We start from the raw sequence: 57196 nt of genomic DNA, 5'->3' as shown, positions 1-57196 counted from the left end.
CTCGCGCAGCCGGGTCCTGGTGACGGCGCGCCAGATCGCGATGTATCTGTGCCGGGAGCTCACCGATCTCTCGCTGCCGAAGATCGGCGCGCAGTTCGGCGGCCGCGACCATACGACGGTGATGCACGCGGACCGGAAGATCCGGGCGCTGATGGCGGAGCGCCGCTCCATCTACAACCAGGTCACCGAGCTCACCAACCGCATCAAGAACGGCTGACGAAGCCCTCTCAAGGCCTCGCGACGCCTCTCAAGGCGCCTCGCAACGACCTCCCACGGTCCGCGCGAGGCGCCTTCCGTCGTTCCTGAGGGGTTCGGGAGCCGTCGCGGCGGTCTCCTCCGCACCGGGACTGTTCGAATACGGGCTGCTCAGAGGCCCTTCTCCACAGATGTGCGGAGTTTCTTCCGTCCACAGCCTGGGGACCGGGAAGTTGTCCATATTGCGTCCACAGGGCCGGCTGCCGATACTCCATCAGGCCAGGTCACGTGGTTGGGGATTTGTGGTCAACCTTGATCCACAGCCTGTGGACAGAGCTTTCGTCCACAGGACGGTCTCGCAGTTGTCCACCGCCGACCCACAGGCTCGGCGGTGTTGTCCCCAGCTTCTGGCCGCTTCTCCACACCTTCGTCCACTGTTCGGCAACACAACACCCGCTCTCACCGCCCGGAGTGAAAGGCGTCACACCAAGGTGCCTGATTGGGCTGTGGGGAACGTGGGTAAAGCTGGGGACAGGCCTGGGGAGAAGTGGCCCCCTCCTGTGCATCGGGTGTGCAGAACTTCCGCCCGTCCACAGAAAGCCCCGGTTGTCCACGGGTGCCGCCCACAGGGTCGGTGGACAAAAAACCGACGCTGACCTGCGCAAACGACGTTATCCACGGTTTCCACAGGGCCTACTACTACTACCACTCAGAGTTAGCCAGGAATCCGCTTCGAAGTGAGGCCTGTGTACAACTCGACCGGCGACCGCCTCGCCGCGTTCTGCGCGACTTGACCCCGAGCAGCAACGACTGTCGGTGCCGTGCGTCAGACTGGACCCCGGAGCCACCCCGGCCGTCGGCAGGGAGCTCCGGTCCAGACGACGAAGGCCAGCAGGGCGAGCGAGCAACAGCAGGAGGCGGTTCCGGTGAAGATCCGGGTGGAGCGCGATGTACTCGCGGAGGCGGTGGCCTGGGTGGCCCGCAGCCTCCCGGCCCGTCCGCCGGCGCCCGTTCTCGCGGGCCTTCTGCTGAAGGCCGAGGACGGCGCCCTCTCCTTCTCCAGCTTCGACTACGAGGTCTCGGCCAAGGTCTCCGTGGACGCGGAGGTCGACGAGGACGGCACGGTGCTCGTCTCCGGCCGTCTGCTCGCCGACATCTGCCGCGCCCTGCCCAACCGCCCGGTGGAGATCTCCACCGACGGTGTTCGGGCCACGGTGGTCTGCGGCTCCTCGCGCTTCACCCTCCACACACTGCCTGTGGAGGAGTACCCGGCGCTGCCGCAGATGCCGACCGCCACGGGCACCGTCCCCGGTGAGGTCTTCGCATCGGCCGCCGCCCAGGTCGCCATCGCCGCGGGCCGCGACGACACGCTGCCCGTGCTGACCGGTGTCCGCATCGAGATCGAGGGCGACACCGTCACCCTCGCCTCCACCGACCGCTACCGCTTCGCGGTCCGCGAGTTCCTCTGGAAGCCGGAGGACCCGGAGGCCTCCGCGGTCGCCCTGGTGCCCGCCAAGACGCTCCTGGACACCGCCAAGGCGCTCACCAGCGGTGACACGGTCACCCTGGCACTCTCCGGCTCCGGTGCCGGTGAGGGGCTGATCGGTTTCGAGGGCGCGGGACGCACGACGACCACGCGGCTGCTCGAAGGCGACCTGCCGAAGTACCGCACGCTCTTCCCCACCGAGTTCAACTCGGTCGCGGTCATCGAGACGGCCCCCTTCGTCGAGGCCGTCAAGCGCGTGGCCCTGGTCGCCGAGCGCAACACCCCGGTCCGGCTCAGCTTCGAGCAGGGCGTGCTCATCCTGGAGGCCGGTTCCAGCGACGACGCACAGGCTGTGGAGCGCGTCGACGCGGTGCTGGAGGGCGACGACATCTCGATCGCCTTCAACCCGACGTTCCTGCTGGACGGTCTGAGCGCGATCGACTCCCCCGTCGCGCAGCTCTCCTTCACCACGTCCACCAAGCCCGCCCTGCTCAGCGGGCGCCCGGCCGTGGACGCCGAGGCGGACGACGCGTACAAGTACCTGATCATGCCGGTGCGTCTCTCCGGCTGATCGGATGCTTTTCCGGTGGGCCCGTCCGTCGCGGAGCGGGCCCACCGGGCTGTCCCGGCCGTGCGCCGCCCCGCCGGGCGTAGGCTCGGTCCCGGGCGGGATACGCCCCGACGCTATCGCCACGACGCTTAAGGAAATCTCTGATGGAGCTCGGTCTCGTCGGCCTCGGCAAGATGGGCGGCAACATGCGCGAGCGCATCCGCCGCGCAGGCCACACCGTCATCGGTTACGACCGCAACCCGGATGTCGCCGATGTCCACAGTCTCGAAGAGCTTGTGGGCAAGCTGAAGGGCCCGCGGGTCGTCTGGGTGATGGTCCCGGCCGGTGCCGCGACCCAGTCCACGATCGACGAGCTGGCCGAGCTGCTCTCGCCCGGCGACGTCGTCGTCGACGGCGGGAACTCGCGCTGGACCGACGACGAGAAGCACGCCGTGGAGCTGGGGCTCAAGGAGATCGGCTTCGTCGACTGCGGTGTCTCCGGCGGCGTCTGGGGGCTGGAGAACGGCTACGCCCTGATGTACGGCGGCAGCGCGGAGAACGTGGCGAAGGTCCAGCCGATCTTCGACGCGCTCAAGCCCGAGGGCGACTTCGGCTCCGTCCACGCCGGCAAGGTCGGCGCCGGCCACTTCGCGAAGATGGTCCACAACGGCATCGAGTACGCCATGATGCAGGCCTACGCCGAGGGCTGGGAGCTGCTGGAGAAGGTCGACTCCGTCACGGACGTACGCGAGGTCTTCCGCTCCTGGCAGGAGGGTACGGTCATCCGTTCCTGGCTGCTGGACCTCGCGGTCAACGCCCTGGACGACGACGAGCACCTCGACAAGCTCCGGGGCTTCGCCGCCGACTCGGGCGAGGGCCGCTGGACGGTGGAGGCCGCGATCGACAACGCGGTGCCGCTGCCCGCGATCACGGCGTCCCTGTTCGCGCGGTTCGCCTCGCGTCAGGACGACTCGCCGCAGATGAAGATGATCGCCGCGCTGCGCAACCAGTTCGGCGGCCACGCGGTCGAGTCCAAGTCCGAGAACTGACCGGACCGCCGGCGTCGCGTCGGCAGCGCGACAACCAGCGAAGCACCATCGGGAGAGGTCGGCCACCATGCACGTCACCCATCTCTCGCTGGCCGACTTCCGCTCGTACGCCCGGGTCGAGGTCCCTCTCGACCCGGGCGTCACCGCGTTCGTGGGGCCGAACGGACAGGGCAAGACCAACCTCGTCGAGGCCGTCGGCTATCTCGCCACCCTCGGCAGTCACCGGGTCTCCTCGGATGCCCCCCTGGTGCGGATGGGCGCCGAGCGGGCCGTGATCCGGGCGGCGGTGACCCAGGGCGAGCGCTCGCAGCTGATCGAGCTGGAGCTGAGTCCCGGCCGCGCCAACCGGGCCCGTATCAACAGGTCCTCGCAGGTCAGACCACGTGATGTGCTGGGGATCGTACGGACGGTGCTGTTCGCGCCGGAGGACCTGGCCCTCGTCAAGGGCGACCCCGGGGAGCGGCGGCGGTTCCTGGACGAGCTGATCACCGCGCGCTCGCCCCGGATGGCCGGGGTCCGCTCCGACTACGAACGGGTCCTCAAGCAGCGCAACACGCTCCTGAAGTCCGCCGCGATGGCCCGTCGGCACGGCGGCCGCTCCATGGACCTGTCCACCCTCGACGTCTGGGACCAGCACCTGGGCCGGGTCGGCGCCGAGCTGCTCGCGCAGCGCCTGGACCTGATCGCCACACTCCAGCCGCTGGCCGACAAGGCGTACGGGGACGTGGCGCCGGGCGGCGGTCCGGTGGCCCTGGAGTACCGCAGCTCGGTGGGCGAGGACATCGACCCGGCGAGCACCCGTGACGAGCTGTACGAGCGGCTGACTGCCGCGCTCGTCGGGGTCCGTAAGCAGGAGATCGAGCGCGGGGTGACGCTGGTGGGTCCGCACCGGGACGACCTGCTGCTCGGTCTGCGCTCCATGCCGGCGAAGGGGTACGCGAGCCACGGGGAGTCCTGGAGCTACGCGCTGGCGCTGCGGCTGGCCTCCTACGAGCTGCTGCGCGCCGAGGGAAACGAGCCGGTGCTGGTCCTGGACGATGTCTTCGCCGAGCTGGACGCACGGCGCCGGGAGCGGCTCGCGGAGCTGGTGGCGCCGGGCGAGCAGGTGCTGGTGACGGCCGCGGTGGCGGAGGACGTGCCGGGTGTGCTGGCGGGTGCGCGGTACGCGGTGTCGGCGGGCGAGGTGGAGCGCGTATGACCGGCCGGGGCGAGGAGCTGGGGGCGCGGGCACGTCCAGGACGGACGGTACGGGCGCCGGAGCAGCTGGTACGCAGGCGGCCGGGAGTCCTCAGCAGCCTGCGCCGCCCGAGGTGTCCGGGGTGGACCTGGCCCGGGTCGCGCTGCGGGCGGCGAAGGAGCAGGCCCGGGCGCGGGGGCGGCGGCCCAGCAGAAGAGGCAGGCCCGGCGGGGCGGCGGGCTGCGCTCCGGGGCCCGCTCGGACGGCCGCGACCCGCAGCCCCTGGGCTCCGCGATCAACCGGCTGATCACCGAGCGCGGCTGGGAGACCCCGGCGGCGGTGGGCGGTGTGATGGGGCGGTGGCCGCAGATCGTGGGTGACGATCTGGCCAACCACTGTGTGCCCCTGCGCTACGACGAGGACCCGGCCGCGCGGGTGCTCACTGTGAGCTGCGACTCCACGGCGTGGGCGACCCAGCTGCGGCTGCTGGCCCCGCAACTGGTGGCCCGGCTCAACGCGGATCTGGGACAGGGCACCGTAAGGATGATCAAGGTGGTCGGTCCGGCGGGCCCGGAGCGCCGGTACGGGCCGCTGCGGGCGCCCGGCAGCAAGGGCCCCGGGGACACCTACGGGTGAGGCCCCGGCCCGCTCCCGGCCTCTGATCGTTCCGGCTCTCCCCGGCTCTGAGCTGCACTTCTGGCTGAAACTTGTCGTGTTCCTGATGCCTTCGCGGAGGGCTGGGGGCCGCCCGGAGCTCCTGGTTCACCACGGTTCGTACCGGCGGAGACCGGGGGGCGCGGCCGGAGTGTCCCTCACCGTAGCGGAAGGTTGACAGGCCGAAGCGCTCCATGCCCGTCAGGGCCTCTTGGGGCCCCTCCCTGAATATGGGGAGTCGTCAACCGCTGATTCAGGGCGGCACATGCGTACTCAGGTACCGGCAAACCCCCATTCATGTCAGTGCTACCGGTAGACTGGTGAGTAATCCCGCTGCTGAGGCGGGAGTCGTCGATACAAGCCGAACGACGCAGCCGCTCCCGCCTGTCCGGAAGACGGCCTGTGCTGTGCCAGAAAGGGCGCTTCGTGGCCGATTCCGGCAACCCCAACGAGAACATTCCGTCCACAGCCGGTGAGCCGGGCGAGGCCTCCGCCTCGTACGACGCCAGCGCGATCACCGTGCTGGAAGGGCTGGACGCGGTCCGCAAGCGGCCTGGTATGTACATCGGCTCGACCGGTGAGCGCGGCCTGCACCACCTCGTGCAGGAGGTCGTCGACAACTCGGTCGACGAGGCGATGGCGGGTCACGCGACCGCCATCGACGTCACGATCCTCGCCGACGGCGGCGTGCGCGTGATCGACAACGGCCGTGGCATCCCGGTCGGCATCGTGCCGTCCGAGGGCAAGCCGGCCGTCGAGGTCGTGCTCACCGTGCTGCACGCGGGCGGCAAGTTCGGCGGCGGCGGCTACGCCGTCTCCGGCGGTCTGCACGGCGTCGGCGTCTCCGTCGTCAACGCGCTGTCCACCCGGGTCGCCGTCGAGGTCAAGACCGACGGCTACCGCTGGACCCAGGACTACAAGCTCGGCGTCCCCACCGCCCCGCTGGCCCAGCACGAGGCCACGGACGAGACGGGTACGTCGGTCACCTTCTGGGCCGACGGGGACATCTTCGAGACCACCGAGTACAGCTTCGAGACCCTCTCGCGCCGCTTCCAGGAGATGGCGTTCCTCAACAAGGGCCTCACCCTCAAGCTGACCGACGAGCGCGAGTCGGCGAAGGCCACGGTGGGCGCCGACAGCGCCGAGGCCGTCGACGTGCCCGAGGAGGAGACGACCCGGTCCGTCACGTACCACTACGAGAACGGCATCGTCGACTTCGTCAAGTACCTCAACTCCCGCAAGGGCGACGTCATCCACCAGTCGGTGATCGACATCGAGGCCGAGGACAAGGACCGCCTCCTCTCGGCCGAGATCGCCATGCAGTGGAACACGCAGTACACCGAAGGTGTCTACTCCTTCGCCAACGCGATCCACACGCACGAGGGCGGTACGCACGAGGAGGGCTTCCGCGCCGCGCTGACCTCCCTGGTGAACCGGTACGCGCGCGAGAAGAAGCTGCTGCGCGAGAAGGACGACAACCTCACCGGCGAGGACGTACGCGAGGGCCTCACCGCGATCATCTCGGTGAAGCTGGGCGAGCCGCAGTTCGAGGGCCAGACGAAGACCAAGCTGGGCAACACGGAGGCCAAGACCTTCGTGCAGAAGGTCGTCCACGAGCAGCTGACGGATTGGTTCGACCGCAACCCCAACGAGGCCGCCGACATCATCCGCAAGGGCATCGCCGCCTCGACCGCCCGGGTGGCGGCCCGCAAGGCGCGCGACCTGACGCGGCGCAAGGGGCTCCTGGAGAGCGCCTCGCTGCCCGGCAAGCTGAGCGACTGCCAGTCGAACGACCCCACCAAGTGCGAGATCTTCATCGTCGAGGGTGACTCCGCCGGCGGTTCGGCGAAGTCCGGCCGCAACCCGATGTACCAGGCGATCCTGCCCATCCGAGGCAAGATCCTGAACGTCGAGAAGGCGCGGATCGACAAGATCCTCCAGAACACCGAGGTCCAGGCCCTGATCTCGGCCTTCGGCACCGGGGTCCACGAGGACTTCGACATCGAGAAGCTCCGCTATCACAAGATCATCCTGATGGCGGACGCCGACGTCGACGGCCAGCACATCAACACCCTGCTGCTGACCTTCCTCTTCCGCTTCATGAAGCCGCTGGTCGAGGCCGGGCACGTCTACCTCTCCCGCCCGCCGCTCTACAAGATCAAGTGGGGCCGGGACGACTTCGAGTACGCGTACTCGGACCGGGAGCGCGACGCGCTCGTGGCGCTCGGCAAGCAGAACGGCAAGCGGATCAAGGAAGACTCGATCCAGCGCTTCAAGGGCCTCGGTGAGATGAACGCCGAAGAGCTGCGCGTCACGACCATGGACATCGACCACCGGGTCCTCGGCCAGGTCACGCTGGACGACGCGGCGCAGGCCGACGACCTGTTCTCGGTGCTCATGGGTGAGGACGTCGAGGCACGGCGCTCGTTCATCCAGCGCAATGCCAAGGACGTCCGCTTCCTCGACATCTGAGTCGGCCGTACCAGCAACGCCGCAGCTCGAAAGGACTTTGACCAGCAATGGCCGACGAGAACACCCCTGTGACACCTGAACCCGCGACGCCCGAGGAAGTCACCGTCCCCGGTGTGGGCATGCGGGTCGAGCCCGTCGGGCTCGAGACGGAGATGCAGCGCTCCTATCTCGATTACGCGATGTCCGTCATCGTCTCGCGTGCGCTCCCCGACGTACGGGACGGCCTCAAGCCCGTCCACCGCCGGGTGCTGTACGCGATGTACGACGGCGGGTACCGCCCCGAGAAGGGGTTCTACAAGTGCGCCCGCGTCGTCGGTGACGTCATGGGTACGTACCACCCGCACGGCGACTCCTCCATCTACGACGCCTTGGTGCGCCTGGCGCAGCCGTGGTCGCTGCGGATGCCGCTGGTGGACTCCAACGGCAACTTCGGTTCCCCGGGCAACGACCCGGCCGCCGCCATGCGGTACACCGAGTGCAAGATGATGCCGCTGTCCATGGAGATGGTCCGGGACATCGACGAGGAGACCGTCGACTTCCAGGACAACTACGACGGCCGCAACCAGGAGCCGACGGTCCTCCCGGCGCGCTTCCCGAACCTCCTGGTCAACGGCTCCGCGGGCATCGCGGTCGGCATGGCGACCAACATCCCGCCGCACAACCTGCGCGAGGTCGCGGCCGGCGCCCAGTGGTATCTGGAGCACCCCGAGGCCTCGAACGAGGAGCTGCTGGACGCGCTGATCGAGCGCATCAAGGGCCCCGACTTCCCGACCGGCGCGCTGGTCGTGGGCCGCAAGGGCATCGAGGAGGCGTACCGCACGGGCCGTGGCTCCATCACGATGCGCGCGGTCGTCGCGGTCGAGGAGATCCAGGGCCGCCAGTGCCTGGTCGTCACGGAGCTGCCGTTCCAGACCAACCCCGACAACCTCGCGCAGAAGATCGCTGACCTGGTCAAGGACGGCAAGGTCGGCGGCATCGCGGACGTCCGCGACGAGACCTCCTCGCGTACGGGGCAGCGCCTGGTCGTGGTCCTCAAGCGGGACGCGGTCGCCAAGGTCGTCCTGAACAACCTGTACAAGCACACCGACCTCCAGTCGAACTTCGGCGCCAACATGCTGGCGCTCGTCGACGGGGTCCCGCGCACGCTCTCGATCGACGCGTTCATCCGCCACTGGGTGACGCACCAGATCGAGGTCATCGTCCGGCGTACGAAGTTCCGGCTGCGCAAGGCCGAGGAGCGGGCGCACATCCTGCGCGGCCTGCTGAAGGCCTTGGACGCCATCGACGAGGTCATCGCCCTCATCCGCCGCTCCAACACCGTGGAGATCGCGCGGGAGGGGCTGATGGGCCTGCTGGAGATCGACGACCTCCAGGCCAACGCGATCCTGGAGATGCAGCTGCGCCGGCTGGCCGCGCTGGAGCACCAGAAGATCACCGCCGAGCACGACGAGCTCCAGGCCAAGATCAACGAGTACAACGAGATCCTGGCCTCGCCGGCCAGGCAGCGCCAGATCGTCAGCGAGGAACTGGCCGCGATCGTCGAGAAGTTCGGCGACGACCGGCGCTCCAAGCTGGTGCCCTTCGACGGTGACATGTCCATCGAGGACCTGATCGCCGAGGAGGACATCGTCGTCACGATCTCCCGCGGCGGCTATGTGAAGCGCACGAAGACGGACGACTACCGCTCGCAGAAGCGGGGCGGCAAGGGCGTGCGCGGGACGAAGCTCAAGGAAGACGACATCGTCGACCACTTCTTCGTATCGACGACGCACCACTGGCTGCTGTTCTTCACCAACAAGGGCCGTGTCTACCGGGCCAAGGCCTACGAGCTGCCGGACGCCGGCCGGGACGCGCGCGGCCAGCACGTCGCCAACCTGCTGGCCTTCCAGCCGGACGAGAAGATCGCCCAGATCCTGGCGATCCGCGACTACGAGGCTGTGCCGTACCTGATCCTGGCGACGAAGGGCGGTCTGGTGAAGAAGACCGCGCTCAAGGACTACGATTCGCCGCGGTCGGGCGGTGTCATCGCGATCAACCTGCGCGAGATGCCGGAGGGCGGCGACGACGAGCTGATCGGTGCCGAGCTGGTGTCGGCCGACGACGATCTGCTCCTCATCAGCAAGAAGGCGCAGTCGATCCGGTTCACCGCGACGGACGACGCGCTGCGGCCGATGGGCCGGGCCACCTCGGGGGTCAAGGGCATGAGTTTCCGTGAGGGAGACGAACTGCTCTCGATGAATGTCGTCCGGCCCGGTACGTTCGTCTTCACCGCAACCGACGGCGGGTACGCCAAGCGCACCCCCGTCGACGAGTACCGCGTCCAGGGCCGCGGCGGCCTCGGCATCAAGGCTGCCAAGATCGTCGAGGACCGCGGTTCGCTCGTCGGTGCGCTGGTGGTGGAGGAGACGGATGAGATCCTCGCCATCACGCTCGGCGGTGGTGTGATTCGTACGCGAGTCAATGAAGTCAGGGAGACGGGCCGTGACACCATGGGCGTCCAACTGATCAATCTGGGCAAGCGGGATGCCGTCGTCGGCATCGCGCGCAATGCCGAGGCCGGTCGTGAGGCGGAAGAGGTCGATGGGGCCGATGACGCTGAGGGCGACACGGCCGAGGTCCACGCCGAGAGCGTGGTAGAGGGCACTGTCGAGGGCACGGAGCCCTCGACCGGGGAGCACGAGGAGTAGAGCGTGAGTGGAGCCACGGGCGCCGGTTCGGCCGCTTCCGGAGCAGGAGCGAACGGTGCCCGTGGCCCTGCCACGGACTCCCAAGGGGGCACTGTGACGGACACACGAGGGCCTCAGCCCCAGTACGAGGGTTACGCGACCGGGCCACTGCCCGGCGAGCGTGAGCCCGCACCGGGGCCGTCGGGGCCGTACCACCCGCCTCAGGCGTACCAGGCGCCCGGCGGCGGGACCCAGGGCGGCCAGCAGCGCCCCGGGCCGGGCGGGGACACCCTGGGCGGCGTCCAGGCGACGCGCAAGCCGCGTACGGGGGCGCGGACCACACCGCGTACCCGCAAGGCCCGGCTGCGGGTGGCCAAGGCCGACCCGTGGTCGGTGATGAAGGTCAGCTTCCTGCTGTCGATCGCGCTGGGCATCTGCACGGTGGTGGCGGCGGCGGTCCTGTGGATGGTGATGGACGCGATGGGCGTCTTCTCCACCGTGGGCGGCACGATCAGCGAGGCCACCGGCTCGAACGAGAGCAACGGCTTCGATCTGCAGTCGTTCCTCTCGCTGCCGCGCGTGCTCATCTTCACCTCGGTCATCGCGGTGATCGACGTGGTCCTGGCCACCGCGCTGGCGACGCTGGGCGCCTTCATCTACAACCTGTCCGCGGGCTTCGTGGGCGGCGTGGAGCTGACGCTGGCCGAGGACGAGTAGCGCGCCGAGTATCGATTTTGGGACTGGCCCCGACGTGCGCTAATCTTCAGAAGTCAGCGCGAGAGCGCGGCGGGGCTATAGCTCAGTTGGTTAGAGCGCATCCCTGATAAGGATGAGGCCACAGGTTCAAATCCTGTTAGCCCCACAGAACGAAGACCCCCAGTCAGCAGTGACTGGGGGTCTTCGCGTTGGCGGGTCGGTTCGGGGGGTCCAACTGGACGAGACGGCCGGGTTCGACTCCGTCGATGGTCGCCAGCAGGTGGCCGGACGCGACCCGGACCGTGGTGGGCCTGTCTCCGGCCGGGATCTGGAAGATGCCGTGTCCGGGACCCTTGCTCCCGGGATGGATACCGGCTGACGGGTCGGCCTCACCCTGGTCGGACCGGTACTCCTCGTAGGTCTTCGCGAGGTTGTCGTACCGCTGGGGCCGCGGAGCGGGCCGTGAGGGTCAGGGGCGCGACGGCTGAACGGAAGGGCCCCGGGAACACGAGGAAGCCCCCGGCCGGTGTGTACCGACCAGGGGCCCCGGGAGTGCGGTGGTGCCGGCTGTCAGGGCGGTGGCACCGAGGAGTCGCCTGCCGGGGCCGTGTCGTGGGTGTGGGCCGTGCTGGTGGCGGGGGCGGTCAGTGCGTCGGACGACAGGTGGCGGGTGGCCGGTGAGGAGCCGTGGGCCTCGGCCCGGATGCGCTGCTTCATGGTCGGCGGCAGGGCCCGGTCACGCGGCAGGGTCCATCGGACCGAGGGAGCGAGTGGGGTTGCCGCCGTGGCACCCGTGTGCTCCTGGGTCGTGGCGCTCGGCTGCGTGGCGTTCGTGGCGTTCGCGGCGCTCGCCGTGGCGGTGGCGAGGCCCAGCGACGCCAGCAGGGCGAAGAAGGCGGTGATGAAGGCGGTCCAGATGCTCTTGGGCTGGAAGGTGCTCATGGCCCCTCGCTTTCAGGTGGTCCGGTTGCTGACTTCTCCGATCATGTGGATCCGGGCCGCGATTTCGGGGAGCGACGCCCGCGCTGCGCCGATCTTCGGATTAACACCACTCGTATGGTGCAACCGGGTCTGACGGACCGTCCGGAACGCGTCACGGGGGTCGGTACGAGCCCTGTCGGGGTGCCGGGGACGGGCTGCTTTCGGGTTCCAGGCAGGTCACCGATCGGTATCGACCGGTGTGTATAGTCGGCGACAGAAGGCCCCTATTCCAAGGAAAGACGAGGTCGCGCGGTGAAGAAGCTTCTCCTGGTCGCACTGGCTGCCATCGGCGGGCTCCTCGTGTACCGCCAGATCCAGGCGGATCGCGCCGAGCAGGATCTGTGGACGGAGGCGACCGACTCCGTGCCCGCAAGTTCGGGTGTGTGAGACGGCACAGTCTGTTACGGGCCCCGGTCGCTGAAGCGGCCGGGGCTCCGTGCTGTCCGGTGGCGTACGCGGCTGTCCGGTGGCGTACGCGCAGTGGGTGCTGAACGCGCGGTGGGTGCCGGATGCGCAGGGGGTGCCGTACGCGGAGTGCCGTGCTGTTGCGGGACCGTGACGCCCTGCCCTTGAGTTCACCTAGGCAAATCAATAGCTTGCTGAAGCAAAGGCGCTGGTGAGGGCGGGAACGCGGACAAGAGGGGCAATCCGGCTGCGGCCGGAGACAGCGGCGGTGCGGGCGGGGCAGGATGGACCGGCATTGCGGTCGCTGCCGGAGCGGGCGCCCGGCGATCGTGGCCGGGGGAGCCTCTTCGTCCGCAGCCGTCGCAGGGCGGCCATGCGGACGACGAGGGGAAGCGCGTGAAAAGGCAGCGCAACAGGGGGCGGGCGATGCTCGCGGCACTGGCCGCGATGTGCGCGGTGGCGACGCTGCCGGGACAGGCGTACGCGGCCGGCCCGCCGGCGTACGCCTTCGACCCCGGCGCGAAGAACGTGCAGGGCGCGGAGCGCAACGCCGAGGCATCGGTCCTGCAGCCCGGGGCGGTCTACCGCAGCTCCATCAAGCCGGGCGAGAAGCTCTACTACCGGGTGAAACTCGACAGCCTCACCGACGCCTACGTCTCGGCCGTCGCGGTCCCCAAGAGCGACGGCACGGTGGCGTACGCGGACGGGATCACCATCAGCATCCGCGACCTCAACGACTCCCGGTGCAGCTCGAACAGCGTGAACTTCGGCTCGGGCGAGACTCCGCGGCCGATCGCGGCGTACGCCCACCGGACCATCGGCAAGGGCACGAGCACCACCTGCCGGGACGCCGGTCCCTACGACGTCCTGATCGAGCGCGAGAGCAAGCCCACCTCCGGCCCCGAGGCCTGGGACCTGGAGCTGCGCTTCGTCGAGGAGCCCGGGCTGCGGAGCGGCGGGCCCACGGAGACCACCGCGCCGAAGGACTGGCCCTCCGCCACGCCCGCCCCGCCGGCCGTCGAGGCGAAGAAGCGTACGGGCGGCAGCAGTTACTACGACGCCACCAGCCTGGAGACCGGCGAGTGGATCGACGAGATCGCCCCGGGCCAGACCCGCTTCTACCGGGTGCCGGTGGACTGGGGCCAGCAGATCTACGCCTCCGCCGTGCTCAGCAACACCCCGGGTGGGAAGAGCGACTTCATCGGCAACGCGCTCACCCTCTCGCTGGACAACCCCGCCCAGGGCCACATCGTGGACACGTCGCTCTCGTACGCCGGCAAGTCCGCGAGCACGGCGCTGAAACCGCTGCCCCCGGTGGCGTACCGCAATCGCTACGACTACGGCAGCCAGGTCAGCGCGATGCGCTTCGCCGGCTGGTACTACCTGTCGGTGACGCTCAGCCCGAAGGTCGCCGAGGTCTACGGCGAGGACCCGATCGTGCTGACGACCACGGTCCAGGTGAAGAACGAGGCGGGTGCGTCGCCGTACGAGGGTGACCCCGGGATCTTCGCGGTGACCGGCAAGGACAAGGAGCTGGCCAAGAGCGGGGACAGCGCTCCGAAGGCCGCGAAGAGCGCGACGATGCAGGTGGTCGCCGCCGGGGCGTTCGGGACGGGCGCCGTGCTGGTGCTCGGCCTCGGCACCTGGACGCTGCTGGCCCGCCGCCGTGCGGCCGCCGCGACCGTTCCGGCCCACCAGCAGCCGCCGTTCGGGGGGCCGCCGCCGCAGGGTTGGTAGCGGCCGCCCTTACATCTGGGTGAGCGCCCAGATGCCGACCGCGAAGCAGATCACCGCCACCACCAGGACCGGGACCGCCACCTTCGGGGGCGGTCCCGGCCGCGTCTGCCGTACGGGGGCGGGGGCGTGCGCCGGAGCGTGGGCGGCAAAGGCGTGCTGCTGGTGCTGTTGTGGCTGGTGTTGGGGGTGCTGCTGGGCGGTGTAGGGACGGGTCGCCGAGGTGTCGTGCGGTACGCCGGAGGTCGGCGCCTGGGAGAGGTCCGGGGCTCCGACGGCGTACGGGGAAGGGGCGGCGGACTGGTGGAACTGGGGCTGGGGCTCCGTGGGTTGCTGCTGGGGCGGGGGCGCCAGGTGGAAGCTGCCGGTCTCCGACATGGAGACGGGCGGCGGCGGTACGGGCGGCTGTTCCTGGACGGGTTGCTGAGGCGCCTGCGAGGGCTGGGGCTCGTGGATGGACGGCTGAGGTGTCTGCGCGGGCTGCTGAGGCTCTTGGGGCGACGGTGACGTCGGGGATGCCTGGGGCACCTGAGGGGCCGGGGGCGTAGGCGCCTTTACGGGGCCGTCGGGGCCGAACCCCGGAGGCAGCGGGCCGATCTGGTCGAACACCTCCACCGGCTCGTCGTCCGGGCCGGGCTCGGGCAGCATCTCGACCGCCGCGGTCAGGGCCTTGCGCGCCCCCGTCGCCGTACGGAACCGGGCCTGCGGGTCCGGTTGCAACAGCCCGGCGAGCACCTGCCAGAGCGGCTCGGGGATGCCTTCGGGGGCGCCCGGGGTGCCGTGGGCGGCGAAGTGCTCCACCAGCGCCTGGGAGTCGGGCTTCTGGCCCTGGAGGAGGTAGAGGGCGACCAGACCGACCGCGAAGAGGTCCGCGGGGAAGTCGGGCTCGGCGCCCATCATCTGCTCGGGGGCGAAGTAACCGGGCGTGCCGACCACGTAGTTGGTCTCGGTCAGCCGGGGCTCGCCCTTGCGCATGGAGATGCCGAAGTCGGAGAGGCGCAGATGCGGGCGGCCCGTTCCGGTCGCCTCCATCAGGATGTTGGCCGGCTTGATGTCCCGGTGGACCACGCCCTCGGCGTGCACCGTGGAGAGCCCGGAGAGCAGCTGGTCCAGGAGCAGGCAGACGAAGCGTGGCGGCAACGGGCCGTAGTCGCCTATGACATGAGCGAGCGAACCGCCGCTCACCAGGTCCATGGTGAACAGGACCTTGTCGTCGTCGGCGGCCCAGCTGGCCGGGGCGAGGACGTGCGGGTGCTCGATGCGCAGGGCCTGCTCGCGGACGAAGCGCAGCAGCGTGTGCGCGTCGCTCTGCTGCAGCACCTTGGCCGCGACGTACCTGCGGCGCCGGTGGTCCCAGGCCCGCCAGACGGCGCCGACCCCACCGCGTCCGATCGGATCGATCAGCTCGTACCGACCGGCGAAGACCTCACCCATTGCGCTGTGCCCGCTCCCAGTTCCTGTTCGTCGCCACGGCTCTGCCGGGACCAGGGACCCCGGTCGTGCGCGAGGCCCTGGTTCCGTCGTGCTCCTGAGCCGTCAGCTCTGGTGTCCCTCGTAGTGCGCGACCGCGTCCGCGGTGCGGCCGGCCCCGTACACCCGGAGGAACTCTGCCAGCTCCGGGTGGGTCGGGGCGAGGGCGTCGGCGGCATCGATGATGTCGCCGGCCGCCGAGACCGACCGCAGCAGGGACTGGATCTCGCGCACCACGCGGCGGACGGTGGGGGCGCCGCCGGTCGAGGTGGTCTGGCCGGTGCCGGTCAGGACGGACCCGCCCTGGGACTTCTTGATCTCTTCCATCCGGTCGGTGGCCTCGCCCGCGCTGACGCTGCCGTCCGCGACCTGACTCGACAGCTCCTGGAGTGCCTGGACGCGCTGGACGACCGCCGGATTGCCGATCTTGGCCCGCTGGCCGCTCATCAACTGGGAGAGCATGGGGGCCGAGAGCCCGAGAACCGCGGCGAGCCGTGCCTGGTTCAGGCCGAGGTCATCGATGAGCCGGCGGAAGAGCGCCCCCAGCGGCTCCCCGTACCAACTGCGCTGAAGCTCTCTGGCTCTTGCCGTCGCCTCTTGTTGCGCTGCGTCCATTGCGTCTCCCCTTCGCTGCGGCTTCGCTGCTGCGAACCTCGTCGAGCATCTTACGGAGAGTGGTCGCCCACCGGCAGTCCCTATCCTTTTACAAGATTCGCCGGAGCACCCGGTACTCTTGTCTGCGACGGTCGCCGTGGCACGCACGTGTTTCGGCATTGTCCTTGTTTGCTGTGTTTCGGGGCCTTAGCTCAGTTGGTAGAGCGCTGCCTTTGCAAGGCAGATGTCAGGAGTTCGAATCTCCTAGGCTCCACATCGAAGGAAGACCCTTCTGACCTGTTCTTCTCCGGTCAGAGGGGTCTTTTTCGGCTGTCGGTCCGTCCGCGCCGAGGCGCGGTCGGCAGCCGCCTTCGCGACTGGCAACCGGGGCCGACCGGTCCGGACGAGGGGCGGTCAGCCGGCGGGCGACGGGGGCTGGACGTCGTCGAGGCTGATGCACTTCGTGTGCGTCTTCACCGGCCTGACCAGCGCGGACAGGTCCACCATCACGTCGTCCACGGCCACGATGTCGTCGGAGATCACGGCCTCCACGGCCGGGTCGCGGCCATAGGTGACGACCACCTTCCCGCCGTCCTTCGAGCGGTCCTCACGCAGGACCCAGTCCACGCCGTCGACGGTCGCGCACGGGTCGATGGTGGGGACGGGCAACTCGACACCGCACCGCAGCACGATGGCGTTCTCGCCCCAGACCGCGACCCCGGGGCGGTCGGTGAACGCCAGCTCCTTGCCGCCGAGGCGGTCCGGGTAGCGGTCGGCGAGCTGCTCGCAGGCCGCGTTCCCGGCGTGCGGGGCGGAGGTGACGCCCTCTCCCGGGGAGTCCGCTCCGCACGACACCAGGGCGCCGGCGGTCAGTGCGCAGGCCGCCACCGCGACGACGGCCTTCCGCGGCCGGGGGACTCGGACCACAGGAGGGGCCTTTCGTGAGGGCAGGTGCTCATCGGAAGCTACACCAGCGTCCGGGGGCGGCGACGAAAGGGCCCCTGCGGTATCGGGGGCGGCAGCGGGAAGGGCCTCCGCGGCGTCCGGGGGCGGCAGCGGGACGGGTCCGCAGTGGTGGCAACGGAAACGCCGGTCCGCCGCAGACCCGTCGGAAGTCTGTGGCGGACCGGCGTCGCTCTGCCGTCCGCGTTACGGAACCACCGCCACCGTCAGGGGCGGTCGTCCAGGCCCGGGGTGTTCCCGTCGGCCTCGGCCTCGGCCTGCTTGGCCTTGACCTCCGGGTCGAGCACGGCCTGGCCGTTGCCGTCGACCGAGCTCAGCGGCGAACGCTCGTCGCCCACCTCGGTGGCGACGGGCGGCTCCACCAGCCAGTCCGGGTTGGCCTGCTTGTCCCACCAGCGCCAGGCGGCATAGGCGCCGCCGGCGAGGACACCCAGCACCAGCAGGCCCTTGGTCGCCCGGCCGGCCTTGGCCCGCCGCTCGTGCTTGCGGGCCAGCTTCTGGATCTCCTTGGCCGTGACGTTGCTCCGCAGCGCGGCCAGCGCGGCGGCGCTGCGGGCGCTCGCCTGCTCGGCGACCGGCACGGCCACCGCCCGGGCCTGCTCGACGCGGGGAGCGGTGTAGTCGGCGGCGGTCCGGGCCGCCTTGCGGGTCGAGTGCGCCGCACGCTGTGCGGCCTCGTCGACCTTCGGCGGTACGTGGGTCAGGGCCTGTTCGAGACGCGGCGCGAGATGGGACTCGTACTGGACACGGGCCTGCTTGGCGGCCTTGGTCACCTTGGGCGCGAGCTGGACACGGGCCTCGTGCGCGTAATGTGCAGCCTGCTTCTTGGCCGTGTCGGCGTACGGCGCCACCACTTCCGCGGCGTGCTGCGCGCTGTCCCTGGCCGAGTCGGTTGCGGCGCGCACGCTGTCGATGCGGGTCACGGGATCCTCCTCCTTGGTGGCGGGTAGGTACTCCGCCTTTCCGCCCAATTCGAAATCATGCCTGTCGCGGCCATGACCGGCACTCGGGACGGGCATCCGGGTCATGGTCGCTATATCTGTCAAAACGGTTCAAGTCGGTGAAAAGGTGCGAGTGAAGTGTGCCGACGACAATGCCACGGTTCGGCGATGAACGCGCCGTTCCACCAGGCATCCGGCTGTACGTTTCCCGGCACGTGGGAGGATCGGCGGACGTCAGCGAAGGATTACGGAAGGCAGATCGTGGCCGAGCAGCTTTACGCCACCTTGAAGACCAGCCAGGGCGACATCGAGATCCGGCTCCTGCCGAACCACGCCCCGAAGACGGTCAGGAACTTCGTCGAGCTGGCCACCGGGCAGCGCGAGTGGACCGACCCCGCGACCGGCGAGAAGTCCACGAATCCGCTGTACGACGGCACCGTCTTCCACCGGGTCATCAGCGGGTTCATGATCCAGGGCGGCGATCCGCTGGGCAACGGCACCGGCGGCCCGGGCTACAAGTTCGCCGACGAGTTCCACCCGGAGCTGGCCTTCACCCAGCCGTATCTCCTGGCCATGGCCAACGCGGGCCCCGGGACCAACGGCTCGCAGTTCTTCCTGACCGTCTCGCCCACCGCCTGGCTGACCGGCAAGCACACCATCTTCGGCGAGGTCGCCGACGAGGCGGGCCGCAAGGTCGTCGACGCCATCGCGGCCACCCCGACCAACCCGCGCACCGACCGCCCCGTGCAGGACGTGGTCATCGAGTCCGTGGTCGTCGAGACCCGCTGACGGGCCGCTACCCGGCGGTGCCCGCGGAGGACCGTTCGGCAGCGCCTGCGGAAGACCGGTCCGGCAGAGCCCGCAGGGGACACGTCGGCAGAGCCCGCGGGAGAGATCCCTCCGGGAACCAACCGCCCCGCCCGTCCGTACTGTTACATAGCGGACCAGCGGGGCGTCCGTGTGTGCGGCGCCCGGGGCGAGACCGAGAGGCAGGCCAGGCCGATGGACCAGCAGCCACCGGCGGACCGGGGCATACAGCGGGGCGAGGCGGCCGTGCCGGTCTGCTACCGGCACCCCGACCGGGAGACCGGGATCAGCTGTACGCGCTGCGAGCGGCCGGTCTGCCCGGAGTGCATGGTCAGCGCCTCCGTGGGCTTCCAGTGTCCCGACTGCGTACGCCAGGGCTCGGGCACCGGCCACCACCCGGCCGCCAGCACGCCCCGCACCCTGGCCGGCGGCACGGTGGCCGCCGATCCCCGGCTGGTCACCAAGATCCTGCTCGGCATCAATCTGGCGGTCTTCATCCTGGTCGCGGCCGCGCCCGAGTCGCTCCTCGACGACCTCGTGCTGCTCGGCCGGGCCTGGGACCCGACCCCGCCGCCGGGTTCGATCGAGGGCGTCGCCGAGGGCCAGTGGTACCGCCTGGTGACCTCGATGTTCCTGCACCAGGAGGTGTGGCACATCGGGTTCAACATGCTGGGTCTGTGGTGGCTCGGCGGACCGCTGGAGGCGGCGCTAGGCCGCGTCCGCTATCTCGCGCTCTATCTGCTCTCCGGTCTCGCGGGCAGCGCGCTGATGTATCTGATCGCCGCGCCCAACCAGCCCTCGCTGGGTGCGTCCGGTGCGGTCTTCGGTCTCTTCGGCGCGACCGCCGTCCTGATGCGCCGGATGAACTACGACATGCGTCCGGTGCTGGTGCTGCTGGCGATCAACCTGGTCTTCACCTTCACCATGGGCGGGATCGCGTGGGAGGCGCATGTGGGCGGTCTCGTCGCGGGCGTCCTGATCGCGGTCGGGATGGTGCACGCACCGCGTGAGCGGCGTACGGCGGTGCAGGCCGGGACCTGTGCGCTGGTGCTGGCGGCATGCGTCGCGATCGTCATCGCCCGCACGATGTCCCTGACCTGAGCCGGGGGAAAGGGGCCCCGCCCCCAGGGCAGACCCCAGTTGTCCACAGTGAGGGCCCAACCTTGTGTATGGCAAGGGGAACATCTGTACCCGCTATCGCTGAGCTGGGTTTTTCCTTGGCAGCACACGGCGCAGCCCCCCTCGGGAGAGGGGGGCTGCAGTCACACCGGCGTCAACTTGCGTGGAGGTTATCCACAGATCGTCTGACCTTTTCCCCCGGCTGTGGATAACTCTGTGGGTAACTCAGGGCAAGGCTTGTGCGGGTGCGCGCCGTGTGCTGTGAGCGCGCTACTTCCACTGCGTGGAGACGGCGAAGCCACCGGCGATGAAGCCGAAGCCCACGACGATGTTCCAGTTGCCCAGGGCGTCGATCGGCAGATCGCCCTCGGTCACGTAGAACACCACGATCCAGGCCAGCCCGAGGAGGAACAGGGCCAGCATCACCGGAGCGACCCAGCTGCGGTTGGTCAGCTTTATAGCGGTTGCCTGCTTCGCCGGGGGCGGCGTGAAGTCGGCCTTCTTGCGGATACGTGACTTCGGCACGAGGGACTCTCCTGTCGATGCGCTGCGTGACCGCGCAGGGATCTGTGGCGGGCGCCGGGGCGGTGGTGCCAGGGGGAATGCTGCCTCCCCCGGGCGTCCGTTAGCGTAGTGCTTCCATGGCGCCCGATGAGATAAGGGTACGTTGAGCAATTCTGCCGACTCTCCCGAAGGCCCGGTCCGGCACACCTCCGCGTGGGCGGTCCGGGTGCTCACCGCTGCTGTCTTCGCCCTGGCCGGGCTGATCTTCGTCACCAGTGCCAACACCGCCAAGGGCACCAATCTGCGCAGCGACTCCTCCCTGCTCAAGCTCTCCGACCTGATCAGGGAGCGCAGCGAGAACAACGCCGAGCTGAACGACTCCGTCGCCTCCGCCCGCGCGGACGTCGACGCGCTCGCCCAGCGCGACGACGGTTCCACCGCGGCCGAGGACGCCAAGCTGAAGGCCCTGGAGAAGGCGGCCGGCACCACGAAGATCACCGGGGACGCCGTCAGCGTCACGCTCAACGACGCGCCCCCGGACGCCACCGCCAACCCCGGCTACCCCGAGCCGCAGCCCAACGACCTGGTCATCCACCAGCAGGACCTCCAGGCCGTGGTGAACGCGCTGTGGCAGGGCGGGGCGCGCGGGATCCAGGTGATGGACCAGCGGCTGATCTCCACCAGCGCGGTCCGCTGCGTCGGCAACACCCTGATCCTCCAGGGCCGCGTCTACTCCCCGCCGTACAAGGTCACCGCCGTGGGTGACCCCGGCAAGCTCAGGCGGGCACTCGACAGCTCCACGGCGATCCAGAACTACCAGCTGTACGTGAAGGCGTACGGGCTGGGCTGGAAAGTCGAACAGGACGACGCGGTGACTCTTCCCGGCTACTCGGGCACAGTGGATCTGCACCACGCGAAGCCTGTGGAGTGAATCCGCGCTGAGCCCCGGGGAGGCCGTCCGGTGTCGTCACGACTGTCGGTGCGGCCACCGGCGCGAGCGGCACGTACGGCGCGAGCGGTACGGCTCGTCGTCAGGACCTTCAGCGAACTGTGCGTCACCGTGGGCACGGTGATCGTCCTGTTCGTCGCCTACGTCCTGCTCTGGACCGGCGTCAAGGCCGCCGACGCGGCCGAGGGCGAGATCGAGACACTCCACAGCCGCTGGGCCCAGCAGCCCGTGGCCCCCGCGCCCGGCCCCTCCGTGTCACCGGCCCCCTCCCCGTACCGCGACGGAAAGCCGTTCGCGACGCTGCACATCCCCCGCTTCGGCAGCGGCTGGGAGTGGCCCGTCCTGGAGAACACCGAGGCCAGGACCTTACGGAAGGGCCTCGGCCACTACAGCGGCACCGCCCGGCCGGGCGGGACGGGGAACTTCGCGGTGGCCGGGCACCGCCGGACGTACGGAGACCCGTTCAAGGACTTCCCCCGCCTCCGCCCCGGGGACGCGGTGATCGTCAACGACGGCACGACCTGGTTCACGTACCGCATCGCGAAGGAGCCCTACCGGACCGTGCCCACCGACACGGCCGTCGTCGATCCCGTCCCCCGCCGCTCCGGCTTCGAGGGGCCCGGCCGCTATCTGACGCTCACCACCTGCGAGCCCGAGTGGGGCAGCAGCCACCGGCTGATCGCCTGGGCGCACCTGGACGCGACCCGGCCGGTGAGCGAGGGGCGGCCGCCGGACCTTACCGGCTGATCCGCGCCCGGCCGGGGTTTTCCACAGGCTGACCCACTCTCCGGCCGCGGCACTCTAGTCTGGTGCGGGTACCGAATGGAGGGGTCAGCATGTACGGCTGGATCTGGCGGCATCTGCCGGGCAACGCATGGGTGCGCGGTGTCATCGCGCTCGTGCTGGTTCTCGCGGTCGTCTACGCGCTGTTCCAGTACGTCTTCCCCTGGGCGGAGCCGCTGCTCCCGTTCGGTGATGTGACCGTCGACGGCGCGAGCGCCGGTGGGGCAGGAGCCGGGCAGTGAGCGCACGCATCCTCGTCGTGGACAACTACGACAGCTTCGTCTTCAACCTCGTCCAGTACCTCTACCAGCTCGGTGCCGAGTGCGAGGTGCTGCGCAACGACGAGGTGACCACCGCCCACGCCCAGGACGGCTTCGACGGCGTCATGCTCTCCCCCGGCCCCGGCACGCCCGAGCAGGCCGGGGTCTGCGTCGAGATGGTGCGCCACTGCGCGGACACCGGCGTTCCGGTCTTCGGCGTCTGTCTGGGGATGCAGTCCATGGCGGTCGCGTACGGCGGTGTCGTCGACCGGGCCCCCGAGCTGCTGCACGGCAAGACCTCCCCGGTGACCCACGAGGGCAAGGGCGTCTTCGCCGGACTGCCCTCCCCCTTCACCGCCACCCGCTACCACTCGCTCGCCGCCGAACCGGCCGCGCTGCCCACGGAGCTGGAGGTCACGGCCCGCACGGCGGACGGCATCATCATGGGCCTGCGCCACCGGGACCGGGCCGTGGAGGGCGTGCAGTTCCACCCCGAGTCGGTGCTCACCGAGCACGGCCACCTGATGCTTGCCAACTGGCTGGAGCAGTGCGGCGACCGGGGGGCCGTGGCGCGGTCGGCGGGTCTCGCGCCGGTGGTGGGCAAGGCCGCCGCGTGACCGCACCCCGCCCCGAGGACGGCACCGGACCTCAGGGCCCGTACGCGCACGGGGCGTACGGGACCGACGGGGCGTTCGTCGCGGCGGTGGACGGCCTCGCGGACCCGCTCAGCGATCCGCTGCCGGACCCGCCCCACGATCCGCTGCCCGGGCAGCACGCCTCCCCGTGGTTCCGGAGCGAGTCCGCCCAGGGGGACGCGGGCGGCGGGCCGTTGGCTTACGGGGGGCCTGAGCAGCCGCAGGGGGCCCCGAGCGAGTGGTACGACCCCGAGGGGTACCAACGGGACTGGTACGGCTCCCAGCAGGCGCCTGCGCCCTCCCCCGGACCTCCTCCCGCGCCCGCGCCCGGCCCCGTTGCCGCTCCTGTTTCCGCTCCCGTTCCCGTAGCGGCCTCCGTCCCGGTGCCTCCGGCCGACGAGACCCTGGGGCTGCGGGCGGCTGAGACCCGGCGAATAGTGGCGGAGCCGGGCGAAAGACCCGAGCCGACCGAGACAGACGGGCCGACCGGACGATTCGAGCCGACGGAGCCGTACGAGCCGGCTGAACGGGCCGAGCGGTCGGCGCCGTCCGAGCCGGTCACCGGCGGGCGGGCCGAGCGGCGTAAGGCGGCCAAGGGGCGCGGCCGCCGCCCCGCCCCCACGGCCACGGCGGCTGGCACCAAGCCCGCCGCCGCCCCCATGTCCCGGATGGAGGCACGGCGCGCGGCGAAGGCGGCCAAGGACAGTCCGGCCGTGGTCGCCAGCCGGGCCGTCGGCGAGATCTTCATCTCGCTGGGCGTCCTGATGCTGCTGTTCGTCACCTACCAGCTCTGGTGGACCAACGTCCGGGCCGAGCAGATCGCCGGCAAGGAGACGAACAAGATCCAGGAGGAGTGGGCCAACGGGGCGGGCAAACCGGGGGTGTTCGCGCCCGGCCAGGGCTTCGCGATCATGCACATCCCCAAGCTGGACGTCGTCGTCCCGATCGCCGAGGGCATCAACAAGGAGAAGGTCCTCGACCGGGGCATGCTCGGCCACTACGGCGAGGGCAAGCTGAAGACGGCGATGCCCGAGGACGAGCAGGGCAACTTCGCGGTGGCCGGCCACCGCAACACCCACGGGGAGCCGTTCCGTTACGTCAACAAGCTCAGCCCCGGTGACCCGATCGTCGTAGAGACCCGGGACGCGTACTACACGTACGAGATGACCAGCGTCCTGCCGCAGACCTCACCGTCCAACATCTCGGTGATCGAACCGATCCCGGTCGGATCCGGGTTCACCGAGCCCGGCCGGTACATCACGCTGACCACCTGCACACCGGAGTTCACGAGTACCTACCGGCTGATCGTCTGGGGCAAGATGGTCGACGAACGGCCGCGCAGCGAGGGGAAGCCCAAGGCGCTCGTGGGCTGAACATCATCACGACAGGGGCGGTGCGGTGGCAGCGAGGACCGAGCACGACGAGCGGACCGACGCGTCCGCGCCCCCCGCGCCCCGGCCCGCCAGGCACCCCATCGCCACGGCCGTCAGCGTCTTCGGCGAGCTCCTGATCACCGCGGGCCTGGTGCTCGCGCTCTTCGTCGCGTACTCCCTGTGGTGGACCAACGTGCTCGCCGACCGCGAGGCCGACAAGCAGGGCGACACGGTCCGCAGCAAGTGGGCGGAGGGTCCGGGCGCCCTGGACACCAAGGACGGCATCGGCTTCCTGCACGTACCCGCCATGAAGAACGGCGAGGTGCTGGTCAAGAAGGGCACCGACCCCAAGACCCTGAACAACGGCATCGCGGGCTACTACACCGACCCGGTCCCCTCCGCGCTCCCCTGGGACGGCCAGGGCAACTTCACGCTGGCCGCCCACCGGGACGGGCACGGCGCCAAGTTCCACAACATCGACAAGCTGAGGAACGGTGACGCGGTCGTCTTCGAGACCAAGGACACCTGGTACGTCTACAAGGTCTACAAGTCGCTCCCCGAGACCTCCAAGTTCAACGTCGACGTGATCCAGCCGGTCCCGGAGGAGTCGGGTGTCAGGAAGCCCGGCCGCTACATCACACTGACGACCTGCACCCCGGTCTACACGTCGAAGTACCGGTACATCGTCTGGGGCGAGCTGGAGCGTACGGAGAAGGTCGACAAGGACCGCACGAAGCCGGTGGAGCTTCTCTAGGGCCCGTCCCCCCACTTCCTGTGCCCCGCCGGAACGACGAAGGGCCCCGGTCACCATCCACGGTGACCGGGGCCCTTCCTCGTACAGCTGCGCGGGCGCTACCTGCCCGAGGGGCCTCCGAAGATGCCGCCGCCGCCCTGGTCCCCGCCGCCACCCGGGGCGGCGATCATGTTGACCGCCGAGTTCTTGTCGACGGTCTCACCGACCCCCGGCTGGACGGCGACCACCGTGGCGTTGTCGTCCTGCGCCCCCTGGACGTTGCCGACCTGCAGGCCCGCCTCCTGGAGCTTCGCCTTGGCCTCGCCGAGCTTCATTCCCTGGATCTGCGGGACCTGGGTCTTCTCGGGCTCCGGCGGCTCCTTCGGGCCCTTGGAGACCTTGAGGACGATCTGCGCGTCCTTGGCCTGCTTGCCGGGCTGCGGGGTCTGCTCGATGACCGTGTCCTTCGGCTCCTCCGAGTCGACGTCGGTCCGCGAGATGTTGGTGAAGCCGATGCCCCGCAGCTGCTGTTCCGCCGCCGCGAAGGTGCGGGTGCGCATGTCCGGCAGGTCCAGGGTCTCCTTCTTGGCGACCGTGATGGTCACCTCGGCGCCGTCCTCCGCCTGGGAGCCGCCCTGGGGCTTCTGCTTGATCACCGTGCCCTCGGTCTTGTCGGACTCGACCGCGGTCACGTTGACCGTGAAGCCCTTGTCCTCCAAGGCCTTGCGGGCACCGTCCTCGGACTTCTCCAGGACGTCGGGCACCTCGATCTTCGGCGCACCGGTGGAGACCTTGACCTCGACGGTCCCGTTCTCCTCCATGTCGGTGCCGTTCTCGGGGGTCTGCGAGCAGATCTTGCCCTTCTCCTGCTGCTCGCAAGGCTCCTCGCCGGCGACCTTGAGGACGACCCCCGCCCGCTCCGCGAGCTGTTCCGCCTCCTTGACGGTGGAGCCGACCATGTTCGGCACCGGGACCTGGCCGTCGCTGCCGCTGTCGCTGAACACGGCCTTGCCGATCAGGATCGTGCCGACGAGCACCAGGACGGCCGCGACGATCAGCAGGATCGTCGAGAGATTGCTCTTCTTCTGCGGCTGACGGCGGCGGCTCGCCCGGTCGTCGTAGCCGTAGCCGCCGTCGTCCGGGTTGACCGGCGGCAGCATCGACGTCTGCGCGTTGTTCGGGTCGGTCGAGTGCAGGGCGGTGGTGGGCTGGTCGGCGTTGTAGCCGTCGTAGCCCCCGTACCCCGCGGCACCCATCCCCGCCGCTGCCGCGACCGGCCGGCCGTCGAGGCAGGCCTCGATGTCGGCCCGCATCTCGTCGGCGGACTGGTAGCGGTAGTCCGGGTCCTTGGTGAGCGCCTTCAGCACGATCGCGTCCATCTCGGGCGTGATCTCGGGGTCGAAGTTGCTCGGCGGCTGCGGCTCCTCGCGTACGTGCTGGTAGGCCACGGCGACGGGCGAGTCCCCGACGAACGGGGGCCGGACCGCGAGCAGCTCGTAGAGCAGGCAGCCGGTGGAGTACAGGTCGGAGCGCGCGTCGACCTGCTCGCCCTTGGCCTGCTCCGGGGAGAGGTACTGGGCGGTGCCGATGACCGCGGCGGTCTGCGTCATGGTCATGCCGGAGTCGCCCATGGCGCGGGCGATGCCGAAGTCCATGACCTTGACCTGACCGGTGCGCGTCAGCATGACGTTGGCCGGCTTGATGTCGCGGTGGACGATCTGGGCGCGGTGCGAGTACTCGAGCGCCTGGAGGATGCCGACGGTCATCTCCAGTGTCCGCTCGGGCAGCAGCCGGCGGCCGGAGTGCAGGAGCTCCCGCAGGGTCGACCCGTCGACGTACTCCATCACGATGTACGGGATGGAGACCCCGTCGACGTAGTCCTCGCCGGTGTCGTAGACGGCGACGATCGCGGGGTGGTTGAGCGAGGCGGCCGACTGGGCCTCACGGCGGAACCGGGCCTGGAAGGACGGGTCGCGGGCCAGGTCGGCCCGGAGCGTCTTCACAGCTACGGTGCGGCCGAGCCGGGTGTCGTGGGCGAGGTAGACCTCGGCCATGCCACCACGGCCGAGCACCGAGCCCAGCTCGTACCGGCCGCCGAGGCGACGCGGCTCTTCCATCACTGTTCCAGCCCTCTCCGTCAGTCCTGACCGCACCCGTGTGTGTGGTCCGGCGGTGCGCTGTTCGCGCATACGCTACCGGGCACGCGGCAGGTGATCAGCCCGCACCCGGCAAGCCGATATCCGACCGGTATGCGATGTCCGGTATGGACGGGCGGCCGCCGTGACGGGTCTCACTGCTTGCTGTCGACGACCGCCTTCATCACGTCGCGCGCGATCGGGGCGGCCAGTCCGCCACCGGAGATGTCGTCCCGGTTGGCGTTGCCGTCCTCGACCACGACGGCGACGGCGACCGGGGAGCCGTTGTCGGTCTTCGCGTACGAGATGAACCAGGCGTACGGCTTCTCGCTGTTGTTCAGGCCGTGCTGGGCGGTACCGGTCTTGCCGCCCACTGTGACGCCGGGGATCTGTGCCCTGGTTCCCGTCCCGTCCTTGACGACGGTCTCCATCATCTGCTGGACCTTCTGGGCGTTCTCGCCGGACAGCGCCCGGCTGAGCTCCTCGGGCTCGGCGGTGTAGATGTCGTCCAGGTTGGGCGCCTGGCGCTTGGCGACCATGTACGGCTGCATCAGCTTGCCGTCATTGGCGATGGCGGAGGCCACCATGGCCATCTGGAGCGGGGTGGTCCGGTTGGACGCCTGACCGATGCCGGCCATCGCGTTCTGCGGCTTGTTGTCCTCGGGGTAGATGCTCGCGTCGGCGCGGACGGGCGTGAAGACTTCCTTGTTGAAGCCGAACTTGTCCGTCTGCTCGATCATCTTCTTGTTGCCGAGGTCGTCGCTCATCTTCCCGAAGACGGAGTTGCACGACACCCGCAGAGCCTCGCGCAACGAGGCGTTCTCGCAAGGGATGTCGCCCTCGTTCTGGAGCGGGATCTGCGTCTGCGGCAGCGTCCAGGGCAGCGGGGATTCCGTCTTGGCGTCGATGTCGTCGTAGAGCCCGTTCTCCAGGGCCGCGGCGGCGGTGACGACCTTGAAGGTGGAGCCGGGCGGGTAGGTCTCGCGCAATGCCCGGTTGAGCATCGGCTTGTCCTTGTCCTTCAGGAGCTGCTGCCGGGCGTCCGAGTCCTTGAGCGAGTTCCCGGCGAAGACCGAGGGGTCGTACGACGGGGTGCTCGCGAGAGCCAGGATCGCGCCGGTCTGCGGATCCAGGGCGACGACCGCGCCCTTCTTCTCGCCGAGCCCCTTGAAGGCCGCCGTCTGCGCCGCGCCGTTGAGAGTGGTGACGACGTTGCCGCCCTGCTTCTTCTTCCCGGTGAACATCGACAGCGTCCGGTTGAAGAACAACTGGTCGCTGTTGCCCGTGAGGATGCCGTCCTCGAGGTTCTCCAGCTGCGAGGAGTCGAAGGCCTGCGAGGAGTAGCCGGTCACGGGCGCCCAGAGGGGTCCGTCCTTCCAGACCCGCTTGTACGTGAAGTCCCCGTCCTCGGTCTCGACGGAGCCGGTGATCGCCTTGCCGTCCACGATGATGTCGCCGCGCTCATGGGCGTAGCGCTCGATCTGGACACGGCGGTTGTACTTGTGGCTGTTCAGCTCGTCCGCACGGACGTACTGGAGCCAGTTGTCCCGGATCAGGAGGGCCAGGACGAGGATCCCGCAGAAGATCGCGATCCGGCGCAGCGGCTTGTTCACGGTCGTACCACCTGCGTCATCTCTGCGTCGGTCGAGGGTGCGGGCGCCGGGGCGGGACGGCGTGCGGTGTCACTGATCCGGATCAGGATGGCGATCAGGGCCCAGTTCGCCAGTACGGAGGAACCGCCCGCCGCCAGGAACGGCATCGTCATACCGGTGAGTGGGATCAGCCCCATCACACCGCCGGCGACGACGAACACCTGGATGGCGAAGGATCCGGAGAGGCCGATCGCGAGGAGCTTGCCGAACGGGTCGCGGGCCGCCAGCGCGGTGCGCACCCCGCGCTCCACGATCAGGCCGTAGACGAGGAGCACGCCCATCATCCCGGCGAGACCCAGCTCCTCGCCGACGGTAGCGAGGATGAAGTCGGAGTTGGCGGCGAAGCCGATCAGGTCGGAGTGCCCCTGCCCGAGACCGGTCCCGAGGGTGCCTCCGGAGCCGAAGGCCATCAGGGACTTGGCCATCTGCTCGCTCGCCGCCTGCTCACCCCAGCCCGCGAACGGGTCGAGCCAGGCGGTGACGCGCTGCTGGACGTGCGGTTCGAACGAGGCGACACCGACGGCACCGATCGCGGACATCAGCAGACCGAAGACGATCCAGCTGGTGCGCTCGGTGGCGACGTACAGCATCACGACGAACATGCCGAAGAAGAGCAGCGAGGAACCGAGGTCGGTCTCGAAGACCAGGATCAGGATCGAGAAGGCCCAGACCATCAGGATCGGGCCCAGGTCGCGGCCGCGGGGCAGGTACAGGCCCATGAACCGGCGGCTGGCCAGAGCCAGCGCGTCGCGCTTGACCATCAGGTAGCCCGCGAAGAACACCGCGATGATGATCTTGGCGAACTCGCCGGGCTGGAGCGTGCCGACCCCGGGAATCTTGATCCAGATCTTGGCGCCGTTCACCGAGGGGAAGAACATCGGCAGGATCAGCAGGAACAGTGCCACCAGCATGGAGATGTACGTGTAGCGCTGGAGGATGCGGTGGTCCTTCAGGATGGCCAGGACCGCGACGAGCGTTCCCACGCCGATCGCCGAGAACAGCAGCTGCTTGGAAGCGGCCGGGGCGAAAGTCGCCAGGGACTGAAACCGTTCGGACTGATCCAGGCGCCAGATGATCGCCAGACCGAGGCCGTTCAGCAGTACGGCCAAGGGCAGCAGCAGCGGATCGGCGTACTTGGCGAACCTGCGCACCGCGAGGTGGGCGACGCCGCCGAGCAGGGCGAGCCCCGCTCCGTAACCGAGCATGCCCGAGGGCAGTTCGCCGTTGAGGGCGAGGCCCACGTTGGCGTAGGCGAACACCGAGATGGCGATGGCGAAGATGACCAGCGCCAGTTCGGTGTTGCGGCGGCTCGGTGCGTCGATCGCGCCGATGGTGGTCGTGTTGGTGACAACGCTCATGGTGCTGAAGGCCCCCTACGGCTTACTGCTTACCGCACTGCGGGACCAGCTTCTTCTCTTCCTCCGAGAGGCTGGGGCCGGGAGTGGGAGTCGCGGTGTTCGGCTTGGTCCCCGTCGCGGGGGGAGTGGCGGAAGTCTCGGCCTCGGCCTCGGCCGCGCGGCGCTGCGCGTCCTTCTTGCAGGCGGATGCCTGGGCGGCGAGCTCGTCGACCTTCTTGCGGGCGTCGGTGATGTTGCCCTCGGCGATCGTCGCCTCGACCTGCTTGCGCTGGTACGGCGGCAGGTACTTGAGCTCGATCTCCGGGTGGTTCTTCTCGACCTCGGAGAGCGAGACCCAGGCGAGGTCCTGGCTGATGCCGCGGAACAGCGCCACGTTCTCGTTCTGCGCGCCGACGTAGAACTGCGTCTGCGTCCAGCGGTAGCCGCCGTAGAGGCCGCCGCCGATCACGGCCAGGGCCAGCACGGTGAAGACGGAACGCTTCAGCCACTTACGGCCGCCGCGCGGCTTCGCGAGGTCGTCGTCCGTGTAGGAGTCGTACGAGCCGTCCGGCATGGAGCCGTAACCGGAGTCACCGCTGCCGGGCGGGCCGAAGCCGCCCGAGGGGGGCGGTGCGGGGCGGCCGAGGCCGGCCGCGCGGCCGGCGGGGGTCTGCATGGCCCCGCCGTCGCTCAGCTGGGCCGCCTGGTTCTCCGCGACCGCGCCGACGACGACCGGGGTGTCGCTGAGCCGGCCGGCCAGGGTGTCGTTGTTGTCGACGTCCAGGACGTCGGCCACGATGCAGGTGATGTTGTCGGGGCCGCCGCCGCGCAGGGCGAGCTGGATGAGCTCCTGGATGGTCTCCTGCGGGCCCTGGTAGCTGGCCAGGGTCTCTTCCATCGTCTGGTGCGAGACCACGCCGGAGAGGCCGTCGGAGCAGATCAGATAGCGGTCACCGGCGCGGACCTCGCGGATGGAGAGGTCCGGCTCCACATGGTCGCCGCTGCCCAGCGCCCGCATCAGCAGGGAACGCTGCGGGTGGGTGGTTGCCTCTTCCTCGGTGATGCGGCCTTCATCGACGAGGCGCTGCACCCAGGTGTGGTCCTGGGTGATCTGCGTCAGGACGCCGTCGCGCAGCAGATACGCGCGGGAGTCGCCGACGTGCACCAGGCCGAGCCGCTGGCCGGTCCAGAGCAGGGCGGTGAGCGTGGTGCCCATGCCCTCCAGCTGGGGGTCCTCCTCGACCATGACGCGCAGCTGGTCGTTGGCCTGCTGGACCGCCGTGGCCAGGGAGGTCAGGATGTCCGAACCCGGTACGTCGTCGTCGAGTTGGACGAGCGTGGAGATCACCTCGGAGCTGGCGACCTCACCGGCCGCCTGGCCGCCCATGCCGTCGGCGATGGCGAGCAGGCGCGGGCCGGCATAGCCGGAGTCCTCGTTCCCCTCCCGGATCATGCCTTTGTGCGATCCGGCGGCGAAGCGCAGGGACAGACTCATGCGCACCTGCCCAGTCGACGCCGCCTCGGGGTACAGCCTGTCTCGAGCCACACTGCCCACCCTCCGGTCGGGAACCGGGCAGCGTCCGTCGTCGGGGCCGCCGCGGCTCGCTCGCTCCGCTCGCTCATTGTCGTACTACTTCCGCAGCTCGATGACGGTCTTGCCGATACGGATCGGCGCGCCCAGCGGAACAGGCGTCGGGGTGGTGAGCCGGGTCCGTTCCAGATACGTGCCGTTGGTGGACCCGAGATCCTCCACGATCCACTGGCCGTCCCGGTCGGGATAGATCCTGGCATGCCTGCTGGACGCGTAGTCGTCGTCCAGCACGATCGTCGAGTCGTGGGCCCGGCCCAGGGTGATGGTCTGGCCCTGGAGCGCGACCGTGGTCCCCGTGAGGGTGCCTTCGGACACGACGAGCTTCGTAGGTGCCCCGCGGCGCTGGCGCCCGGGCTGCTGGCGCTGCTGGGGCGGCGCCGCTTGTTGTTGGCGGCCCTGTTGCGGGCGCGCGTCGGCGGCAGTGCGGCGTGAGCCGCGCTGCGTGACGCGCGTTCCGAACAGGTCGCTGCGGATGACCTGGACGGCCACGATCACGAACAGCCACAGAACAGCCAGGAAACCTAGCCGCATGACCGTCAGGGTCAGCTCTGACATTGCCCCCGCTTCACCCTTCGGCTTGCCGGTAAACGATGGTGGTGCTTCCCACGACGATCCGTGAGCCGTCGCGGAGCGTAGCGCGGGTGGTGTGCTGCCCGTCCACCACGATGCCGTTGGTGGACCCGAGATCCTGGATCGTCGAGGGCGTTCCGGTCCGGATCTCACAGTGCCGGCGCGATACGCCGGGGTCGTCGATCCGCACGTCGGCGTCGGTGGATCGTCCCATCACCAACGTCGGGCGGGAAATCTGATGGCGGGTGCCGTTGATCTCGATCCAGCGCCGCACCTGGGCGTCCGGCAGTGAGCCGGGCCCGGCCGGCGGGCGCCGGTCGCTCATGGGGGCCGCCGGGCGTCCACCGCCGGGAGGCGGGGCCGCGGGCATCGGCGGAGCGGCGGCCGGGGGGTAGCCGTAGCCTCCGGGGGCCTGCGGGGCGGCGGGCCGCCCGGGAGCGGGCCGCTGGGGCTGGTCGGACTGGTCCTGCTGTGACGAACTCGACGCCAGGGTGCGGCTGCGCACCCGGTAGAGGCCGGTGTCGAGGTCGTCGGCCTTCTCCAGGTGGACCTTGATCGGGCCCATGAAGGTGTAGCGCTGCTGCTTGGCGTAGTCGCGCACCAGGCCGGACAGCTCGTCGCCCAGCTGGCCCGAGTACGGGCTGAGTCGCTCGTAGTCGGGGATGCTGAGCTCCACGATGAAGTCGTTGGGGACGACGGTCCGCTCGCGGTTCCAGATCGTCGCGTTGTTGTCGCACTCCCGCTGGAGGGCGCCTGCGATCTCGACCGGCTGGACCTCGGACTTGAAGACCTTGGCGAAGGTGCCGTTGACCAGCCCCTCGAGGCGCTGCTCGAAACGCTTCATGACCCCCATGGGGCACCTCCTCCGGTGTCATCGTCCCTGTACTGCTTACTGATCGTATCCACGCGTCGGGAAATCGGCTGGTTCCCCTTCTCTGCCCTGTGGATGAGTGTCACCCCTCACACGGATCGTAGAGGTGGCCTCCTCACAGTGTCCCGCACACGCGGTGCTCTCTGGAGGAGTGGGGGCGGTGGCTCCGCGTTCCCGTTTCCCGTCCAGGGATCGGCAAAACAACGGATGTGAATCCACCCTGTTCACCGTGCTAATCTTCCGGATGTCGCCAGGCGCTCGCACCACACAGGTGAGAGAGAGTCTGGAAACACCACTCTTGCGCGAGTGGCGGAACGGCAGACGCGCTGGCTTCAGGTGCCAGTGTCCTTAGGGACGTGGGGGTTCAAATCCCCCCTCGCGCACAACGGCGGTCGCTTGCGGCCGCTGAGGTTGAATCGAGAGAACCCCCGCTTCGGAGAGATCCGGAGCGGGGGTTCTTCGTCGTACCCCTGGCACCCCTGGCACCCCTGTCTCCGCGTCGGTCCGACCGCTGTGTCGGTGGTCGGACGGCGGGGTAAACAGGCAGGGCGGTCGGTATGCCCTGCCGGGGAACCGGGCGGTAACTGGAGCGGTTTCCGGACAGACCGATGGTCTGCGAGGCGGCACACATGCATACGCTAACTGCAGAGGCTGGATCGACGGCTGCTCGGCAGTGAAGGGCTGAGCGCACAGAACGTCCCGGAGGCAGGAAATGGCGAAGCAGGCTCGCGCGGTGCAGACGTGGCGGTCGATCGTGGATGCCGCGGCGAGTGTCTTCGACGACTACGGCTACGAGCGCGCCGCCATCTCGGAGATCCTCCGCCGCGCCAAGGTGACCAAGGGTGCGCTGTACTTCCACTTCGCCTCCAAGGAGGCCATCGCCCAGGCGATCATGGACGAGCAGACCTCCACGGTCGACTTCGCCCAGGAGGGGTCGCCGCTCCAGTCGCTGGTGGACGGTGGCCAGCAGTTCGCCTACGCCCTGCGCCACAACGCGATGGCGCGCGCCGGGACCCGTCTCTCCATCGAAGGCGTCTTCCTCGGCGGGCCCCACCCGTGGGGTGACTGGATCGATGCGACGGCCCGGATGCTGGAGCTGGGCAAGGAGCGGGGCGAGGTGCTGCCCCATGTCGATCCGATGGTGTCCGCCAAGGTCATCGTGGCTTCGTTCACGGGTATCCAGCTGATATCGGAAGCCGACTCCGGACGAGCCGATCTGCGGGAGCAGGTGGCCGAGATGTGGCGCCACCTCCTTCCGTCGATCGCCCACCCCGGTGTCATCGCCCACATCAAGCCCGAGGGGCGCGTTGATCTCGCGGCCCAGGCGCGTGAGAAGGCGGAGCAGGCGGAGCGGGAGGCCCGGGAGATCGCCGCGGCGGCGGAGGCGGCCCGTGGCTCCGCGACGGCGGGGCGGAACAGTGGGGGCGGCCCGCGTGGTGGCGGCGCCGGTCGCGGTACGCGGGACCAGGCCGAGGCGGAAGGTGCCGATGAACCTGCCGGGGCCGGGGTGACGGCCGGCGGGCTGCTCTGAGGCGGTCGGCTGACGGCTCCGGGACGGAGCGTGCCGTGCGTGGACCGGAGCGTGCCGTGCTTGGTTTCACGTGAAACGTCCGGTTGCCGACAGCACAGGGCGGCGGAACTCGATCGAGTTCCGCCGCCCTGTTTTTCGTGGTGGTGGCTGCCAGGTCAGGCGGCGATGCGGGAGGCGAGGGCCTTGGCCTTCTGCCGGGCCTCGTCGAACGCCTTGGTACGGGAGGCCTCGGCGAGGGGGATCAGCTCGGCCATCGACGGCTGTGTGTGGGCGAGGGTCAGCTCCGGAACGATGAAGTCCACCTCGGCGGAGAACATGCTCGTGAGCAGCTTCTCCAAGTAATTCTGGACAAATTCGAAGCTCTCGCGCGGGGTGCCCGGCGCGTACGAGCCGCCGCGGCTGGCGACGACGGTCACCGGGGTCCCGGCGACGGGGGAGTCCGGTCCCGTGTTGTGCCCGACGACGATGACCTGGTCCAGCCAGGCCTTGAGGGTGGACGGGATCGTGAAGTTGTACATCGGTGCGCCGATCAGAACGGCGTCCGCCGCCGCCAGCTCCTCGGCCAGCTCCCGGCGCAGCGGGTCCCCGGCGCCCGCGACGACCGCCGCCGCGTTCAGGTGGGGTACCGGGTCGGCGGCGAGATCGCGGTGGACGACGGTCCCGTCCGGGTTCTCGTCGCGCCAGGCCTGGACGAACGCGGCGGTGACGTCGCGGGACGTGGAGCCCTGCGGGAGGACGGCGGAGTCGAGGTGCAGAAGCGTGGCCATGAGGTCTCCACAGAGAGCGAAGGGGGTGGGCGGTGGCGATGTTCGCGCGCCACCTCATTCCGTACGTAACTACTAATAGCATAGTCCCTTACTTTTCATAAGCGACCTACGGTGGCGCAGTACCCTAGGGGTATGGCAGATCACAGCGAGCAGAGCTGTCGGCGGGTCGATGTCGGCATCAGCCGCGTCTTCGAGCTGTTCGGCAAGCGCTGGACCGGGCCGATCGTCTCGGTGCTGCTGCAACGACCGGTGTACTTCGCGGAGTTGCGCCGGGCGATTCCGGGGATCAGCGAGCGCATGCTCTCGGACCGGCTGACCGAACTCGGGGCGGCCGGCCTGGTCATCCGGGAGGTCGACGAGGGGCCGCCGCTGCGTGTCGCGTACCGCCTCACCGAGGCCGGCGCCGCGATGGAGCCGGCGCTCAAGGAGCTCGGTCAGTGGGCGGACACGTACCTCGCGGAACCGGAGCCGGGCACCGGCTGCTGACGGCCGCGGCGGGGCGCACGGGGCCGCTCCGGAGTTGTCCACAGGGGCGGGCGGCCGCGGGGGAACGGCGGTACGGTCGTGCTCGGTCGGAGAGTTGACGAGGCGGGGGAGGCGACGCTCCATGGGCGTCAGCGAAGGCATGGGCGTGGACGGCGGCGCGGGGGCCCGCCTCGCTGAGGGGACGGCGCCGGAGCAGCGGCCCGTGGGGGCGGATGCCCGTATACCGGTCGTGCCCGGGTTCGCCCGGCGTGGGGAGGCAGGTTCACCGAGGGCGGCGGGCAAGGCGCTCCGCGGCCGGGTGCCGCGCTCAGCGCACAGTTCACTGGTCCTGCCGTCGGGCCGTCCCGACGCGGTGCGGGCCGTCGAGGAGTCCAACAGGGGCCGGGTGCCGGGGCTCGCGCCGATCCGGGTGGGGCGGATGGCCGCCTCGCCCTTCGCTTTCCTGCGCGGCTCGGCCGGGCTGATGGCCCACGACCTGATGGGGACCCCCGTGACCGGGGTGGGCGCCCAGCTCTGCGGCGACGCCCATGCGGCCAACTTCGGTCTCTACGGCGATGCCCTGGGCACCCTGGTCATCGACCTCAACGACTTCGACGAGACCGCCTTCGGCCCCTGGGAGTGGGACCTCAAGCGGCTCGCCACCTCCCTCGTCCTGGCCGGCCGGACCGCCGGGGCGGACGAGGAGACCTGCCGCAAGGGCGCGTACGACACCGTGGGCGCCTACCGGCGCACGATGCGGCTGCTGGCGCGGCTGCCCGCCCTCGACGCCTGGAACGCCATCGCGGACGAGGAGCTCGTCTCGCACACGGACGCCCGGGATCTGGTCGGCACCCTGGAGAAGGTCTCGGAGAAGGCCCGCAGGAACACCAGCGCCCGATTCGCCGCCCGGTCCACCGAGAACTGCCCCGACGGCGGCCGGCGCTTCGTCGACGCCCTGCCGGTGCTGCGCCGGGTGCCGGACGCGGAGGCCGCGGCGGTGGCGGCCGGGCTCGGCGGCTATCTCTCGACGGTCTCCGAGGACCGGGTGCCCCTGCTGGCGCGGTACGCGATCCACGACGTGGCGTTCCGGGTGGTCGGCACGGGCAGCGTCGGGACCCGGTCGTACGTGGTGCTGCTCCTCGACCACCGCGGGGAGCCGCTGGTCCTCCAGGTGAAGGAGGCGCGTCCCTCGGCGCTGGCCCCCTATCTGCCGGCGGCCGGTTTCGAGGCGCCCCCGGAGGGCCACGAGGGGCGCCGGGTGGTGCTCGGCCAGAAGCGGATGCAGGTCGTCAGCGACATCCTGCTCGGCTGGACGGACGTGGACGGCAGGCCGTACCAGGTGCGCCAGTTCCGTAACCGCAAGGGCAGCGTGGACCCCGCCGCGCTCACCGTCGAACAGGTCGACGACTACGGCCGGATGACCGGCGCCCTGCTGGCCCGCGCCCACTCCCACAGCGCCGACCCCCGGCTGCTCGCGGGGTACTGCGGCAAGAACGACGAACTCGACGCGGCGATCGCCGATTTCGCGGTGGCGTACGCGGACCGTACGGAGGCGGACCACGCGGAGCTGGAGCGGGCGATCAAGACGGGGCGGGTGGCCGCCGAGCGGGGGATATGAGCGGCCACCGTACCGGCCGCCGAACCGGCCGCCGGTACGGGAGGGCCGGTCAGGGCCGGGACGGCTGCGGCTGAGGGGGGCAGGTCCGGGTGCTGAGGGTGCCCGGGCCCCGGGGCTTGGGCTGCCCGGGCCCGGGGCGCCCGCCGTGACGGGCCCTGGACGGGGGCCGTGCGGTACGGGGCGTGCGGCCGTGGCCATACGCTGGACGAGTGACCCACGAAGCCGCCGGGGTGCCTCCCACCCGGAACGATGAAGACCGGCAGGACGACGACCGGCCCGCCGAGCCGCAGCCCGCACCGGAAGCCCAGGACGCCCCGGCCCCTCCGGTGGGGGATGCCGGGGCGGACGGTGATCCGCAGGACGCCGCCCCGCGCCCCGAGGCCCGGCTGGCGAAGGCCGTGCGGGTCGCCGAGCAGGCGCTGATCGAGTTCGAGATCGCGGTGGAGACCTTCCGGGTGGAGGTCGAGAACTTCTCCCGGCTGCACCATCAGAAGCTCGGCCCGATGTACGCGCGCCTCGACGAGCTGGACGCGCAGATCGCCGAGGCGCGGGCCGCGAGGACCGGTGACCCCGAGGATCTGCGCAAGGCCAAGGAGGCGCGGGACATCGTCATGCCGATGCCCGGCGTCGACGAGCTCTTCCACGACTGGATGGACTCCGACGGTCTCTCCCCCGAGGCGTCCGCCATGCTCACCGAGCAGCCGGTACGGCCGCCGAAGCGGGTCAGGCCGAGCGAGGAGGCCCGCAAGCTCTACCGGGAGCTGGCCCGCAAGGCCCACCCGGACCTGGCCCAGGACGAGCCGGAGCGGGAGCGCCGGGACGAGTTCATCACCCGCGTGAACGCCGCCTACGGGCGTGGTGACGTGGAGCTGCTCAGGGAGCTGGCCGAGGAGTGGGCGGCGGGCCCCGCCCTGCCGCCGTCCCCGCTGAGCGAGAGCGAGGAGCTCTACGCCCGGCTGGAGTGGCTCAGCAGGCGCAAGGAGCTGCTGACGGCGCTGGCGAACGAGCTGGAGGAGAGCGCGATCGGGTCGATGCTCCGGATGGCCCCGGACGACCCGGACCAGCTGCTGGAGGACATCGGGGAACAGCTGCTCGGCGAGGTGTCCCGGCGTGAGGCCGAGCTGGCGGGGATGGTGCAGTAGCGTTCCCGGTGACTTGGGGGTCTCCGGCGGACCCCTGGCCCGCGTACGTACGAGAGAAGGCATGACCCATGAATTTCGCCCCGCTGCCCTCGGTGGACGTCGCCCAGGTGCCGTCGGACGGCTTCGTCCTGGACGTCCGTGAGAACGACGAGTGGGCGGCCGGTCATGTCGAGGGTGCGCTGCACATTCCGATGAGCGACTTCGTGGGCCGGTTCGGCGAGCTGACCGAGGCCGCCGGGGACGGCCGGCGCGTCCATGTGATGTGCCGGGTCGGCGGCCGGTCCGCCCAGGTCACGCAGTACCTGGTCCAGCAGGGGATCGACGCCGTGAACATCGACGGCGGCATGCTCGCCTGGGACGGGGCCGGGCGCCCGATGGTGACGGACGACGGGGCCTCGGCCTTCGTCCTGTGATGTTCGGCGTTCCCTGCCCGCCTCAGGCCAGTGGGTGGGCGGCCAGCAGGTCACCTAGCGCCTCCTCGTGGGCCGCCGCCGGGCCCAGGGAGAGTTCGATCTGCTTCGCCCATGCGTGGAAGCGGTGCAGCGGGTAGTCGGTGTCCGCGCCGAAGCCGCCGTGCAGATGCTGGGCGGTCTGCACGATGCGGCGCACCCCCTCGGAGGCCCAGATCTTCGCCACGGCGATGTCGCCCGCGGCGGGCAGCGGGCCCCCGGCACCGGTGGAGATCCGCCAGGCGGCCTGCCAGAGCGTCACCTCCATCGCCCGCAGGTCGATGTACCGGTCGGCGGCCTGCACCGCCACCGCCTGGAACGTGGCGACGGGAAACCCGAACTGCTCGCGCTTCCCGGTGTACTCGGCGGTCATCGCCAGCACCCGCTCGCCCAGCCCCAGGGCCTGGGCACAGGTGCCCGTGGTGAGCAGGGCCCGCAGCCAATCCCAGGCGCCGGGTGCGCCGATCAGCTCGCGGGCGTCGACACGTACGGCGTCGAGGCGGACCTCCGCCAGGCGTTCACCGCTGGTGGAGACCTGGTCCGCGAGGGTGACGCCCTCCTGGGCGGGGTCCACGAGCGCCAGGACGGCCCCGCCCTCGCCGGTGTGGGCGGGGACGGCGATCCGGTCGGCCACCTGCGCCCAGGGGACCGCCGACTGCACACCGTCCAGCACCCAGCCCGGAGGGGCCGCCCCGGAGCCCTCGGCCCGTGCGGTGACGGCCAGTTCGGCCGGGTCGTGGCCGGTGCGCCCGTTGGCCCCGGCCGTCAGGATCAGCTCGCCCCTGACCGCCCGGGGCAGCAGCTCCGCCGCGAGGCCGCTCTCCCCGTACCGCTCCACGGCCATCGCCACCGCGCAGCTCTCCAGCAGCGGCACCCTGGCCAGGACCTTGGCCGACTCACGCAGGACCAGGCAGAGCGCGACCGGGTCGAGTCCTGCGCCGCCGTAATCCTCGGAGAGCGTGAGGCCCAGCAGGTCCGCGCTCGCCAGCTCGCCCCACAGCCGTCGGTCGATGTCCTCGGCCACGGCCCCCGGGGTCAGGGCCGGGCTGGTCACGCTGTCGGGCGCGGTGCCCGAGAAGACCGCCCGGGCCGCCTCCACGGCTGCCTGCTGTTCCTCGCTGAAGGTGAAGTCCACTGTCCTGGCCTCCCGTTGGCGGTCCTGGCGGGCCGTCAAGATAGAACAGGTTCTAGGAGAAGGGAACAGGTTCTACGGGAACGGGGCGTCCCCTGCGGGAGCGAGCGTCGTCAGCGGTCGAAGTCCAGCTCCACCTCCGGGGTGAGCGGATGCGACTGGCAGGCCAGCACGAAGCCCGCGTCCGTCTCCTCCGGCTCCAGCGCGAAGTTCCGCTCCATCCGGACCTCTCCCGAGACGAGGAACGCCCGGCAGGTCCCGCACACCCCGCCCTTGCAGGCGTACGGAGCGTCCGACCGGCTCCGCAGCACCGTCTCCAGCAGCGACTCCGCGTCCTGGACGGGCCAACTGCCCGAGCGGCCGTGCAGGGTGGCCGTCAGCGTGGCGTCCGAGGGCGCGGCCACCTTGACGACCGTGACATCGGACGGGCCGTCGTCGACGTGGAAGATCTCCTGGTGGACCCGGGCCCGGTCGACGTCCAGCGCCCGCAGGGCCTTCTCCGTCCCCCGTACGAGACCGAGCGGCCCGCACAGGAACCAGCCGTCCACCTCCGCCACCGGGAGCACCGCCGGCAGCAGGGCGGTGAGCCGCTCGGCGTCCAGGCGGCCGGAGGGGAGCCCGGCCGACTGCTCCTCCCGCGAGAGCGCGGTGATCAGCTGGAAGCGGTCCGGATAGCGGTCCTTGAGGTCGGCCACCTCGTCCAGGAACATCGTGGAGGCCGCCGTACGGTCGCTGCGGATCAGGCAGAACCGCGCCTTCTCCTCCTGCGCCAGGAGTGTGCCCGCCATGGACAGCACCGGCGTGATCCCGCTGCCGCCGACCACCGCCGCGAAGAGGCCCGGACGTGGCTCCAGGACGAAGCGGCCCATCGGAGGCATGGCCTCCACCTGATCCCCGACGGACAGCTCCTTGAGGGCGTAGGTGGAGAACGCGCCGCCCTCGACCCCTCGGATGCCGACCCGGACCACCGGCTCGGCGGGCTGCTCGGTGGCCGGTGCGCAGATCGAGTACGAGCGGCGGATCTCCTTGCCGTCCACGCTGTAGCGCACGTTGAGGTGCTGGCCCGGCTTGTGGCGGAAGGTCTCGCGCAGCTCGGCCGGCACGGCGAAGGTCACGGCCACCGCATCGTCCGTGATCCGTTCGATCGCGCTGACCCGGAGCGGATGGAACATCTACAACTCCTTGAAGTGGTCGAACGGTTCGCGGCAGGCGACGCAGCGGCGCAGGGCCTTGCACGCCGTGGAGGAGAACCGGCTGAGCAGCTCCGTGTCGGTGGAGCCGCAGTGCGGGCAGCGCACCGAGAGCGTCAGGGGCACGGGGCCGCCGTCGGCGCTGTGGGCGCGCGGGGGCGCTATGCCGAACTCGGCGAGCTTGCGGCGGCCCTCGGCGCTGATGTCGTCGGTCGACCAGGCCGGTGCGAGCACCGTGACCACGGAGACCTCGGGCACGCCGTTCTCATGCAGCACCCTCTCGATGTCGGCGGACATGGCCTCGATCGCCGGACAGCCGGTGTACGTCGGGGTGAGCCGGACCGTCACCCGGCCCGGGCCCTCCACGTCCACGCCCCGCAGGACGCCCAGCTCGGCCAGGGTCAGCACCGGCAGCTCGGGGTCCGGGACGGAACCGGCGAGCGAGCGCAGCTCCGCCTCCAGCGGGGTGTCGGTCACCATGACGCTCCCGGGTGGCTGCGGTGCAGGTGCTGCATCTCGGCGAGCATCCGGCCGAAGGACTCCGTGTGCACACCCTGCCGCCCCGCGCCCGCCGTCCAGGCACCGGTCCGCGGACCGGTCGGCAGTGTCAGCGTGGCCCGCTCCACCGTGGCGGTGACGGCAGCCAGCCAACTGCGCTCCAGCTCCTGCGGGTCCACTCCGGAGCCGGTGGCGTCCAGCCCCTCGACCGGCTGGAACATCTCGCCGGTGAACCGCCAGAGCGCCGCCAGGCCCGCCTGCATCCGCTCATGGCTCTCGGCCGTGCCGTCGCCGAGCCGCAGGGTCCACTGCTCGGCGTGGTCACGGTGGTAGGCGACCTCCTTGACGGCCTTCGCCGCGAGGTCCGCGAACTCGCCGCCCCCGGCCGCCAGCCGCTCGTACAGCAGGTGCTGGTGGACCGAGAAGTAGAGCTGCCGGGCGATGGTGTGGGCGAAGTCCCCGTTGGGCTGCTCCACCAGCTGGAGGTTGCGGAAGGCGCGCTCCTCGCGGAGGTAGGCCAGCTCGTCCTCGTCGCCGACGAGGGAGAGCAGCACCCGCGCCTGCCCGAGCAGGTCCAGGGCGATGTTGGCGAGCGCCACCTCCTCCTCCAGGACGGGGGCGTGGCCCGCCCACTCCCCCAGCCGGTGGGAGAGCACCAGTGCGTCGTCGCCGAGGGCGAGGGCCGCGCTCACAGGTGCTTCACCCCGTCCGGGATCTCGTAGAAGGTCGGGTGACGGTAGGGCTTGTCGCCGGCCGGCTCGAAGAACGAGTCCTTCTCGTCGGGGGAGGAGGCGGTGATCTGCGTGGAGGGGACCACCCAGATCGAGACACCCTCGGAGCGGCGGGTGTAGAGGTCGCGCGCGTTGCGCAGGGCCATCTCGGCGTCGGGCGCGTGGAGGCTGCCCGCGTGGGTGTGGGAGAGCCCGCGCCGGGAGCGCACGAACACCTCCCACAGCGGCCAGTCGGTCGAGCTGCTCATGCCGTCTCCTCCACGTGCGGTGCCTGCTGTGCTGAGGGGGTGGTGTGCTTGGCCGCGTACGCGGCGGCCGCGTCCCGGACCCAGGCGCCCTCTTCGTGGGCCCTGCGCCGCTGGCTGATCCGCTGCTCGTTGCACGGGCCGTTGCCCTTGAGGACCTCCTGGAACTCCGTCCAGTCGATCGCGCCGAAGTCGTGCTGTCCGCGCTCCTCGTTCCACCGGATGTCCGGGTCCGGCAGGGTGAGCCCCAGCGCCTCGGCCTGGGGCACGCAGATATCCACGAAGCGCTGCCGCAGCTCGTCGTTGGAGTGCCGCTTGATCTTCCAGGCCATCGACTGCTCGGAGTGGGACGAGGCGCCGTCGGGCGGGCCGAACATCATCAGGGACGGCCACCACCAGCGGTCCACCGCGTCCTGGGCCATCGCGTGCTGGGCCTCGGTGCCGCGGCTGAGGGCGAGCAGCAGCTCGTACCCCTGGCGCTGGTGGAAGGACTCCTCCTTGCAGATGCGGACCATCGCGCGGGCGTAGGGGCCGTAGGAGCAGCGGCAGAGCGGCACCTGGTTGGTGATGGCCGCGCCGTCCACCAGCCAGCCGACCGCGCCGACGTCGGCCCAGGTCAGGGTGGGGTAGTTGAAGATCGACGAATAGCGCTGGCGGCCCGCGTGCAGCTTGTCGAGAAGCTCCTCACGGCTGGTGCCCAGCGTCTCGGCCGCGCTGTACAGATAAAGGCCGTGGCCGGCCTCGTCCTGGACCTTGGCCATCAGGATCGCCTTGCGGCGCAGCGAGGGCGCGCGGGTGATCCAGTTGGCCTCGGGCTGCATGCCGATGATCTCCGAGTGGGCGTGCTGGGCCATCTGGCGGACCAGCGTGGCCCGATACGCCTCCGGCATCCAGTCGCGCGGCTCGATGCGGTCGTCGGCCGCCACGGCGGCGTCGAAGACCGCGAGGCGTGCCGCGTCCGCCGCGTCCGGGGCCGTGCCCGCGGCCTGCCCTGCCGCCTTCGCCGTGCCTGAGGTGCTCTGCGTCTTCTGGTCCGCAGTCACTGCCGCCATCCCGGGCTCCCTACCGACCGATCGTTCGGTTCATTGACTTCAATGGTCGGTCGGAGGCCCGTAGGGTGTCAACCCTGTGGATAACCGAGTGGTGATCGATCGTGAGCGGGGCGGGATGGATGCGGACCACGACGGGAGCTCCGGGCGCGGGGATTCCGGCAGCGTGCACGAGGACGTCCGGCCGCAGGCCGTGAGCCCCGCACCGGAAGCGGAGGCACCGGTGTCCGCCCCGGAACCTCCCGGGACCGGCACCGGCATAGCCGGCCTCTCCTTCGGCTACCAGCTCGTCGCCGCCCTCGCCCTCTCCCTCATGGGGCTGCTGGCCTGCGCACAGGTGGCCATGGTCTTCCTGCACGTCGCCCCGTCCAACACGCTGACCAAGCAGCACGGCAAGACGGTCGACGACTGGATCTACCCGGAGTTCGAGCAGAACTGGAAGCTCTTCGCCCCCAATCCGCTCCAGCAGAACATCGCCGTCCACGTCCGGGCCGAGGTGTCCGGCACCGACGGGCCCCGCACCACCGACTGGATCAGCCTCACCGAGGCGGACGCCGAGGCGATACGCGGCAACCTCTTCCCCAGCCATGTGAACCAGAACGAGCTCCGCCGGGGCTGGGACTTCTACCTGAACTCGCACGACGACCAGAACAAGCCCAACGGTCTGCGCGGCGACCTCTCCGAGCGCTACATCCGGCGCATCGCGATGCTGCGGCTGAGCGAGCGCGACCTGGGCGGCACGGTCGAACGGATCCAGATGAGGTCGGCAACCAGCATGATCGCCCCGCCCCCGTGGTCCACCGAGAAGACCAACACCCGCCCGAGCTACCGCGTGCTCCCCTGGTGGCCCGTGACCCCCGGCGATCTGCCCGCACCGCGTGCCGAGGAGGGGGACAAGTGACCAGCACCCCGCCCACCGCACCGCCGGCGAGCCGCCCCGCACCGGACCGGATCGCCACCGCCGGGACCGCTCTGGCCCGCGCCATCCAGCGCATCACCGCATCGGCCCTCGGCCCGTACCAGAGCGCCGTCATCCGGATCGGCTTCGCCGCCACCTATCTGTTCTTCCTGGTCCGCGAGCTGCCGCACCGCCATGAGCTGTACGGCCCCGACAGCCCGTGGCACTGGGACCTGGCCCGGCAGCTCACGGCCGGGAACGACGCCTTCTCCGTCCTCCTCTGGTCGGACAGCGCGCTCTGGTTCGAGGTGGTGTACGCGCTCACCGTGCTGTCCGCCGCAGGCCTGCTCCTGGGGTGGCGCACCCGGGCCACGTCGGTCCTCTTCATGGTCGGCGTGCTCTCCGTACAGAACCGCAGCGTCTTCATGGGCGACGGCGGCGACAACGTCATCCACCTGATGGCGATCTACCTCGTGCTGACGCGCTGCGCCCAGGTCTGGTCGCTGGACGCCCGCCGCGCGGCCCGCGACACGGAGCGCACCGCGGTCGGCCTGCCGCCCCGGCGGGACGTCACGGGCCCGGTGCTCTGGGCGGTCCTCGGCCCGGTCCTGCTGGGCGCCACCCTGATGGACGGCCTCGGCGGGACCTGGTGGCTCCCGGTCCTGCTGTGGATCCTCTGGCTCTCCGCCGCCGCCTGGTGGGCCGCGAACCGCTTCGCCCCGTACGGGCAGCAGCGTGCCCTGCTCGATGTGCTGGCCAACCTCGCCCACAACGCGACGCTCCTCGTGATCATGGTCGAGGTCTGCCTGATCTACGCGACCGCCGGCTGGTACAAGATCCAGGGCTCGCGCTGGCAGGACGGCACCGCGCTCTACTACCCGCTCAAACTCGACTACTTCGCCCCCTGGCCCGCCCTCTCGGACGTGCTCGCCTCCAGCGGGCTGATGGTGATGGTGCTGACGTACGCGACGGTCATCGTCCAGGTCGCCTTCCCGTTCACGCTGTTCAACCGGCGGCTCAAGAACGTCCTGCTGGTCATCATGATCGGCGAGCACGCCGGGATCGCCCTGCTGCTGGGGCTGCCGTTCTTCTCGATGGCGATGATCGCGGCCGACGCGGTGTTCCTGCCGACGGTCTTCCTCGTCTGGCTGGGTGGCCGGGCCGCGCTGGGACGGCAGCGGCTGCTCGGGTGGCTGCCGCGGCGGTCGGGCCCCCCTGAGGCCGGCGGTCCGCAGGAGGTGCCCACCGCACGCTCGGCGCCGGAGGAACGCGGCGGTACGGGGGAGGCCCCGCCGCACGGCACCGGTGGGGGCCATACGCTCGTGGGGTGAGCAGCGAGACCGACAGCACCGGCAGTACCCCACAGCCCCCGTCCGAGGCCCTCCAGTACGACGACGGCTACGGCCAGGAGATCGGCGTCGGGCCGCACCCGCTGCCCTGGCCGGAGGGTGAGCGTTACGACCCCGAACTGCTGGCCCACGGCGACCGGCGCAACGTCGGTGACGCTTACCGTTACTGGACGCGCGAGGCGATCGTCGCCGACCTCGACCCGCGGAGGCACGACTTCCATGTGGCCGTGGAGAACTGGGGCCACGACTTCAACATCGGCTCGGTCGTCCGCACCGCCAACGCCTTCCTCGCCAAGGAGATCCACATCGTGGGCCGGCGGCGCTGGAACCGGCGCGGCGCCATGGTCACCGACCGCTACCAGCATGTGCGCCACCACCCGGACACGGCGGACCTGACCGCGTGGGCGGCGGCCGAGGGACTGCCGATCATCGGGATCGACAACCTCCCCGGCGCCGTACCGCTGGAGCGGACCGAGCTGCCGCGCCGGTGTGTGCTGCTGTTCGGGCAGGAGGGGCCCGGCCTGACCGAGGAGGCGCGGAAGCACGCCTCGATGGTGTGCTCCATCGCCCAGTTCGGATCGACCCGGTCCATCAACGCGGGGGCCGCGGCGGCGATCGCGATGCACGCGTGGGTGCAGCGCTACGCCGATGTCCCCGACCCCCGCCGATGACGCCTACGCCTGGCGGCGCACCTCGACCACCCGGAAGCGGTTGGCGACGAAGGCCGCGTCGCACAGGGCCGCGTTGGCCGCCGGGTTGCCGCCGGAGCCGTGGAAGTCGGAGAACGCGGCCGTCTGGTTGACGTAGACCCCGCCGGTCAGGTTCAGCGAGAGCTGGGCCGACTCGTCCAGGCAGACGTCCTCGATCGCCCGCTCCACCTCGGCGGAGGTGGTGTAGGCGCCGACGGTCATGGCGCCCTTCTCGCGGATCGTGCGGCGCAGCAGCTCCAGGGCGGCGGACGTCGACTCGACCGCCACGGCGAAGGAGACCGGGCCGAAGCACTCCGAGAGGTACGCCGCGTCCTCGTCGGTCTTGGTGCCGTCCAGCTTGACGACGACCGGCGTGCGCACGACGGCGTCGGGGAACTCGGCGTTGGCGACCGTACGCGAGGGGAGAGCCACCTCGCCCAGCTCACCGGCCGCCTCCACCCGGGCCTTGACGTCCGGGTTGACCAGGGCGCCGAGCAGGGCCGCCGCACGGGCGTCGTCGCCGAGGAGCGCGGTGACGGCCGCCGCGATGTCGGCGACCACCTCGTCGTACGACTTGGGGCCGTCGTCCGTGGTGATGCCGTCCCGGGGGATCAGCAGGTTCTGCGGGGTGGTGCACATCTGGCCGCTGTAGAGCGAGAGGGAGAACGCCAGGTTGGCGAGCATGCCCCGGTAGTCGTCGGTGGAGTCGACGACGATCGTGTTGACGCCGGCCTTCTCGGTGTAGACCTGCGCCTGGCGCGCGTTGGCCTCCAGCCAGTCGCCGAAGGCGGTGGAGCCCGTGTAGTCGATGATCCGGATCTCGGGGCGTACCGCCAGGGTCTTGGCGATGCCCTCGCCCGGCCGCTCGGCGGTGAGCGCGACCAGGTTGGGGTCGAAGCCCGCCTCGGTGAGCACCTCGCGGGCGATCTGCACGGTGAGCGCGAGCGGCAGCACGGCCCTGGGGTGGGGCTTCACCAGCACCGGGTTGCCGGTGGCGAGCGAGGCGAACAGGCCCGGGTAGCCGTTCCAGGTGGGGAAGGTGTTGCAGCCGATGACCAGCGCGATGCCGCGGCCGGTCGTGGTGAACGACTTGGTCAGCTTCAGCGGGTCGCGCTTGCCCTGCGGCTTGGACCAGTCCGCCGTCTCCGGCGTACGGACCTGCTCCTGATAGGCGTACGCGACGGCTTCCAGGCCCCGGTCCTGTGCGTGCGGGCCGCCCGCCTGGAACGCCATCATGAAGGCCTGGCCGCTCGTGTGCATCACGGCGTGGGCCAGCTCATGGGTGCGGGCGCTGATCCGCGAAAGGATCTCCAGACAGACCAGGGCCCGCGTCTCGGGGCCCGCGGCCCGCCAGGCGGCCGTGCCGGCCTTCATCGCGGGAAGCAGGACGTCCGGATCGGCGTGCGGATACTCGACGCCGAGCTCCGGGCCGTACGGCGAGACCTCGCCGCCCGTCCAGCCGTCGGTGCCCGGCTGCCCCAGGTCGAGACGGGTGTTCAGCACCGCGTCGAACGCGGCCTTGCCCTCGGGCGCCCCGAGACTGCCCGGAGCGCCGCCCTCGCCGTACGCCTTCGGGTGCTCGGGGTGCGGCGACCAGTACGCGCGCGTACCGATCGTGTCGAGGGCCTGGTCGAGCGTGGGCCGGTGGGTCTCGGACAGCTGCTGGGGGGTGAGCGCGGCGGCCATGGCGGACCAACTCCTCATCGAGCCGGGCGGGGACGTACGGACGGAGTCAGGTTAACCGAACGATCGGTCGGGACAAGGGGGCCCGGGGAACCTGTGGACAACTTCGGTGCTCCCCGGCCGCGCGGGAACGATCCCTCATGGGGGAGGATCGCGGACATGACCACGGCCAAGCGGGACACGTACACCCCGGAGACTCTGCTCACCGTCGCCGTCCGTGTCTTCAACGAGCGCGGTTACGACGGCACCTCCATGGAGCACCTCTCCAAGGCGGCGGGTATCTCCAAGTCCTCCATCTACCACCATGTGGCGGGCAAGGAGGAGCTGTTGCGCCGGGCGGTGAGCCGGGCACTCGACGGGCTCTTCGCCATCCTCGACGAGCCGGGGGCGGTGCGCGGGCGCGCGATCGAGAGGGTCGAGTACGTCACGCGCCGGACCGTCGAGGTGCTGATGGCGGAGGTTCCGTACGTCACGCTGCTGCTGCGGGTGCGCGGCAACACGAAGACCGAGCGGTGGGCGCTGGAGCGGCGGCGCGAGTTCGACCAGCGGGTGGCGGAGCTGCTGAAGGCCGCGGCCGCCGACGGTGACCTCCGGGCCGATGTGGACATACGGCTGGCCACCCGGCTGCTCTTCGGCATGGTCAACTCGCTGGTCGAGTGGTACCGGCCGCAGCCGGGCGGCTTCCCGGGCGAGGAGCAGCTCGCCGACACGGTCGTCCAGCTCGCCTTCGAGGGGATGCGGGCGACCGGGGCCCGTTGAGGCCGCCCGAGCCGGTCAGGCCAGCTCCGCCGGGCGGTCCGGGCGCGGGCCGAGGTCCGTCTCCTCGAACACCAGCAGCGTGCGCGTCGACAGCACCTCGGGGATCGACTGGATCCGGGTGAGGACCAGCTCGCGCAGCGCCCGGTTGTCCGGCGTGTGCACCAGGAGCAGGACGTCGAAGTCGCCGCTGACCAGCGCGATGTGTGTGGCGCCCGGCAGCGCCTGGAGCTGCTCGCGCACGGTGCGCCAGGAGTTCTGCACGATCTTGAGCGTGATGTACGCCGACGCGCCCTGCCCGGCCCGCTCGTGATCCACCCGCGCCCCGAAACCCCGGATCACACCGTCCTCGACGAGCCGGTTGATCCGGGCGTAGGCGTTGGCGCGGGAGACGTGGACCCGCTCGGCCACCGAACGTATCGAGGCACGTCCGTCGGTCTGGAGGATGCGCAGGATGTCGCGGTCGATGGCGTCCAGGGGGCGCGGCGGGGGCGTGGGGGCCGCCGGGCCCGATGACGGGGGCGGGGCCGCCGGAGTGGCCGTGGAGGCCGCTGCGGGCGTCGCCGGGGGCGCGGTCCGGCCGGGCTCCTCGCCCGTGTCGGCCATTTGTTCAGCTGCCATCTGCCCGCGCCTTCCTGTTGTGGACGACCTGCCTCTATCCCAGGCTGTGGAGAACCGTTTGTCCACAGGGTGAAGGTGCCTGTAGCCAAAATGCGCTCGCGACCGAACAATCGGTAGGTGAGGCACACCACACCGGTGTCTCGCCCACCCCGCGACACCCTCGCGACATCTCTCGCCATCACCACACATATCGACACCCTCGATCTCCATCGATGCCTGGAGGTGCTTTCCATGACGGTCCAAGAGCTGCCCGGCGCGGCCACCTACCGGCCCACGCCGCCCCCGGCCTGGAAGCCGATCACCGACCCCGCCCCGCTGCTCCCGGACCCGGAGCCCTACCGGGTGCTCGGTACGGACGCGATCGCGGATGTCGACCCCGAGCTGCTGCTCCGGCTCCACGCCGAGCTGGTGCGCGGCCGCCGGTACAACACGCAGGCCACCGCGCTGACCAAGCAGGGCCGGCTGGCGGTCTACCCCTCCAGCACCGGCCAGGAGGCGTGCGAGATCGCCGCTGCTCTGGTGCTGGAGGAGCGCGACTGGCTCTTCCCCAGCTACCGGGACACGCTGGCGGCCGTGGCGCGCGGACTCGACCCGGTCGAGGCGCTGACCCTGCTGCGCGGCGACCGGCACACCGGCTACGACCCGCGTGAGCACCGCATCGCCCCGCTCTGCACCCCGCTCGCCACCCAGCTGCCGCACGCGGTGGGCCTGGCGCACGCGGCCCGGCTCAAGGGCGACGACGTCGTCGCGCTCGCCATGGTCGGTGACGGCGGCACCAGCGAGGGCGACTTCCACGAGGCGCTGAACTTCGCGGCCGTCTGGAAGGCGCCCGTCGTCTTCCTCGTGCAGAACAACGGCTTCGCCATCTCCGTGCCGCTGGCCAAGCAGACCGCCGCCCCCTCCCTCGCGCACAAGGCCGTGGGGTACGGGATGCCCGGCCGCCTGGTCGACGGCAACGACGCGCCCGCCGTGCACCAGGTGCTCAGCGAGGCCGTGGCCCGGGCCCGGCGGGGCGGGGGGCCGACGCTGATCGAGGCCGTCACCTACCGCATGGAGGCCCACACCAACGCCGACGACGCCACCCGCTACCGGGTCGACAGCGAGATCGAGGCCTGGCGGGCACACGACCCGGTCCAGCTCCTGGAGCGCGAGCTGACCGGCCGTGGGCTGCTGGACGACGAGGGCATCGCGCAGGCGAAGGAGGCGGCCGAGCGCATGGCCGCCGCACTCCGCGACCGGATGAACGCCGACCCGGAGCTGGTACCGATGGACCTCTTCACCCACGTCTACGCCGAGCAGACCAGCCAGCTCCAGGAGCAGGCCGCCGCGCTCCGCGCCGAGCTGGACGCCGAGCAGGACCACGACCACAGCGCGGAGGAAGGCCGATGACCACCGCGGCGACGAAGGCCGGCACCCGTACGGCGAAGGCGAAACCGGCCACCATGGCGCAGGCCCTCGGGCGCGCCCTGCGCGACGCGATGGCCGAGGACCCGGCCGTGCACGTGCTCGGCGAGGACGTCGGCACCCTGGGCGGGGTCTTCCGGATCACCGACGGGCTGGCCAAGGAGTTCGGTGACGACCGGTGCACCGACACCCCACTGGCCGAGGCGGGCATCCTCGGCGCGGCGGTCGGCATGGCGATGTACGGGCTGCGGCCCGTGGTGGAGATGCAGTTCGACGCGTTCGCCTACCCGGCGTTCGAGCAGCTGATGAGCCATGTCGCCAAGATGCGCAACCGCACCGGGGGAGCCATGCCGCTCCCCATCACCGTGCGCGTGCCGTACGGCGGCGGCATCGGCGGCGTGGAGCACCACAGCGACTCCTCCGAGGCGTACTACATGGCCACGCCGGGCCTGCATGTCGTCACACCGGCCACGGTGGACGACGCGTACGGCCTGCTGCGGGCCTCCATCGCTTCGGACGACCCGGTGGTCTTCCTGGAGCCCAAGCGGCTCTACTGGTCCAAGGCCGACTGGTCGCCCGAGACCCCGGCCGCGGTCGGACCGATCGGCGAGGCCGTCGTCCGGCGGACCGGGCGCAGCGCCACGCTGATCACGTACGGGCCGTCCCTGCCGGTCTGCATGGAGGCCGCCGAGGCCGCCGTCGCGGAGGGCTGGGACCTCGAAGTGGTCGACCTGCGCTCGCTGGTGCCGTTCGACGACGAGACGGTCGCGGCCTCGGTGCGGCGCACCGGCCGTGCGGTCGTCGTCCACGAGTCCCCCGGCTTCGGGGGGCCCGGCGGCGAAATCGCGGCCCGGATCACCGAGCGGTGCTTCCACCACCTGGAGGCCCCGGTGCTGCGGGTGGCCGGCTTCGACATCCCGTATCCGCCGCCCATGCTGGAGCGGCACCATCTGCCGGGAGTGGACCGGGTTCTCGACGCGGTGGCCCGGTTGCAGTGGGAGGCGGACAGCTGATGGCCCAGGTCCTCGAATTCAAGCTGCCGGACCTCGGCGAGGGGCTCACCGAGGCGGAGATCGTGCGCTGGCTGGTGGAGGTCGGCGATGTCGTCGCCATCGACCAGCCCGTCGTCGAGGTCGAGACGGCCAAGGCGATGGTGGAGGTCCCCTGCCCGTACGGGGGTGTGGTGACCGCGCGGTTCGGTGAGGAGGGTTCCGAACTCCCGGTCGGCGCGCCGCTGCTGACGGTCGCGGTGGGGGCGACGGATGCCTCTTCCGCGCCCCCGGGGGATGACCGGGCCGCCGCCGAGGAGCCTTCCGGGGAGTCCCGGTCGGGGTCCGGTTCCGGCTCGGGGTCGGGGTCGGGGAACGTGCTCGTGGGGTACGGGACCGGTGCTCCGGCCGCCCGGCGTCGGCGCATTCGGCCTACGGGGGTCGGTGCTGCGGCACGCGTGGCTGCGCCGGTGACCGCCGCATCTGCTGCTCCCGCTGCGGTTGCTGCCTCCAGCCGGACCGCACCGGTCGCGGTGGCGGCCGGTGAAGTGAACGGCCGGCAGGGGCCCGTGGCTGTGGTCTCTCCCCTCGTACGCCGGCTGGCCCGGCAGCACGAGATCGATCTGCGGCAGCTGACGGGCTCGGGCCCCGACGGGCTGATCCTGCGGGCCGATGTGGATTCCGCGATCCGGCGAGCCGGGGAGGCCGGGAGCGCCACGGAGGCGGAGGCGCGTACGACCGCCGAGTCCGCCGTGGCCGCGGCGTCCACGGCCCAGGTGGGCGAGGCCGCACCGGCGGGCGCCGAGCGGATTCCGCTGCGCGGGGTGCGCGGCACCGTCGCCGACAAGCTGTCGCGCAGCCGGAGCGAGATCCCCGACGCCACCTGCTGGGTGGACGCGGACGCCACCGAGCTGATGGCCGCCCGCGCCGCGATGAACGCCGCCTCGGGTCCGTCCGGCGGGCCCAAGGTGTCGGTCCTGGCGCTGCTGGCGAGGATCTGCACGGCGGCGCTGGCCCGGTACCCGGAGCTCAACTCCACCGTGGACACGGCCGCGCGGGAGATCGTGCGCCTGCCCGGCGTCCATCTCGGGTTCGCGGCGCAGACCGAGCGGGGCCTCGTCGTCCCCGTCGTCCGGGACGCCCACACCCGCAACGCCGAGTCGACCGGGGCCGAGATCGCCCGGCTGACCGAGCTGGCCCGGACCGGGAAGCTCAGCCCGGCCCAGCTGACCGGCGGCACGTTCACGCTGAACAACTACGGGGTGTTCGGGGTCGACGGTTCGACGCCGATCATCAACCACCCCGAAGCGGCGATGCTCGGCGTCGGCCGGATCATGCCCAAGCCGTGGGTGCACCACGGTGAGCTGGCCGTACGTCAGGTCGTCCAGCTCTCGCTCACCTTCGACCACCGGGTGTGCGACGGCGGAACGGCCGGGGGATTCCTCCGGTACGTCGCCGACTGCGTGGAGCAGCCAGCGGTGCTGCTACGCAGCCTGTAGGGCCTGTCGTCACGTGGACGCCCTCTCCGGATCCGGCCGTGTTGTCGGTCACCCCGGTGGGGGCGTCACCGTCGGGTGGTGCCCATACTCGACGTATGACCGCCTACGACGTGATCGTCCTGGCCGGCGGGGCCGCGAAGCGGCTCGGCGGCGCCGACAAACCGGCTGTACGGGTCGGTGGCCGCGCGCTGCTGGACCGGGTGCTGGCGGCCTGCTCCGGTGCGGGCACCACCGTCGTGGTGGGCGGCCGCAGGCCCACCTCGCGGCCGGTCATCTGGACCCGCGAAGTGCCGGAAGGCGGGGGGCCGTTGGCGGCGCTCGGGGCGGGGATGCGGCTGACGACCGCCGAGCGGTTGCTCGTGCTCTCCGCCGACCTTCCGTTCCTGGGCCCCGCCACGGTCGACGCGCTGCTCGCCGCCGCAGGTGAGGAGGGCCGGGAGGGCGCGCTCTGCACCGACCCCGACGGCCGGGACCAGCCGCTCGTCGCCGTCTACCGAGCGGAGCCGCTCCGCCGCGAGCTGGCCCTGGCCGCCACCGAGCACGGCGCCCTCACCGGGCTGCCGCTCCGGCTGCTGACCGGGGAGCTGGACCTCGCCCGGGTCGACGCCGGGCCGCACGCCGCGTTCGACTGCGACACTTGGGACGACATCGCCGCCGCCCGCGCCCGGATCAGGGAGCATGGGGCCGTGCTGGACGAATGGATCACCTCGGTCAAGAACGAACTGGGAATCGAACTCGACGTCGACACCGACGTCCTGCTCGACCTCGCCCGCGACGCCGCGCACGGGGTCGCGCGGCCCGCCGCACCGCTCACGACCTTCCTGGTCGGGTACGCGGCGGCCCGGGCGAGCGTCGGGGCGGGGCCGGGGGAAGGCGCGGCGGCGGTCGCCGAAGCCGCCCGCAAGGCTGCCGCGCTCGCCCTGCGCTGGGAGGCGGAGGGCGAGAAGAAGGGGACCCAGGCGGAGGCCAGCGGCGAAGGGGCCGGAACGCCATGACCGGCGGCGATCTGCCCGGTCGGGACGGTACGAGCGGTACGCGCGGCGTGACCGGCCCCGACAGCGCTCTGGCGCGCGCCGAGGCCGAGGAGCTGGCCGTCGAACAGGCCCTGGCGCTGGTCGGCGGCCGTAACCATGCGCGCATCCAGGTGAACGACCGGGCCCGTAACCGAGCCGGTGACCAGGCGAACGACCGGCCGCGTAACCCGGCGGACGAGCCGGCGCATCACCAGCCGGGCGACCGAGCCGACGGCCGGGCACGAAACACGGCGGACGACCAGGCGGGCAACCCGGTCGGCGCCCGGGCGAACGACCAGGCGGGCGACCGGCCTGGCGATCCGGCGAACCACCGGCCGAGCAACCCGGCGAACCACCAGGCGCGCAACCGGGTTGACGACCAGGCCAGCCACCGGACTCGCAACCCGGCGAACCACCCGTCGGGCAACTCGGCGAACGACGGGACGTGGAACCCGGTGAACGACCGGCCGCACGACCGAGCCGACGACCGGCCGCCCGACCAGCTTCCCAGCGACCCCACCAACCCGCACGCCACCTCCGTGTACGGGACACCCAACTCCCCCTCCCCCGAACACCCCTGGGACCAGGCGCGGGCGCTCGCCGCCCGGGCCGGGCGGCGAGGGGTGGCCTCCGTGGTGCGGCTGTCGTTGGACCGGGCGCTGGGGCATGTGCTCGCCGAGCCTCTCGCGGCCCTCACCGACCTGCCGTCCTTCGACACCTCCGCCATGGACGGGTGGGCCGTCGCCGGGCCGGGCCCCTGGGCGTACGAGGAGGGAACCGGGCTGCGGGCGGGCGGGGACCCCACCGCGCCCCTCCCCGACGGCACCGCCGTTCGGATCGCCACCGGCGCCCGTATCCCCGCCGACACCACCGCCGTGATCCGCAGCGAGCACGCCCACGTGGACGAGGCCAGGGGGCTGCTCTCCGCCCGGCGGCCCGTCGTCACCGGCCAGGACATCCGCCCCCGGGGCCAGGAGTGCGGCTCGGGCGATCAGCTGGTGCCGGCCGGCACGGTGGTCACCCCGGCGGTGCTCGGGCTCGCCGCGGCCGCCGGGTACGACGCCCTGCCCGCCGTCCCCCGCCCCCGCGTCGACGTCCTCGTCCTCGGTGACGAACTCCTCACCTCGGGCCTTCCGTACGACGGCCTCATCCGTGACGCTCTCGGCCCCATGCTCGGCCCCTGGCTGCGGGCCCTGGGCGCCGAGGTCTCCGCCCCCCGCCGCCTCGGGGACGACGCCGAGGCCCTGCGCGAGGCCCTCGCCTCCTCCGACGCCGACCTGATCGTCACCACGGGCGGGACCGCGGCGGGCCCGGTCGACCATGTGCACCCGGTCCTGGCGGCCTTGGGCGCCGAGTTGCTCGTGGACGGCGTCGCCGTACGCCCCGGCCACCCCATGCTGCTCGCGCTCCTCGCCCCGGAGGGGCCGTACCTGGTCGGGCTGCCCGGCAATCCGCTCGCGGCCGTATCGGGGCTGCTGACCCTCGCCGAACCGCTCCTGGCGGGGCTGGCGGGACGTCCCGCTCAGGACGCGTACCGGGCGCTCGTCCACGCCGATGTGCCCGGCCATCCGCACGACACCCGCCTCGTCCCCGTGGTCCACCGCGCGGGCCGGGCGGGCGGCCGGGACCATGTGGCGCCCCTGCGCTACAACGGGCCCGCCATGCTGCGCGGGATCGCCGCGGCGGACGGGTTGGCCGTCGTACCGGCCGGCGGGGTACGGTCCGGCACCGAGGTGGAGATTCTGGATCTCCCATGGGCCCCGGCGACGCCGTGGACGGAAGGGTGTTTCACGTGAAACTTCCCGGCCACGACGCGATGGCCAGGCGCGCCGACGAACACGTCGTACCGACGCGGGTGATGCTCCCGCGCCGGGTCGCCGTCGGACCGGCCCGGCAGGTCGCCAAGCGGCTGCTGATGGCGCTGCTCGTGCTGGCCGCGACGGTGCTGATCGTCTGGCTGGACCGCGACGGCTACAACGACACCGCCGACGGCAAGGTCGACCTGCTGGACGCGATCTACTACGCGACGGTCACCCTCTCCACCACCGGGTACGGCGACATCACCCCGTTCAGCTCGGGTGCCCGGCTCATCAATGTGGTGCTCGTGACACCGCTGCGCGTGCTCT

53 protein-coding genes, 3 tRNA genes and 1 pseudogene (2 of these 57 only partly in view) are annotated in these 57196 nt (G+C 70.9%); 36 read left to right on the top strand and 21 right to left on the bottom strand.

The genetic code is table 11. From position 1 onward, the window contains the following. The 9 genes and pseudogenes from dnaA to D6270_RS16810 all read left to right on the top strand — a co-directional run. Positions 1-217, top strand: partial view of a chromosomal replication initiator protein DnaA gene (gene dnaA, locus D6270_RS16855; RefSeq protein ID WP_109164667.1) — the final stretch only. The gene continues 1622 nt to the left of window position 1, outside the view; only the last 217 of its 1839 coding nucleotides appear in the window; the start codon falls outside the window, past its left edge; it ends in the stop codon at positions 215-217. Between the two features lie 904 nt (positions 218-1121). Then, a complete protein-coding gene (gene dnaN / locus D6270_RS16845; protein ID WP_015609839.1) occupies positions 1122-2252 on the top strand; it encodes a DNA polymerase III subunit beta in 1131 nt (376 codons plus the stop codon). A gap of 143 nt (positions 2253-2395) precedes the next feature. Next, positions 2396-3280 (top strand): phosphogluconate dehydrogenase (NAD(+)-dependent, decarboxylating), encoded by an 885-nt coding sequence (gene gnd, locus D6270_RS16840; protein ID WP_109164669.1) that lies wholly within the window; start codon positions 2396-2398, stop codon positions 3278-3280. A gap of 67 nt (positions 3281-3347) precedes the next feature. Then, a complete protein-coding gene (recF, locus tag D6270_RS16835; RefSeq protein WP_109164670.1) occupies positions 3348-4478 on the top strand; it encodes a DNA replication/repair protein RecF in 1131 nt (376 codons plus the stop codon). 112 nt (positions 4479-4590) lie between these two features. Next, a pseudogene (locus D6270_RS16830) lies at positions 4591-5093 on the top strand (DUF721 domain-containing protein). A 420-nt stretch (positions 5094-5513) separates the two neighbouring features. Beyond that, positions 5514-7583, top strand: a complete 2070-nt coding sequence (gene gyrB, locus D6270_RS16825) for a DNA topoisomerase (ATP-hydrolyzing) subunit B (protein WP_109164671.1) — start codon at positions 5514-5516, stop codon at positions 7581-7583. Positions 7584-7630: 47 nt separating this feature from the next. Beyond that, positions 7631-10270 (top strand): DNA gyrase subunit A, encoded by a 2640-nt coding sequence (gene gyrA / locus D6270_RS16820; RefSeq protein ID WP_109164672.1) that lies wholly within the window; start codon positions 7631-7633, stop codon positions 10268-10270. Positions 10271-10363: 93 nt separating this feature from the next. Then, complete coding sequence (locus tag D6270_RS16815) at positions 10364-10966, top strand: DUF3566 domain-containing protein (RefSeq protein WP_109164673.1); 603 nt, start codon at positions 10364-10366, stop codon at positions 10964-10966. A 71-nt stretch (positions 10967-11037) separates the two neighbouring features. Next, positions 11038-11111, top strand: a tRNA-Ile gene (locus D6270_RS16810). 404 nt (positions 11112-11515) lie between these two features. Here D6270_RS16810 and D6270_RS16805 read toward each other — a convergent pair. Next, a complete protein-coding gene (locus D6270_RS16805; protein ID WP_109164674.1) occupies positions 11516-11887 on the bottom strand; it encodes a DUF6344 domain-containing protein in 372 nt (123 codons plus the stop codon). A 291-nt stretch (positions 11888-12178) separates the two neighbouring features. Here D6270_RS16805 and D6270_RS33150 point away from each other — a divergent pair, with 291 nt between their 5' ends. Further along, on the top strand, positions 12179-12313 hold the full coding sequence (locus D6270_RS33150) for a DLW-39 family protein (RefSeq protein ID WP_225976883.1): 135 nt from the start codon (positions 12179-12181) through the stop codon (positions 12311-12313). Positions 12314-12757: 444 nt separating this feature from the next. Continuing rightward, positions 12758-14068: a hypothetical protein gene (locus D6270_RS16795; protein WP_204117206.1), complete on the top strand. Its 1311-nt coding sequence runs from the start codon at positions 12758-12760 to the stop codon at positions 14066-14068. A 9-nt stretch (positions 14069-14077) separates the two neighbouring features. Here D6270_RS16795 and D6270_RS16790 read toward each other — a convergent pair whose 3' ends face one another. Next, on the bottom strand, positions 14078-15499 hold the full coding sequence (locus tag D6270_RS16790; RefSeq protein ID WP_109164677.1) for a serine/threonine-protein kinase: 1422 nt from the start codon (positions 15497-15499) through the stop codon (positions 14078-14080). A 102-nt stretch (positions 15500-15601) separates the two neighbouring features. Next, positions 15602-16150 (bottom strand): helix-turn-helix domain-containing protein, encoded by a 549-nt coding sequence (locus D6270_RS16785; RefSeq protein WP_073875146.1) that lies wholly within the window; start codon positions 16148-16150, stop codon positions 15602-15604. Positions 16151-16330: 180 nt separating this feature from the next. Between D6270_RS16785 and D6270_RS16780 the strand changes: the two genes are divergently transcribed. Continuing rightward, positions 16331-16403, top strand: a tRNA-Ala gene (locus D6270_RS16780). 140 nt (positions 16404-16543) lie between these two features. Here the strand turns inward: D6270_RS16780 and D6270_RS16775 are convergent. After that, positions 16544-17056 (bottom strand): DUF3515 family protein, encoded by a 513-nt coding sequence (locus D6270_RS16775; RefSeq protein WP_109164678.1) that lies wholly within the window; start codon positions 17054-17056, stop codon positions 16544-16546. A 242-nt stretch (positions 17057-17298) separates the two neighbouring features. Next, positions 17299-18015 carry a DUF5324 family protein gene (locus D6270_RS16770; protein WP_109164679.1) on the bottom strand — a complete coding sequence of 239 codons (717 nt, stop codon included), beginning with the start codon at positions 18013-18015 and terminating at the stop codon, positions 17299-17301. A 279-nt stretch (positions 18016-18294) separates the two neighbouring features. Here D6270_RS16770 and D6270_RS16765 point away from each other — a divergent pair, with 279 nt between their 5' ends. Together D6270_RS16765 and D6270_RS16760 are read left to right on the top strand one after the other, a co-directional pair. Continuing rightward, positions 18295-18822: a peptidylprolyl isomerase gene (locus D6270_RS16765; protein WP_109164680.1), complete on the top strand. Its 528-nt coding sequence runs from the start codon at positions 18295-18297 to the stop codon at positions 18820-18822. A gap of 213 nt (positions 18823-19035) precedes the next feature. Next, on the top strand, positions 19036-19941 hold the full coding sequence (locus D6270_RS16760) for a rhomboid family intramembrane serine protease (RefSeq protein ID WP_109164681.1): 906 nt from the start codon (positions 19036-19038) through the stop codon (positions 19939-19941). Positions 19942-20229: 288 nt separating this feature from the next. On the opposite strand, the gene crgA is transcribed toward D6270_RS16760, so the two are convergent. Next, the gene (gene crgA, locus D6270_RS16755; RefSeq protein ID WP_109164682.1) at positions 20230-20484 is read right to left on the bottom strand and encodes a cell division protein CrgA; all 255 of its coding nucleotides are present in this window, start codon (positions 20482-20484) and stop codon (positions 20230-20232) included. A gap of 142 nt (positions 20485-20626) precedes the next feature. Here crgA and D6270_RS16750 point away from each other — a divergent pair, with 142 nt between their 5' ends. From D6270_RS16750 to D6270_RS16725, 6 genes are all read left to right on the top strand, one after another. Next, positions 20627-21394: a DUF881 domain-containing protein gene (locus D6270_RS16750; protein ID WP_109164683.1), complete on the top strand. Its 768-nt coding sequence runs from the start codon at positions 20627-20629 to the stop codon at positions 21392-21394. A 30-nt stretch (positions 21395-21424) separates the two neighbouring features. Continuing rightward, positions 21425-22159 carry a class E sortase gene (locus D6270_RS16745; RefSeq protein WP_225976882.1) on the top strand — a complete coding sequence of 245 codons (735 nt, stop codon included), beginning with the start codon at positions 21425-21427 and terminating at the stop codon, positions 22157-22159. An 89-nt stretch (positions 22160-22248) separates the two neighbouring features. Next, entirely contained in the window at positions 22249-22437 is a 189-nt protein-coding gene (locus D6270_RS16740) for a hypothetical protein (protein WP_093686716.1), read from the top strand. After that, entirely contained in the window at positions 22434-23072 is a 639-nt protein-coding gene (locus D6270_RS16735; RefSeq protein WP_109164685.1) for an aminodeoxychorismate/anthranilate synthase component II, read from the top strand. The genes D6270_RS16740 and D6270_RS16735 overlap by 4 nt, the downstream gene beginning before the upstream one ends. Then, positions 23069-24463: a class E sortase gene (locus D6270_RS16730; protein ID WP_109164686.1), complete on the top strand. Its 1395-nt coding sequence runs from the start codon at positions 23069-23071 to the stop codon at positions 24461-24463. Before D6270_RS16735 ends, D6270_RS16730 begins: the two co-directional genes overlap by 4 nt. 25 nt (positions 24464-24488) lie before the next feature. Further along, entirely contained in the window at positions 24489-25217 is a 729-nt protein-coding gene (locus D6270_RS16725) for a class E sortase (RefSeq protein ID WP_109164687.1), read from the top strand. Between the two features lie 98 nt (positions 25218-25315). Here D6270_RS16725 and pknB read toward each other — a convergent pair whose 3' ends face one another. From pknB to D6270_RS16695, 6 genes are all read right to left on the bottom strand, one after another. Continuing rightward, complete coding sequence (gene pknB, locus D6270_RS16720; RefSeq protein WP_109164688.1) at positions 25316-27313, bottom strand: Stk1 family PASTA domain-containing Ser/Thr kinase; 1998 nt, start codon at positions 27311-27313, stop codon at positions 25316-25318. Positions 27314-27486: 173 nt separating this feature from the next. Continuing rightward, complete coding sequence (locus tag D6270_RS16715) at positions 27487-28944, bottom strand: peptidoglycan D,D-transpeptidase FtsI family protein (RefSeq protein WP_109164689.1); 1458 nt, start codon at positions 28942-28944, stop codon at positions 27487-27489. Further along, positions 28941-30341 (bottom strand): FtsW/RodA/SpoVE family cell cycle protein, encoded by a 1401-nt coding sequence (locus D6270_RS16710; protein ID WP_109164690.1) that lies wholly within the window; start codon positions 30339-30341, stop codon positions 28941-28943. The genes D6270_RS16715 and D6270_RS16710 overlap by 4 nt, the downstream gene beginning before the upstream one ends. A gap of 22 nt (positions 30342-30363) precedes the next feature. Continuing rightward, complete coding sequence (locus D6270_RS16705; protein ID WP_109164691.1) at positions 30364-31815, bottom strand: Stp1/IreP family PP2C-type Ser/Thr phosphatase; 1452 nt, start codon at positions 31813-31815, stop codon at positions 30364-30366. A gap of 135 nt (positions 31816-31950) precedes the next feature. Continuing rightward, complete coding sequence (locus D6270_RS16700; RefSeq protein WP_030701387.1) at positions 31951-32466, bottom strand: FHA domain-containing protein FhaB/FipA; 516 nt, start codon at positions 32464-32466, stop codon at positions 31951-31953. Between the two features lie 10 nt (positions 32467-32476). Then, positions 32477-33334 (bottom strand): FHA domain-containing protein, encoded by an 858-nt coding sequence (locus D6270_RS16695; RefSeq protein ID WP_109164692.1) that lies wholly within the window; start codon positions 33332-33334, stop codon positions 32477-32479. Between the two features lie 318 nt (positions 33335-33652). Here D6270_RS16695 and D6270_RS16690 point away from each other — a divergent pair. Both D6270_RS16690 and D6270_RS16685 read left to right on the top strand, forming a co-directional pair. Next, positions 33653-33735 (top strand) — tRNA-Leu (locus tag D6270_RS16690). A gap of 329 nt (positions 33736-34064) precedes the next feature. Continuing rightward, on the top strand, positions 34065-34883 hold the full coding sequence (locus D6270_RS16685) for a ScbR family autoregulator-binding transcription factor (protein WP_109164693.1): 819 nt from the start codon (positions 34065-34067) through the stop codon (positions 34881-34883). Between the two features lie 155 nt (positions 34884-35038). Here D6270_RS16685 and D6270_RS16680 read toward each other — a convergent pair whose 3' ends face one another. Then, positions 35039-35650: an FMN-dependent NADH-azoreductase gene (locus tag D6270_RS16680; protein ID WP_109164694.1), complete on the bottom strand. Its 612-nt coding sequence runs from the start codon at positions 35648-35650 to the stop codon at positions 35039-35041. A 132-nt stretch (positions 35651-35782) separates the two neighbouring features. Here D6270_RS16680 and D6270_RS16675 point away from each other — a divergent pair, with 132 nt between their 5' ends. From D6270_RS16675 to D6270_RS16660, 4 genes are all read left to right on the top strand, one after another. After that, positions 35783-36136 (top strand): winged helix-turn-helix transcriptional regulator, encoded by a 354-nt coding sequence (locus tag D6270_RS16675; RefSeq protein ID WP_109164695.1) that lies wholly within the window; start codon positions 35783-35785, stop codon positions 36134-36136. Between the two features lie 121 nt (positions 36137-36257). After that, entirely contained in the window at positions 36258-37733 is a 1476-nt protein-coding gene (locus D6270_RS16670; protein ID WP_225976881.1) for a DUF2252 domain-containing protein, read from the top strand. A gap of 209 nt (positions 37734-37942) precedes the next feature. Beyond that, positions 37943-38875, top strand: coding sequence for a J domain-containing protein (locus D6270_RS16665; protein ID WP_109164696.1), 933 nt, complete (start codon positions 37943-37945; stop codon positions 38873-38875). Between the two features lie 68 nt (positions 38876-38943). Continuing rightward, positions 38944-39288, top strand: coding sequence for a rhodanese-like domain-containing protein (locus D6270_RS16660; protein ID WP_109164697.1), 345 nt, complete (start codon positions 38944-38946; stop codon positions 39286-39288). Positions 39289-39310: 22 nt separating this feature from the next. Here the strand turns inward: D6270_RS16660 and D6270_RS16655 are convergent, their stop codons facing one another. The 6 genes from D6270_RS16655 to paaA all read right to left on the bottom strand — a co-directional run bounded on the left by D6270_RS16655 (position 39311) and on the right by paaA (position 44172). Then, positions 39311-40459 carry an acyl-CoA dehydrogenase family protein gene (locus D6270_RS16655; RefSeq protein WP_109164698.1) on the bottom strand — a complete coding sequence of 383 codons (1149 nt, stop codon included), beginning with the start codon at positions 40457-40459 and terminating at the stop codon, positions 39311-39313. A 110-nt stretch (positions 40460-40569) separates the two neighbouring features. Continuing rightward, positions 40570-41628, bottom strand: a complete 1059-nt coding sequence (locus D6270_RS16650; RefSeq protein WP_109164699.1) for a 2Fe-2S iron-sulfur cluster-binding protein — start codon at positions 41626-41628, stop codon at positions 40570-40572. Next, complete coding sequence (gene paaD, locus D6270_RS16645; protein WP_109164700.1) at positions 41629-42126, bottom strand: 1,2-phenylacetyl-CoA epoxidase subunit PaaD; 498 nt, start codon at positions 42124-42126, stop codon at positions 41629-41631. It abuts the gene before it with no gap. Continuing rightward, the gene (gene paaC, locus D6270_RS16640; RefSeq protein ID WP_109164701.1) at positions 42120-42836 is read right to left on the bottom strand and encodes a 1,2-phenylacetyl-CoA epoxidase subunit PaaC; all 717 of its coding nucleotides are present in this window, start codon (positions 42834-42836) and stop codon (positions 42120-42122) included. The genes paaD and paaC overlap by 7 nt, the downstream gene beginning before the upstream one ends. Then, a complete protein-coding gene (paaB, locus tag D6270_RS16635; RefSeq protein WP_015609784.1) occupies positions 42833-43123 on the bottom strand; it encodes a 1,2-phenylacetyl-CoA epoxidase subunit PaaB in 291 nt (96 codons plus the stop codon). Before paaB ends, paaC begins: the two co-directional genes overlap by 4 nt. Continuing rightward, entirely contained in the window at positions 43120-44172 is a 1053-nt protein-coding gene (gene paaA / locus D6270_RS16630; RefSeq protein ID WP_109164702.1) for a 1,2-phenylacetyl-CoA epoxidase subunit PaaA, read from the bottom strand. The genes paaB and paaA overlap by 4 nt, the downstream gene beginning before the upstream one ends. 115 nt (positions 44173-44287) lie before the next feature. Here paaA and D6270_RS16625 point away from each other — a divergent pair, with 115 nt between their 5' ends. Genes D6270_RS16625 through D6270_RS16615 form a run of 3 tightly spaced genes read left to right on the top strand, consistent with a single transcriptional unit; the run spans position 44288 to position 47087 of the window. Then, the gene (locus D6270_RS16625) at positions 44288-45070 is read left to right on the top strand and encodes a DUF5819 family protein (RefSeq protein ID WP_204117208.1); all 783 of its coding nucleotides are present in this window, start codon (positions 44288-44290) and stop codon (positions 45068-45070) included. Next, entirely contained in the window at positions 45067-46398 is a 1332-nt protein-coding gene (locus D6270_RS16620) for an HTTM domain-containing protein (RefSeq protein WP_109164704.1), read from the top strand. Before D6270_RS16625 ends, D6270_RS16620 begins: the two co-directional genes overlap by 4 nt. Next, a complete protein-coding gene (locus D6270_RS16615; protein WP_109164705.1) occupies positions 46395-47087 on the top strand; it encodes a TrmH family RNA methyltransferase in 693 nt (230 codons plus the stop codon). Before D6270_RS16620 ends, D6270_RS16615 begins: the two co-directional genes overlap by 4 nt. A gap of 3 nt (positions 47088-47090) precedes the next feature. Here the strand turns inward: D6270_RS16615 and paaN are convergent, their stop codons facing one another. Beyond that, positions 47091-48791: a phenylacetic acid degradation protein PaaN gene (paaN, locus tag D6270_RS16610; RefSeq protein ID WP_109164706.1), complete on the bottom strand. Its 1701-nt coding sequence runs from the start codon at positions 48789-48791 to the stop codon at positions 47091-47093. 156 nt (positions 48792-48947) lie between these two features. Here paaN and D6270_RS16605 point away from each other — a divergent pair, with 156 nt between their 5' ends. Then, the gene (locus tag D6270_RS16605; RefSeq protein WP_109164707.1) at positions 48948-49547 is read left to right on the top strand and encodes a TetR/AcrR family transcriptional regulator; all 600 of its coding nucleotides are present in this window, start codon (positions 48948-48950) and stop codon (positions 49545-49547) included. A gap of 15 nt (positions 49548-49562) precedes the next feature. On the opposite strand, the gene D6270_RS16600 is transcribed toward D6270_RS16605, so the two are convergent. Further along, on the bottom strand, positions 49563-50150 hold the full coding sequence (locus D6270_RS16600) for an Lrp/AsnC family transcriptional regulator (protein WP_109164708.1): 588 nt from the start codon (positions 50148-50150) through the stop codon (positions 49563-49565). Positions 50151-50396: 246 nt separating this feature from the next. On the opposite strand from D6270_RS16600, the gene pdhA reads away from it, so the two are divergent. The 6 genes from pdhA to D6270_RS16570 all read left to right on the top strand — a co-directional run. Beyond that, positions 50397-51554 carry a pyruvate dehydrogenase (acetyl-transferring) E1 component subunit alpha gene (gene pdhA / locus D6270_RS16595; RefSeq protein ID WP_109164709.1) on the top strand — a complete coding sequence of 386 codons (1158 nt, stop codon included), beginning with the start codon at positions 50397-50399 and terminating at the stop codon, positions 51552-51554. Further along, positions 51551-52582, top strand: coding sequence for an alpha-ketoacid dehydrogenase subunit beta (locus tag D6270_RS16590; RefSeq protein ID WP_109164710.1), 1032 nt, complete (start codon positions 51551-51553; stop codon positions 52580-52582). The genes pdhA and D6270_RS16590 overlap by 4 nt, the downstream gene beginning before the upstream one ends. Then, on the top strand, positions 52582-54057 hold the full coding sequence (locus D6270_RS16585) for a dihydrolipoamide acetyltransferase family protein (RefSeq protein WP_109164711.1): 1476 nt from the start codon (positions 52582-52584) through the stop codon (positions 54055-54057). Before D6270_RS16590 ends, D6270_RS16585 begins: the two co-directional genes overlap by 1 nt. A gap of 95 nt (positions 54058-54152) precedes the next feature. Then, on the top strand, positions 54153-55052 hold the full coding sequence (locus tag D6270_RS16580) for an NTP transferase domain-containing protein (protein WP_109164712.1): 900 nt from the start codon (positions 54153-54155) through the stop codon (positions 55050-55052). Continuing rightward, complete coding sequence (locus tag D6270_RS33145) at positions 55049-56866, top strand: molybdopterin molybdotransferase MoeA (RefSeq protein ID WP_204117106.1); 1818 nt, start codon at positions 55049-55051, stop codon at positions 56864-56866. The genes D6270_RS16580 and D6270_RS33145 overlap by 4 nt, the downstream gene beginning before the upstream one ends. Next, positions 56824-57196, top strand: the beginning of a protein-coding gene (locus D6270_RS16570) for a potassium channel family protein (RefSeq protein WP_109164713.1). Its footprint extends 779 nt past the window's final position; 373 of the gene's 1152 nt are visible here — the first part of the coding sequence; its start codon is at positions 56824-56826; the stop codon falls past the right edge of the window. The genes D6270_RS33145 and D6270_RS16570 overlap by 43 nt, the downstream gene beginning before the upstream one ends.

Origin of the sequence: Streptomyces griseus subsp. griseus, assembly GCF_003610995.1 — a bacterium.
Lineage (GTDB): Bacteria > Actinomycetota > Actinomycetes > Streptomycetales > Streptomycetaceae > Streptomyces.
Note: the sequence above shows the minus strand (reverse complement) of the source record. Positions and strands in the feature narration are given on the sequence as shown.

Coding starts and splice junctions, on each gene's coding strand:
- gnd (WP_109164669.1), top strand. CDS start 2,396: ATGGAGCTCGGTCTCGTCGGCCTCGGCAAGATGGGCGGCAACATGCGC.
- recF (WP_109164670.1), top strand. CDS start 3,348: ATGCACGTCACCCATCTCTCGCTGGCCGACTTCCGCTCGTACGCCCGG.
- gyrA (WP_109164672.1), top strand. CDS start 7,631: ATGGCCGACGAGAACACCCCTGTGACACCTGAACCCGCGACGCCCGAG.
- D6270_RS16805 (WP_109164674.1), bottom strand. CDS start 11,887: ATGAGCACCTTCCAGCCCAAGAGCATCTGGACCGCCTTCATCACCGCC.
- D6270_RS16795 (WP_204117206.1), top strand. CDS start 12,758: ATGCTCGCGGCACTGGCCGCGATGTGCGCGGTGGCGACGCTGCCGGGA.
- D6270_RS16790 (WP_109164677.1), bottom strand. CDS start 15,499: ATGGGTGAGGTCTTCGCCGGTCGGTACGAGCTGATCGATCCGATCGGA.
- D6270_RS16785 (WP_073875146.1), bottom strand. CDS start 16,150: ATGGACGCAGCGCAACAAGAGGCGACGGCAAGAGCCAGAGAGCTTCAG.
- D6270_RS16760 (WP_109164681.1), top strand. CDS start 19,036: ATGGACCAGCAGCCACCGGCGGACCGGGGCATACAGCGGGGCGAGGCG.
- D6270_RS16740 (WP_093686716.1), top strand. CDS start 22,249: ATGTACGGCTGGATCTGGCGGCATCTGCCGGGCAACGCATGGGTGCGC.
- pknB (WP_109164688.1), bottom strand. CDS start 27,313: ATGGAAGAGCCGCGTCGCCTCGGCGGCCGGTACGAGCTGGGCTCGGTG.
- D6270_RS16710 (WP_109164690.1), bottom strand. CDS start 30,341: ATGAGCGTTGTCACCAACACGACCACCATCGGCGCGATCGACGCACCG.
- D6270_RS16705 (WP_109164691.1), bottom strand. CDS start 31,815: ATGAGTCTGTCCCTGCGCTTCGCCGCCGGATCGCACAAAGGCATGATC.
- D6270_RS16700 (WP_030701387.1), bottom strand. CDS start 32,466: ATGTCAGAGCTGACCCTGACGGTCATGCGGCTAGGTTTCCTGGCTGTT.
- D6270_RS16695 (WP_109164692.1), bottom strand. CDS start 33,334: ATGGGGGTCATGAAGCGTTTCGAGCAGCGCCTCGAGGGGCTGGTCAAC.
- D6270_RS16685 (WP_109164693.1), top strand. CDS start 34,065: ATGGCGAAGCAGGCTCGCGCGGTGCAGACGTGGCGGTCGATCGTGGAT.
- D6270_RS16680 (WP_109164694.1), bottom strand. CDS start 35,650: ATGGCCACGCTTCTGCACCTCGACTCCGCCGTCCTCCCGCAGGGCTCC.
- D6270_RS16675 (WP_109164695.1), top strand. CDS start 35,783: ATGGCAGATCACAGCGAGCAGAGCTGTCGGCGGGTCGATGTCGGCATC.
- D6270_RS16670 (WP_225976881.1), top strand. CDS start 36,258: ATGGGCGTCAGCGAAGGCATGGGCGTGGACGGCGGCGCGGGGGCCCGC.
- D6270_RS16660 (WP_109164697.1), top strand. CDS start 38,944: ATGAATTTCGCCCCGCTGCCCTCGGTGGACGTCGCCCAGGTGCCGTCG.
- D6270_RS16650 (WP_109164699.1), bottom strand. CDS start 41,628: ATGTTCCATCCGCTCCGGGTCAGCGCGATCGAACGGATCACGGACGAT.
- paaD (WP_109164700.1), bottom strand. CDS start 42,126: ATGGTGACCGACACCCCGCTGGAGGCGGAGCTGCGCTCGCTCGCCGGT.
- paaB (WP_015609784.1), bottom strand. CDS start 43,123: ATGAGCAGCTCGACCGACTGGCCGCTGTGGGAGGTGTTCGTGCGCTCC.
- paaA (WP_109164702.1), bottom strand. CDS start 44,172: ATGGCGGCAGTGACTGCGGACCAGAAGACGCAGAGCACCTCAGGCACG.
- D6270_RS16625 (WP_204117208.1), top strand. CDS start 44,288: ATGGATGCGGACCACGACGGGAGCTCCGGGCGCGGGGATTCCGGCAGC.
- paaN (WP_109164706.1), bottom strand. CDS start 48,791: ATGGCCGCCGCGCTCACCCCCCAGCAGCTGTCCGAGACCCACCGGCCC.
- D6270_RS16605 (WP_109164707.1), top strand. CDS start 48,948: ATGACCACGGCCAAGCGGGACACGTACACCCCGGAGACTCTGCTCACC.
- D6270_RS16600 (WP_109164708.1), bottom strand. CDS start 50,150: ATGGCCGACACGGGCGAGGAGCCCGGCCGGACCGCGCCCCCGGCGACG.
- pdhA (WP_109164709.1), top strand. CDS start 50,397: ATGACGGTCCAAGAGCTGCCCGGCGCGGCCACCTACCGGCCCACGCCG.
- D6270_RS16590 (WP_109164710.1), top strand. CDS start 51,551: ATGACCACCGCGGCGACGAAGGCCGGCACCCGTACGGCGAAGGCGAAA.
- D6270_RS16585 (WP_109164711.1), top strand. CDS start 52,582: ATGGCCCAGGTCCTCGAATTCAAGCTGCCGGACCTCGGCGAGGGGCTC.
- D6270_RS16580 (WP_109164712.1), top strand. CDS start 54,153: ATGACCGCCTACGACGTGATCGTCCTGGCCGGCGGGGCCGCGAAGCGG.
- D6270_RS33145 (WP_204117106.1), top strand. CDS start 55,049: ATGACCGGCGGCGATCTGCCCGGTCGGGACGGTACGAGCGGTACGCGC.